At 60.2% G+C, this 47,654-nt stretch carries 39 protein-coding genes; 28 read left to right on the forward strand and 11 right to left on the reverse strand.

The features are described 5' to 3' along the window. Window positions 1-301: 301 nt before the first annotated feature. Complete coding sequence (gene larA / locus AB5202_RS06330) at window positions 302-1,579, forward strand: nickel-dependent lactate racemase (RefSeq protein WP_022093875.1); 1,278 nt, start codon at window positions 302-304, stop codon at window positions 1,577-1,579. A gap of 49 nt (window positions 1,580-1,628) precedes the next feature. After that, entirely contained in the window at window positions 1,629-2,360 is a 732-nt protein-coding gene (larD, locus tag AB5202_RS06335; RefSeq protein ID WP_368143932.1) for a D/L-lactic acid transporter LarD, read from the forward strand. Window positions 2,361-2,640: 280 nt separating this feature from the next. Here larD and AB5202_RS06340 read toward each other — a convergent pair whose 3' ends face one another. The 4 genes from AB5202_RS06340 to serB form a co-directional block, all read right to left on the reverse strand. After that, complete coding sequence (locus AB5202_RS06340; protein WP_368143933.1) at window positions 2,641-3,180, reverse strand: TetR/AcrR family transcriptional regulator; 540 nt, start codon at window positions 3,178-3,180, stop codon at window positions 2,641-2,643. 2 nt (window positions 3,181-3,182) lie between these two features. Next, window positions 3,183-4,100, reverse strand: a complete 918-nt coding sequence (gene larC / locus AB5202_RS06345; protein WP_368143935.1) for a nickel pincer cofactor biosynthesis protein LarC — start codon at window positions 4,098-4,100, stop codon at window positions 3,183-3,185. Between the two features lie 10 nt (window positions 4,101-4,110). Next, the gene (gene larB, locus AB5202_RS06350) at window positions 4,111-4,893 is read right to left on the reverse strand and encodes a nickel pincer cofactor biosynthesis protein LarB (protein WP_368143936.1); all 783 of its coding nucleotides are present in this window, start codon (window positions 4,891-4,893) and stop codon (window positions 4,111-4,113) included. 114 nt (window positions 4,894-5,007) lie between these two features. Continuing rightward, a complete protein-coding gene (gene serB, locus AB5202_RS06355; RefSeq protein ID WP_368143937.1) occupies window positions 5,008-5,643 on the reverse strand; it encodes a phosphoserine phosphatase SerB in 636 nt (211 codons plus the stop codon). A gap of 256 nt (window positions 5,644-5,899) precedes the next feature. Between serB and aspS the strand changes: the two genes are divergently transcribed. The 7 genes from aspS (at window position 5,900) to AB5202_RS06390 (ending at window position 13,813) form a co-directional block, all read left to right on the forward strand. Then, window positions 5,900-7,687: an aspartate--tRNA ligase gene (aspS, locus tag AB5202_RS06360; protein WP_368143938.1), complete on the forward strand. Its 1,788-nt coding sequence runs from the start codon at window positions 5,900-5,902 to the stop codon at window positions 7,685-7,687. A 307-nt stretch (window positions 7,688-7,994) separates the two neighbouring features. After that, window positions 7,995-8,243: an HPr family phosphocarrier protein gene (locus AB5202_RS06365; protein WP_022094361.1), complete on the forward strand. Its 249-nt coding sequence runs from the start codon at window positions 7,995-7,997 to the stop codon at window positions 8,241-8,243. Window positions 8,244-8,431: 188 nt separating this feature from the next. Next, entirely contained in the window at window positions 8,432-8,674 is a 243-nt protein-coding gene (locus AB5202_RS06370) for a FeoA family protein (protein WP_230308372.1), read from the forward strand. A gap of 39 nt (window positions 8,675-8,713) precedes the next feature. Then, on the forward strand, window positions 8,714-8,935 hold the full coding sequence (locus tag AB5202_RS06375) for a FeoA family protein (protein ID WP_006234774.1): 222 nt from the start codon (window positions 8,714-8,716) through the stop codon (window positions 8,933-8,935). Window positions 8,936-9,057: 122 nt separating this feature from the next. Beyond that, a complete protein-coding gene (feoB, locus tag AB5202_RS06380; RefSeq protein WP_368143939.1) occupies window positions 9,058-11,385 on the forward strand; it encodes a ferrous iron transporter B in 2,328 nt (775 codons plus the stop codon). 175 nt (window positions 11,386-11,560) lie between these two features. Beyond that, window positions 11,561-11,761 carry a hypothetical protein gene (locus tag AB5202_RS06385; protein ID WP_117634210.1) on the forward strand — a complete coding sequence of 67 codons (201 nt, stop codon included), beginning with the start codon at window positions 11,561-11,563 and terminating at the stop codon, window positions 11,759-11,761. A 102-nt stretch (window positions 11,762-11,863) separates the two neighbouring features. Then, window positions 11,864-13,813, forward strand: a complete 1,950-nt coding sequence (locus AB5202_RS06390; protein WP_349099915.1) for an FAD-dependent oxidoreductase — start codon at window positions 11,864-11,866, stop codon at window positions 13,811-13,813. Between the two features lie 99 nt (window positions 13,814-13,912). Here AB5202_RS06390 and AB5202_RS06395 read toward each other — a convergent pair whose 3' ends face one another. Beyond that, the gene (locus AB5202_RS06395; RefSeq protein ID WP_349099914.1) at window positions 13,913-14,275 is read right to left on the reverse strand and encodes a FadR/GntR family transcriptional regulator; all 363 of its coding nucleotides are present in this window, start codon (window positions 14,273-14,275) and stop codon (window positions 13,913-13,915) included. Between AB5202_RS06395 and AB5202_RS06400 the strand changes: the two genes are divergently transcribed. Together AB5202_RS06400 and ilvD are read left to right on the forward strand one after the other, a co-directional pair. After that, window positions 14,274-14,453, forward strand: a complete 180-nt coding sequence (locus AB5202_RS06400) for a GntT/GntP/DsdX family permease (RefSeq protein ID WP_205217223.1) — start codon at window positions 14,274-14,276, stop codon at window positions 14,451-14,453. The two genes, AB5202_RS06395 and AB5202_RS06400, sit on opposite strands and share 2 nt — an antisense overlap. Window positions 14,454-14,561: 108 nt before the next feature. Continuing rightward, window positions 14,562-16,340 carry a dihydroxy-acid dehydratase gene (gene ilvD / locus AB5202_RS06405; protein WP_349099913.1) on the forward strand — a complete coding sequence of 593 codons (1,779 nt, stop codon included), beginning with the start codon at window positions 14,562-14,564 and terminating at the stop codon, window positions 16,338-16,340. A gap of 248 nt (window positions 16,341-16,588) precedes the next feature. Here ilvD and AB5202_RS06410 read toward each other — a convergent pair whose 3' ends face one another. Next, on the reverse strand, window positions 16,589-17,680 hold the full coding sequence (locus tag AB5202_RS06410) for an ATP-binding protein (RefSeq protein WP_215693124.1): 1,092 nt from the start codon (window positions 17,678-17,680) through the stop codon (window positions 16,589-16,591). A 501-nt stretch (window positions 17,681-18,181) separates the two neighbouring features. Between AB5202_RS06410 and AB5202_RS06415 the strand changes: the two genes are divergently transcribed. Continuing rightward, window positions 18,182-18,874: a GntR family transcriptional regulator gene (locus AB5202_RS06415; protein WP_368143940.1), complete on the forward strand. Its 693-nt coding sequence runs from the start codon at window positions 18,182-18,184 to the stop codon at window positions 18,872-18,874. 392 nt (window positions 18,875-19,266) lie between these two features. On the opposite strand, the gene eda is transcribed toward AB5202_RS06415, so the two are convergent. Together eda and AB5202_RS06425 are read right to left on the reverse strand one after the other, a co-directional pair. After that, window positions 19,267-19,908 carry a bifunctional 4-hydroxy-2-oxoglutarate aldolase/2-dehydro-3-deoxy-phosphogluconate aldolase gene (eda, locus tag AB5202_RS06420; protein WP_055286010.1) on the reverse strand — a complete coding sequence of 214 codons (642 nt, stop codon included), beginning with the start codon at window positions 19,906-19,908 and terminating at the stop codon, window positions 19,267-19,269. A gap of 254 nt (window positions 19,909-20,162) precedes the next feature. Continuing rightward, window positions 20,163-21,197, reverse strand: coding sequence for a PfkB family carbohydrate kinase (locus tag AB5202_RS06425; protein ID WP_368143941.1), 1,035 nt, complete (start codon window positions 21,195-21,197; stop codon window positions 20,163-20,165). 235 nt (window positions 21,198-21,432) lie between these two features. On the opposite strand from AB5202_RS06425, the gene AB5202_RS06430 reads away from it, so the two are divergent. From AB5202_RS06430 to ligA, 7 genes are all read left to right on the forward strand, one after another. Then, window positions 21,433-22,455 (forward strand): LacI family DNA-binding transcriptional regulator, encoded by a 1,023-nt coding sequence (locus tag AB5202_RS06430; protein WP_368143943.1) that lies wholly within the window; start codon window positions 21,433-21,435, stop codon window positions 22,453-22,455. A gap of 42 nt (window positions 22,456-22,497) precedes the next feature. After that, complete coding sequence (locus tag AB5202_RS06435; protein WP_215693114.1) at window positions 22,498-22,992, forward strand: type II toxin-antitoxin system RelB/DinJ family antitoxin; 495 nt, start codon at window positions 22,498-22,500, stop codon at window positions 22,990-22,992. Further along, the gene (locus AB5202_RS06440; protein ID WP_195621797.1) at window positions 22,979-23,350 is read left to right on the forward strand and encodes a HepT-like ribonuclease domain-containing protein; all 372 of its coding nucleotides are present in this window, start codon (window positions 22,979-22,981) and stop codon (window positions 23,348-23,350) included. The genes AB5202_RS06435 and AB5202_RS06440 overlap by 14 nt, the downstream gene beginning before the upstream one ends. Window positions 23,351-23,484: 134 nt before the next feature. Then, window positions 23,485-24,822 (forward strand): glutamine synthetase family protein, encoded by a 1,338-nt coding sequence (locus AB5202_RS06445; RefSeq protein ID WP_260699204.1) that lies wholly within the window; start codon window positions 23,485-23,487, stop codon window positions 24,820-24,822. Between the two features lie 50 nt (window positions 24,823-24,872). Continuing rightward, the gene (locus AB5202_RS06450) at window positions 24,873-25,535 is read left to right on the forward strand and encodes a response regulator transcription factor (protein WP_260699205.1); all 663 of its coding nucleotides are present in this window, start codon (window positions 24,873-24,875) and stop codon (window positions 25,533-25,535) included. 206 nt (window positions 25,536-25,741) lie between these two features. Further along, window positions 25,742-27,202, forward strand: coding sequence for a S1C family serine protease (locus AB5202_RS06455; protein ID WP_368143944.1), 1,461 nt, complete (start codon window positions 25,742-25,744; stop codon window positions 27,200-27,202). A 447-nt stretch (window positions 27,203-27,649) separates the two neighbouring features. Then, entirely contained in the window at window positions 27,650-29,878 is a 2,229-nt protein-coding gene (gene ligA / locus AB5202_RS06460) for an NAD-dependent DNA ligase LigA (protein ID WP_343001383.1), read from the forward strand. 57 nt (window positions 29,879-29,935) lie between these two features. Here ligA and AB5202_RS06465 read toward each other — a convergent pair whose 3' ends face one another. Next, complete coding sequence (locus AB5202_RS06465; RefSeq protein ID WP_368143945.1) at window positions 29,936-30,784, reverse strand: MerR family transcriptional regulator; 849 nt, start codon at window positions 30,782-30,784, stop codon at window positions 29,936-29,938. A 53-nt stretch (window positions 30,785-30,837) separates the two neighbouring features. Further along, window positions 30,838-32,184 (reverse strand): MATE family efflux transporter, encoded by a 1,347-nt coding sequence (locus AB5202_RS06470; RefSeq protein ID WP_368143946.1) that lies wholly within the window; start codon window positions 32,182-32,184, stop codon window positions 30,838-30,840. Between the two features lie 316 nt (window positions 32,185-32,500). Between AB5202_RS06470 and AB5202_RS06475 the strand changes: the two genes are divergently transcribed. From AB5202_RS06475 to AB5202_RS06515, 9 genes are all read left to right on the forward strand, one after another. After that, entirely contained in the window at window positions 32,501-33,538 is a 1,038-nt protein-coding gene (locus AB5202_RS06475) for a putative endonuclease domain-containing protein (RefSeq protein ID WP_368143947.1), read from the forward strand. Between the two features lie 233 nt (window positions 33,539-33,771). Beyond that, window positions 33,772-34,827, forward strand: a complete 1,056-nt coding sequence (gene moaA, locus AB5202_RS06480; RefSeq protein WP_368143948.1) for a GTP 3',8-cyclase MoaA — start codon at window positions 33,772-33,774, stop codon at window positions 34,825-34,827. Window positions 34,828-34,831: 4 nt separating this feature from the next. Further along, window positions 34,832-36,133 (forward strand): molybdopterin-guanine dinucleotide biosynthesis protein B, encoded by a 1,302-nt coding sequence (gene mobB / locus AB5202_RS06485; protein ID WP_368143949.1) that lies wholly within the window; start codon window positions 34,832-34,834, stop codon window positions 36,131-36,133. Between the two features lie 386 nt (window positions 36,134-36,519). Beyond that, window positions 36,520-37,806 carry an MFS transporter gene (locus AB5202_RS06490; protein ID WP_368143950.1) on the forward strand — a complete coding sequence of 429 codons (1,287 nt, stop codon included), beginning with the start codon at window positions 36,520-36,522 and terminating at the stop codon, window positions 37,804-37,806. A 224-nt stretch (window positions 37,807-38,030) separates the two neighbouring features. Continuing rightward, a complete protein-coding gene (locus tag AB5202_RS06495; protein ID WP_368143951.1) occupies window positions 38,031-38,852 on the forward strand; it encodes an HAD family hydrolase in 822 nt (273 codons plus the stop codon). 680 nt (window positions 38,853-39,532) lie between these two features. Further along, on the forward strand, window positions 39,533-42,577 hold the full coding sequence (locus tag AB5202_RS06500; protein ID WP_368143952.1) for a SpaA isopeptide-forming pilin-related protein: 3,045 nt from the start codon (window positions 39,533-39,535) through the stop codon (window positions 42,575-42,577). A 69-nt stretch (window positions 42,578-42,646) separates the two neighbouring features. After that, window positions 42,647-44,416 carry a SpaA isopeptide-forming pilin-related protein gene (locus AB5202_RS06505; protein WP_368143953.1) on the forward strand — a complete coding sequence of 590 codons (1,770 nt, stop codon included), beginning with the start codon at window positions 42,647-42,649 and terminating at the stop codon, window positions 44,414-44,416. Between the two features lie 165 nt (window positions 44,417-44,581). Continuing rightward, window positions 44,582-45,721: a class C sortase gene (locus AB5202_RS06510; protein ID WP_368143954.1), complete on the forward strand. Its 1,140-nt coding sequence runs from the start codon at window positions 44,582-44,584 to the stop codon at window positions 45,719-45,721. Beyond that, window positions 45,681-46,085 (forward strand): family 4 glycosyl hydrolase, encoded by a 405-nt coding sequence (locus tag AB5202_RS06515; protein ID WP_368143955.1) that lies wholly within the window; start codon window positions 45,681-45,683, stop codon window positions 46,083-46,085. Before AB5202_RS06510 ends, AB5202_RS06515 begins: the two co-directional genes overlap by 41 nt. Before the next feature lie 618 nt (window positions 46,086-46,703). Here the strand turns inward: AB5202_RS06515 and AB5202_RS06520 are convergent. Then, on the reverse strand, window positions 46,704-47,654 hold a 951-nt coding region (locus AB5202_RS06520; RefSeq protein ID WP_368143956.1), incomplete at its 5' end, for an IS30 family transposase.

The raw sequence follows: 47,654 nt of genomic DNA on the forward strand, positions 1-47,654 counted from the left end.
TATCCTGCTCCTTCGGAGCTGCGGATAAGGGGGCTTCGTGCTGCGGAATGCATTCAGAGGGAGACCCATCGGGTCCCTTCGTCCTCGGTCTTCTGGGATTAAAGCTGAGGAGAAGAATGGCGCGCTTCTCGCCTTACGACTGTAGCGGCCGCGGTCCCGTTTGGGATCGCGGCCGTTTTGTTGTGGGTCAAATATGAACGTTGTGTTAATGAGTCGGTGGACGGTGGTGTTTTTCGGTGAGCGGCGTATCCTTCCAACGGTTTATCTAATGTGTCAGTTGAAAGGAAGAGGGCGCTCGTCATTGTTTGAATGTGAACTGCCGTTTGACCACAAGACGTTGCATCTGGAGCTCGAGGATAAGAACTTCGCGGGTGTGATGGAAGGTCATCAAAACGAGTTTAAGACCACGAAATCACAGGAAGAGCTGGTAGAGGAGTCACTTGCCAACCCTTATGGCTCGCCTTCGCTCGAGGAGCTTTGTGCTGGCAAGAAGGATATTGTCATCATTAGCTCCGATCATACGCGCCCCGTTCCCTCGCGTGTGACGATGCCTATTCTGCTGCATCACATCCATTCCGCTGCGCCCGAGGCTCGCGTGCGTATTTTGGTTGCTACGGGTATGCATCGTCCTTCGACGCACGAGGAGCTCGTCAACAAGTACGGCGAGGAGATCGTTGCCAACGAGGAAATCGTTATGCACGTCGCGACCGATGACAGCATGATGAAAAAGATCGGCACCCTGCCTTCTGGCGGCGAGTGCATCATCAACAAGATTGCTGCCGATTGCGATCTGCTGCTTGCCGAGGGCTTTATTGAGCCGCACTTCTTTGCCGGTTTCTCTGGTAGCCGCAAGTCCGTCTTGCCTGGCATCGCCAGCTACAAGACCATCATGTACAACCACAACGGTCAGTTTGTGAACGATTCCCATTCGCGTGCCGGCAACCTGTGCCACAACCACGTGAGCGAGGACATGTTTGCCGCTGCCGAGATGGCTCACCTTGCCTTTGTGCTCAACGTGGTGCTCAACGGCAAGCACGAGGTCATCGGCTCCTTTGCCGGCGACATCCACAAGGCGCACGAGGCTGGCTGCGAGTTCGTGAAGAGCCTTGCCGGCGTTGAGCCCGTCGAGTGCGAGATTGCCATCACCACCAACGGCGGCTACCCGCTCGACCAGAACATCTATCAGGCCGTGAAGGGCATGTGCTCTGCAGAGGCCACACTTCCCGAGGGCGGCGTGATCATCGATGTCGCCGGTTGTGCCGACGGTCACGGTGGCGAGGGCTTCTATCACAACATCGCCGACAATGATCCGGCAGAGTTTGAGCGCGCCTGCATCGACCGTCCTAAGGACGAGACCCTGCCCGACCAGTGGACGAGCCAGATCTTTGCCCGCATCCTGGCGCATCACCCTGTGATCATGGTCACCGACCTGTGCGATCACCAGATGATCAAGGATATGCACATGACGCCGGTCAACACCCTCGATGAGGCGCTCAAGCTCGCCTTTGAGATGAAGGGTGCCGATGCCAAGGTTGCCGTCATTCCCGATGGCCTGGGCGTTGTCGTCGCGCAGCACTAGTGCACGGCCCAAACGAATCGTTTATAACCGACAAGAAAGATAAGGTTTTATGCTTACCAAACTCCTCTGCGAATTCGGCGCAACGGCCCTCATGATCATCTTTGGCGTGGGCGTACACTGCGATACCGTGCTTAAGGGCACCAAGTATCAGGGCTCCGGCCACATGTTTGCCATCACCACCTGGTCTTTTGGCATCTCGGTCGCTCTGTTTATCTTTGGCGGCGCCGTGTGCATGAACCCCGCCATGGTGCTTGCCCAGTGCATCGTAGGCCTGGTGCCGTGGAGCAGCTGCATTCCCTTCATGATTGCCGATATGCTCGGCGGCTTTGCGGGTGCCGTAATCGCTTGGCTTATGTATGCCGATGAGTTCAAGGCTTCCGATGGTGTCGTCGATCCCATTGACCAGCGCAACATCTTCTCGACCAACCCCACCACCGAGGGCACGAACTATGCCCGCAACTTCTTCTGCGAGGCCATCTGCACCTTTGTGTTCATCAGCGCCATCCTGGCTACCGCTAGCCGTGCCGGCGAGAACGTTTTGATGCTCGCTATCTGCGTCGGTCTGATCGTTTGGGCCGTTGGCATGGGCATGGGCGGCATCACCGGCTTCGCCATGAACCAGGCCCGTGACCTTGGTCCTCGCATGGCCTATCAGGTGCTGCCGATCAAGAACAAGGCTGACAACAACTGGAAGTACGGCCTGCTCGTTCCTGGCATTGCTCCGTTTGTCGGTGCCGCTTTGGCCGCACTGTTTGTGCATGGTTTCTTGGGCATGTTCTAGTCCAAGGCTACATAGTTGTCCGCCGGCCGCATGGGGTAACTTCCCAGCGCGTCCTCGGACATGAAAGAACCCCCGCTGCGCACTTCGTGCGGCGGGGGTTCTTTCGTCCTGCGGAATGCGCTGGGAAGTTACCCCATGCGGCCGGCTGCGGGATCTTAGTCGCGTTGGAACAAGCAACTCAACATATATCTGAATTTGGATGGGAGGGGCTTGTTGCTGTTGGGGGGCGTTGAGATGAGGGCGATACTTTGGGAAGGGATGACGCCTTGGGAGGAGGCGTCTATCTGAAGAGAGGCTTTATGGCTGAGAGGTAGTCTTTGGCTACGTCGGCTTTGGCTGCTTGGAAGTTGTGCCAGGCCCACCATTGGACCATTCCTACGAAGCTTGAGGCTATGTGGTGTAGTAAAAAGCTGCGGTCCATGGTGCTGGCGGGGCCTGCGGGGTCGACGGGGACGGTTTCGGCTGCTCGTGACATGATGGTCTTGCGGAGGCAGTCGGCGAAGACGCGTGAGCCGGCGCCGGCTACCAGTGCCCGTACGCCCTGACGGCGTTCCCAGAGGTTGTTGAGGATATGCTCGACCTGTACGAGTGGGTCGTCGAGCGGTATGCCATCGTCGTCGAGGGCGTGGGTGCAGATGTCGCTCACGAGCTGGGACAGTAGGTCGTCTTTGCTCTTAAAGAGACCGTAGAATGTCGCGCGGCCTACGTGAGCGCGAGCGATGATGTCGCCGACGGTGATCTTGCCGTAGTCCTCTTCGCGCAGCAGCTCGGAGAACGCCGCAACGATGGCAGCACGGCTTTTTGCCTTGCGGGCATCCATGGCTATGCGTCCGCGTGAACGAGCAGGCAGCGGAGCGTACCGGTGCAACCCTCGTAGGGGCGCTTACCGGCGCCGTAGCCGACGGCCTCAATGCGGTAGCGGGCAGGCAGGTGATCGGACGTGCGCAGTGCGGTGACGATGGCGGCGCCCGTGGGCGTCACGAGCTCGCCGGCGACCGGTGTAGGCGTGAGGGCGATATTGCCCGCCTGGCACAGGTTGACGACAGCGGGGACGGGAATGGGCATGAGACCATGGGCGCAGCGGATGGTTCCGTGGCCCTCGGAGAGCGACTCGACCACGATGTCCTCAATACCCAGGTCGTCGAGGCAGATGGCGACAGAGCAGACGTCGACGATGGAGTCGACGGCGCCCACCTCGTGAAACATGACGGTGTCGGGCGTTTTGCCGTGAGCCTTGGCCTCGGCAGCAGCGAGTACGGAAAAAATGGCGAGGGCGCGACGCTTGGCGCCATCGCTTAGCTGCGAGCCATCGATGATGGCGGTGACGTCCGCCAAAGAACGGTGGTGATGGTGGTGGGCGTGATGATGGCCCTCGTGGTCATGGCCGTTGCTGTGGGCCTCATGGTCATGCTCATGGCAGTGCTCGTGCTCGCCATGATCATGATGGTGGTGCTCATGCTCGTGCGTGTGCTCGGCAGCTGCTTCGTTGCCGTAGAGCCAGGCCATATCGTGGTCGTGGTTCTCGAGTCCCTCTGCAAGCTGGACGTCGAAATCGCAGGCGTCGATGCCATGCTTGTTTGCACGCGTGACGGCGATCGTAAAGCCGTCGACCGGCAGTGTGGCGAGCTGTTCGCGCAGGTGCTCCTCGCTGGCACCCAGATCGAGCAGGGCCGCGACGGTCATATCGCCGCTGATGCCTGAGGTGCCGTCGATGATAAGCGTGTGCTGATGATTGGACATGGAATGCTCCTTAGCGGGCGCGGGGTGTGCCGGCGCTCAGATGATTGATAAGACTTGCCTGGTAGGCGGCGCCAAAGCCGTTGTCGATATTGACGACCGAAACGCCGCTGGCACAGGAGTTGAGCATGGCGAGCAGTGCAGCTACGCCACCAAAACTTGCGCCGTAGCCAACGCTGGTGGGAACGGCGATGACCGGACAGCTCACCAGACCGCCGATAACGCTCGCCAGCGCGCCCTCCATGCCGGCGATGGCGATGACCACCTGCGCCTGAGCAAGCTCCTCGGCATGCGCGAGCAGACGGTGCAGGCCGGCGACACCCACGTCGTAGAGGCGGTCGACCTCGTTGCCATAGAACTCGGCCGTCAATGCGGCTTCCTCGGCGACGGGCAGGTCGCTCGTACCGGCGCAGGCGACGACAATGCGTCCGTTGCCGGTAGGGGAGGGCTTGCCGCCCACGAGGGCGAGCTGTGCGTCCAGGACATATCCCAGGTCGATGTCGTTGTCGAGAAGCTCAGCGGTGCGCGCGGCTTTTTCGGCATCCAAGCGTGTGACCAGGATGCGCTTCTGGTCTGCATCGAGTAATGCTTTGATAATGGCAGCAATCTGCTCGGCGGTTTTACCGGCACCGTAGACAACCTCGCCGGCTCCCTGGCGCACTCCGCGCGAAAGATCGAGCTGCGCAAAGCCCAAATCGGCGGTCGGAGCCGTCTGGATGCGCGTAAGGGCGACGGCCGGGGTGACTGTTCCGTCGGCAACATCGCTCAGCAACTGCTCAAGATTTCGCTTATCCATATATGTTCCCTTCGACGGCGCAAAGTCTAGCACTCAAAGGGTATGTTTCCGAACACTAAGACAAAATTGTTCGGAAACTATAGGACAGACTGATTCAATTGTTAGACGGATCGGCTAGTCGCGCAGGATGATGTCCATAGCGAGCATCAGGTTGCGCTCGTCGATGGTAAACGGGGCGGCTTCGCGCGTCTTGGGCTTGGCGCAAAACGCGATGCCCGTGCCCGCGGCCTGAATCATGGGGATGTCGTTGGCGCCGTCACCGATCGCGACGGTGTGGGCCATGTCGACACCGCACTCGACTGCCCAGTCCAGCAGCTGGACGAGCTTGGACTCCTTGGTCACAATGTCGGCAGCCAACTTACCGGTGAGCTTGCCGTCCACGACCTCCAGACGATTGGCCAGGCAAAAGTCGATACCCGCGGCAGCCACGATTTTATCGGCGACCTCGTGAAAGCCACCGCTTACCACGCCGACCTTCCAGCCCTTGCTGTGCGCCGAGCGCACAAGCTCCAGCGCGCCGGGGGTAAACGTCACGCGCTCAAACGTGCGCTCGAACACGCTCTCATCCAAGCCGGCAAGCAGCCCCACGCGCTCCTCGAGCGCCTGCTTAAAGTCCAGTTCGCCGCGCATGGCGCGCTCAGTGATCTTCGCCACTTGCTCGCCTACGCCGGCTTCCTCGCCCAACAGGTCGATGACCTCCTGGTTGATGAGCGTGGAGTCGATATCCATAACGATGAGGCGTGCAGTCATGGCGGGCCTTTCCGAGTGCAGTTGTATTGGGGCACATTGTCGCACGTGGCGCGCGTTGGCGACGGCCGCGGTGCGTCAATTGTTTCGTCTCCGTCAAGTCTTTGGGCAGGAGCCACTTTTCCGCGGCACATCGACACAGGTGCGATAAGATAGAACGCCATGTCTGGCTGCGCGGTTTACGCAGGCTGGGCAAATCTGTACGACGCCGCCCGGAACGACACGGGGCGGCACAGATCCATAAAGGAGGATCACTGGTATGAGCCAGACCCGTCCCATCGACGAGCATTCCATGCACACCCGTACCTGCGGCGAGCTTCGCCGCGAGAACGTGGGCGAAGAGGTCACCCTCACCGGTTGGGTGAGCCGTCGCCGTGACCACGGCGGCCTTATCTTCTGCGACCTTCGCGACCGCGAGGGCATCACGCAGCTCACCTTCGACCCCGAGCACTCCGACGGCGACGCCTTTAAGATCGCCGAGACTATGCGTCCCGAGTGGCCCATCAAGATCCACGGCGTCGTGCGCTCCCGTGGCGAGGAGACCACCAACGCCAAGCTCGCGACCGGCGAGATCGAGGTCCTGACCGACCACGCCGAGGTGCTCAACACGTCTGTCACCCCGCCTTTCCAGATCGAGGACGGCATCGAGACCAGCGAGGACACCCGTCTGCGCTATCGCTATCTGGACCTCCGCCGTCCCGAGATGATGGTCAACCTCAAGCTGCGCTCCGACTTCACCTTTGCCATTCGCGAGGCGCTGCACAACCGTGAGTTCATGGAGGTCGAGACGCCCTCCCTGTTCAAGTCCACGCCCGAGGGCGCCCGCGACTTCATCGTCCCCAGCCGCATCCAGCCGGGTAACTTCTACGCCCTGCCGCAGTCCCCGCAGCTTCTGAAGCAGCTGCTCATGGTCGGTGGCGTCGAGCGCTACTACCAGGTTGCCAAGTGCTTCCGCGACGAGGACCTGCGTGCCGACCGTCAGCCCGAGTTCACCCAGGTCGATATCGAGATGTCCTTCGTGGACCAGAACGATGTCATGAGCGCGCTCGAAGAGGTTCTTGCCGATGCCTTCGGTCGCATGGGTGTCGAGATGCCCACGCCGCTGCGTCGTATGGACTACTGGGATGCCATGGACACCTATGGCTCCGACAAGCCCGATACCCGCTATGGCATGCACCTGGTCGACCTGACCGACATCTTTGCCAACTCCAAGTTCAAGGTCTTTGCGACCGCCGCAAATGAGGAGGGCTCTGTCGTCAAGGCCATCAACGCCAAGGGCGCCGGTGCCTGGGCACGTGCCAAGATCGATAAGCTCGCCGGCGTGGCCTCCACGTTTGGCGCCAAGGGCCTGGCCTGGATCGCCTTCCGCGAGGATGGCTCCATCAACAGCCCCATCGTCAAGTTCTTCTCGGACGAGGAGATGGCCGCTCTGCGCGAGCGCATGGACGTCGAGCCCGGCGACCTTGTGATGTTCGCCGCCGGCCCGCGCCTGCTCTCTGACGAGATCCTGGGCGGCATGCGCTCGCACATGGCCAATGCGCTCGAGATCAAGCGCGAGGGCCACGACTTCCTGTGGGTCGTCAACTTCCCGCTGTTCCACTGGGATGAGGACCGCAAGGCCTATGCAGCCGAGCACCAGCCCTTTACCCTGCCGACCGAGACCGACATCGCCAAGATCGAGGCCGACCCGTTGGCAGCTGGTTCTTGCACCTATGACTTTGTCATGGACGGTTTTGAGGCCGGCGGCGGCGGTATGCGTATCCACAACGCCGAGATGCAGATGTCCATGCTCAAGCTCCTGGGCTTTACCGAGGAGCGCGCCGAGTCTCAGTTTGGCTTCCTCATGGAGGCCCTCAAGTTTGGTGCGCCCCCGATGGGCGGTTTCGCTCTGGGCCTGGACCGCGTGTGCATGCTGCTCACCGGCTCCGACTCCATCCGCGACGTCATGGCGTTCCCCAAGACGGCCAGCGGCTCCGACCTCATGTCGGGCGCCCCGAGTGCCGTTAGTGGCGCCCAGCTCAAGGACGTCAGCCTGCGCCTGATGTAGGCAAGCGGCTACATATTGCCCGTAACGAGGGAAGGACGCGTGCCTTCCCTCGTTTTTTATGCGCCGAGGTTGTGAGGGCATGGGGTGACCGGACGTCGAGGAAACTGCGTCCCGGAATTTGCGTCCAGAATGGGATGTACTTTCCGCCAGGGTCGCTCAGCGGAAACTGCGACCCAGAATCCAGCCAAATAATGGGACGCACTTTCCGGTTGAGCCTTCTGGCGGGCTTTAACAAGCATCTAACGCTACAATAACTACCACGTGGCTGGGTTTTGCCGGCCGAATGTGCGATGTCGTGGGAGGGGACATGGTCGAGTTTACAAAGACGATTAAAGATCCGTTGGGATTACATGCCCGCCCGGTTGCGCTGCTCTATGACATCATTGCCAAGCATCGTAGCGACGTGTCGGTCAGCATCGGCGACCGCCACACGGATGGCCGCGATGTCATGGGACTCATGGCTCTCTACGGCGAGTGCGGCGAGGACATCATCTTCCGCGTTTCGGGCGTAGATGAGGCCTCCTGTGTCACATCGATCAGAAATCTCTCGCTTTAAGCATGACAGGGCGTGGTAAAGGATGGTCCTTTGCCGCGCCCTTTTGTTTCGTATAGGAAACTTTTTCGAAATCTGAATAGGGACCCTTTCCAAAAAGTTAACCACGTGCTAGTTTACTAAAGCGAACATAGACGTGGTTAACTTTTATCGCGTCGATGTTGAGGACGAACTGACGTTAGGAGCAACTCATGTCTTGCGGACCGCAGATGCCGGCCATACCGCTTTCGATGGTAAAAGCGGGCGAAACCGTGCGCGTGTCTCGTGTAAAGGGCAATGAGGACATGAAACACCACCTCAAGGACCTCGGCTTTGTCGAGGGCAACGAAATCCACGTGGTGAGCTCGAGTGGTGCCAATATCATCGTCACGGTGCTGGGCGCACGCTTTGGCATCGATTCCAAGGTTGCCATGCACATCATGACCGTCGGTTAGTCTGCAGCATTTCATAAAAACCGAAAGGGGGACAAGAGGATGAAGACGTTGGGTGACGTTAAGGTGGGCGAGAGCTCTACCATCGTCAAGCTTCACGGTGAGGGTGCGCTTCGCCGCCACCTTATGGACCTGGGGCTCATCAAGGGCACTTCGTTCAAGGTCGTGAAGGTTGCGCCGCTCGGTGATCCGGTCGAGATCAACGTGCGCGGCTACGAGCTTTCCATCCGCAAGGAGGAGGCGGCCGTCGTCGAGGTCCAGTAGGGGCTTGCGGCGTATATTTCTGCAGATAAAGTTAGGTTTTTCTAACTTAATGCAGCACTTTGAAGCACATTATCCAGCCCGTGCGGAGAAAGCAGCGCGGGCACATAAGGAAGAAGGATTGAATGGCGGATTCTCAGATCCATGTCGCACTGGCGGGTAACCCCAACTGCGGCAAGACCACGCTTTTCAACCTGATCACCGGCGCCAACGGCTACGTTGGCAACTGGCCCGGCGTCACGGTTGAGAAAAAGGAGGCCAAGCTCCTAAGCGACAAGAACGTTACCATCACGGACCTCCCTGGTATCTACTCGCTTTCCCCCTACAGCCCCGAGGAGCAATGCTCGCGCGATTATCTCATGAGCGGCGAGCCCGATGTGGTCGTCCAGGTTGTCGATGCCACCAACCTCGAGCGCAACCTGTACCTGGCGCTTCAGGTTATCGAGACCGGCCTGCCCGTAGTCGTCGCCCTCAACATGGCCGACTTGGTCGAGAAGAACGGCGATAAGATCGACACGGACAAGCTCTCCAAGAAGCTCGGTTGCCCGGTCATGATGATCTCGGCCCTTAAGAACAAGGGTATCAAGGAGCTTTTCGAGCAGGTTAAGAAGTCCGCTGCTTCCAAGGGCCAGGTGCCGGAGCACAAGTTCGATTCCTCCATCGAGGACGTTCTAACGCACATCGAGAATAACCTTCCGGCGAGCGTTCCCGCTAACAAGCGTCGCTATTACGCCGTCAAGCTGTTCGAGCGTGATGCAGACGCCTGCAAGCTCATCAACCTCACCAAGGAGAAGGCCGCTCGCGTGGAGGAGCTGGTCGCCCAGTGCGAGCAGGACTGCGACGACGATGCCGAGTCCATCATCACCGGTGAGCGCTATGGCGTCATCGCGCACATCATCGATGAGTGCCTCACCAAGGCCCCGGCCAAGATGAGCACCTCCGAGAAGATCGACCGTGTGGTTACCAACCGTATCCTGGGCCTGCCGATCTTTGTGGTCATCATGTTCTGCGTGTACTACATCGCCGTTTCCACCCTGGGCGGAACGGTGACCGACTTCACCAACGATCAGCTCTTTGGCACCGACGGTTGGTATGTGCTCGGTCAGGGCCGCGATGCTTACGATGAGGCTGTCGAGGCCGCGGGTGACGACGCCGACTCGGTCGACCCGGCACAGTACGGCCCCTATGTCCCGGGTATCACCACCATGGTGCACGACGCCCTCGTGGCGGGTGGCACCGAGGACGGTGGCCTGGTCGATTCGCTGGTCTGCGACGGTATCGTTGGCGGCCTGGGCGCCATCTTCGGCTTTGTGCCGCAGATGTTCCTGCTGTTCGTGATGCTGTCCTTCCTGGAGGACTGCGGCTACATGGCCCGCGTCGCCTTTATCATGGACCGCGTGTTCCGCCGCTTTGGCCTGTCCGGTAAGTCGTTCATCCCCATGCTCGTGTCCTCAGGCTGCGGCGTCCCCGGCGTCATGGCCACCAAGACCATCGAGAACGAGAAGGACCGCCGCATGACGGTCATGACCACCACGTTCATCCCCTGCGGCGCCAAGCTGCCGATCATCGCCCTGCTCATGGGCTCCATCATTGGCGATTCTTCCACCACGGCCGCATGGATCAGCCCGCTTTTCTACTTCCTGGGCGTCTTTGCCGTCATCGCCTCGGGCCTCATGCTCAAGAAGACCAAGCTCTTCGCCGGCCGTCCGACCCCGTTTGTCATGGAGCTTCCTGCCTACCACTTCCCGGCGATCCGTTCCTGGGCGCTGCACGTGTGGGAGCGCTGCTGGGCCTTTATCAAGAAGGCCGGCACGGTCATCTTTGCGTCCACCGTCGTCGTTTGGTTCCTCTCCAACTTTGGTAGCTATAACGGTTCCTTTGGCTTCCTGCCTGCGATGGACGGCATCCCCGAGGAGTTTATGGACTACTCCGTGCTTGCCATGCTGGGCAACCTGGTCGCTTGGATCTTCGCCCCGCTCGGCTTTAGCACCTGGCAGGCCACCGCGTTGACTGTCTCTGGCCTCGTCGCCAAGGAGAACGTCGTCGCCACCGCCGGCTCGCTGCTGTCCGTCGCCGACGCGGGCGAGACCGACCCGAGCCTGTGGACCGCGTTTGCCGGCATGTTCCCCACCATGGGCGCTTGCGTTGCCTTCGGCGCCTTCAACCTGCTGTGCGCTCCGTGCTTTGCCGCCATTGGCACCATCCGCAACCAGATGGATTCCGGCAAGTGGACTGCGATCGCCATCGGTTACGAGTGCGCCTTCGCTTGGGTGATCGGCCTGTTCATCAACCAGTTCTACAACTTGCTTGTTCTTGGACAGTTTGGTATCTGGACGATTGTGGCCATCGTGCTGCTGGTTGCGGTGCTCTTCCAGATCTTCCGTCCCATGCCCAAGCATGCATGGACCGACGAGGACGAGACCAACACTGCTTCCGCCGCAGTTTCCGCTTAAGTCCGACTAAGGATTGACCCCTTTCCACGAGCCCGGGTGTCCCAGCGACACTCGGGCTTTTTGGTGGGGGAGATGTGACGTTTCCGCAGATAAAACCGACCAATATAAATCTGTCCCTTATTGGTAGGTGGAGGATGGGGTAAAGTAAGTGGTGGTTAACTAGAGGAGGCTTGCTATGGCACCTATCGATATTGTTGTACTGGCTGTAATCGGTATTGCGTTTGTCGCCGTGTGCGTGCGCATCTACCGCAAGGGCACCTGCGCCGACTGCGCCCAGGGTGGCGTTTGCACGGGGCATTGCTCCAACAAAAAGACTTGTGCCGCGCTTAAGGGCGTAGACAAAATTGCCGAAGACTTGGGCCGCGGTATTCATTAGCCGACCGGCGTTTGGGTATGTTTGACTGCGGATGCGGCAGTTGCTGATACGATAAGTACGTCTGCAAGTGCCGCCGAGCGGCTTAAACGAAAGGAAGCCTGTATGGAGTCATCCGCCTATCCGATGCTCTTTAGCCCGATTAAGGTCGGTACGACCGAGGTCAAGAACCGCGTCTTTATGCCGCCGGTGTCCACGAACCTGGCCGATCATGGCTACGTGACCGACGACTTGGTCGATCATTACCGTGCCCGTGCCAAGGGCGGCGTTGGCCTGATCATCACCGAGGTCGTGACGGTCGAGCCTACCTATACCTATCTGCCGGGTGACATGTGCTGCTACGACGACACGTTTATCCCTGGCTGGGAAAAGCTCGCCGCGGCCGTCCACGAGTATGGCTGCAAGATCATGCCGCAGCTCTTCCACCCCGCCTACATGGCCTTTAACATTCCGGGCACGCCTCGCCTGATCGCTCCGTCCTTTGTGGGCCCGTCTTACGCCCGCGAGGCACCGCGCCCCATCACGGTTGATGAGATCCACGAGCTCACGCACCAGTTTGGCGACGCCGCCGTGCGTATGCAGAAGGCTGGCGTCGATGGCGTCGAGGTCCATGCAGCGCACGCCCACGGCATGCTCGGCGGCTTTTTGACTCCGCTCTACAACAAGCGCACCGACGAGTACGGCGGCTCTCTCGACGCCCGCATGCGCTTCCTGCTCGAGGTCATCGCCGAGATTCGCGAGCGCTGTGGCAAGGACTTCATCATCGACGTCCGCATCTCGGGCGATGAGTACACCGATGGCGGCCTGACCCTCAACGACATGATCTACGTCTCGCGTCGCCTGGAGAAGGCCGGCGTCGACATGATTCATGTGTCAGGCGGCACCACCATCAAGCGTGGCTCCGCGATTCCCGCCGCCGGTACCCAGCAGGCCTCGCACGCTGCCTGCTCGCGTGAGATTAAAAAACACGTCAACATTCCCGTCGCCACCGTCGGACGCATTAACGAGGCCTGGATCGCCGAGGAACTGATCGAGGACGGTGCCGCCGACATCTGCATGATGGGCCGCGCCAATCTGTGCGATGCCGAGTTCTGCAACAAGGCCGCTGCCGGTAACGCCGACGACATCCGCCCCTGCATTGGCTGCCTGCGCTGCCTGAACGGCATCATGTTCGGCAAGCGCATCTCCTGCACCGTCAACCCGGACGTGGAGCGCGACGAGGCTGGCTACGAGCCTGCCGCCGAGGCTAAGAACGTGCTCGTTGTGGGCGCTGGTCCTGCGGGTATGGAGGCTGCCTACATTGCCGCCAAGCGCGGACACAACGTGGTGCTCGTTGACAAGCAGGATGAGCCGGGCGGCGAGATGCGTATCGCGGCCGTTCCGCCGGCAAAGCAGGAACTCACCCGCGTGATCAAGTATCAGTACCGTCGCCTGGCCGAGGCCGGCGTGAAGTGCGTATTTGGCACCGAGCTTACTGCCGAGGACATTCAGCGTGACTACGCGGGTTACGAGGTTGTCCTGGCTTATGGCGCCGAGCCCATCGCCCCGGCCTTCATGCAGGGCTTTAAGCAGGTTATGACGGCCGACGATCTGCTGGGCGGCAAGGCTTTCCCGGGCAAGAAGATCGTTATTGTGGGCGGCGGCACCGTCGGCTGCGAGACGGCCGATTACCTGGCCCCGCTGGTCAACGACCTCTCGCCGGCCAATCGCGATGTCACCGTCATCGAGATGACCAAGACGCTCGCCGCCAACGAGGGCGGCGCCGGTCGCGCGGTGCTCATCACGCGCATGCTCTCAAAGGGCGTCCACGTGCTGACCGAGGCCAAGGTGACCGAGATTACCGAGGATGCCATCAGCTACGAGAAGGACGGAGAGGTCCACACCATCGCCGATGCCGATACGCTGGTGCTTGCCATGGGCTATCGTCCCAATACCAAGCTGGCCGACGACCTGGTTGCAGCTGGCATTGCTGTCCACGTGCTGGGCGATGCCCAGAAGTGTGGCAACATCCGCGATGCCATCGGCGATGGCTATAAGGTTGCCTGCGAGCTCTAGTCAACCCCTTTGCACCAATCGATTGCAAAAAGCGGCGGCTGCCCTGTGTGTTGGGCAGCCGCCGCCTGCGTTTTGCCAAAGAAAGATTATTGTCGGGCCCTAAATGCCTTTTGCTTCTGCTCCCTCCGCAATCATGTTGCGGTTATACACCAGGTGCAGATACATCGCGTCGTGCGCGGCGGTGGGATTGCGCGAGGCGATGGCGTCGGCCACATCGCGGTGCATGCGGATAGTTTCCTCGACGAGCTTTTTGCCGGTCACGTCGATAAAGAGGGGGACGGATGCCTTGAACACGCCCATCAGGCGGGGAACGACGAGGTTTCCGGAGCTCTCGGCAATGGCATTGTGGAACGCGGTGTCGGCGGCGGAGTAATCCTCACCGGCCTCGGCCAGGCGCTCGGATTCGTCGCAGAGCTCTTTGATACAGACGACCTGGTCGTTGGTTGCGTGCTCGGCCGCCATGCGTGCTATCTGCGGCGGTGCCACGGCCCTCTCGCACGTCAACGATGCCGGTTTTTGGATGTGCTCCTCGTTCCTGGAGATTGACGAGAAGACAACCCTCAAGTCCTGGACCGTTATGGAGACGCTCATCGGCCTTTCGGGTCTTGCCTGCGCCCTGGTGATTTCGTTCTTCGCCTAGTTCGCGTAGCTAAGCATCTTCCGCCGAGTGCATCGCTCGGTACCCATTTACACCTGATTCATTAACCAACGATTGGTACAACCGTTCAAACCAAAAGAGGAGAACATCATGGACGAGAAGACCAAAGCACAGATTCAGCAGGAGGCCGCCGACCTGGTTGCCAAACTGCAGCCGCGTTCCGGCAAGTTTCGCACCATCAGCCCCGAGATGGACCCGCTGCGTCTGGGCTCCGGCTGGACGATCGAGGATCTGGACAAGCCACAGGTCATTATCGAGTCGACGTTTGGCGACTCGCACCCGGGTTCTGCTGGCCTGTTTGAGCTGGTCGAGGAGGTTCGTGCTGGCGTTGCCGAGGCTGGCGGTCACGGTGCCCGTTACTTCTGCACCGATATCTGCGATGGCGAGGCACAGGGCCACGACGGCATCAACTACTCGCTGCCCAGCCGCGACATGATCGCCAACATGATCGAGATCCATGCCAAGGCCACCCCGTTCGACGCCGGTGTCTTTGTCGCCAGCTGCGATAAGGGCCTGCCTGCGAACCTCATGGCCATGGGCCGCATCAACATCCCCTCCATCGTCGTTACCGGCGGTGTCATGGATGCCGGTCCCGATTTGTTGACCCTGGAACAGCTCGGCGCGATTTCTGCCCGCTACGAGCGCGGCGAGATCTCCCGCGAGGAGCTTGAGTTTGCCAAGCACAACGCATGCCCCAGCTGCGGTGCCTGCTCGTTTATGGGCACCGCGTCGACCATGCAGGTTACCGCCGAGGCCCTGGGCCTTATGCTCCCCGGCACGGCCCTGCTGCCCGCAACCAGCTCCGATCTGCGTGAGTTTGCGCGCGAGGCCGGCCGTCAGTCCGTGTGGCTCTCCGAACACAACCTGTGCCCGCGCGACATCGTGACCAAGGAGTCCTTCGAGAACCTCATTATGGTCCACGGTGCCATTTCGGGCTCCACCAACTCGCTGCTGCATATCCCCGCGATTGCCCGCGAGTTTGGCATCGAGATGTCCGCCGACGACTTCGATCGCCTGCACCGTGGCGCCCACTACCTGCTCAACGTTCGCCCCGCAGGTGAGTGGCCGGCGCAGTTCTTCTACTATGCGGGTGGCGTGCCGCGCATCATGGAGGAGATCAAGTCGATGCTTCACCTCGACGTTATGACCGTCACCGGCAAGACCCTCGGCGAAAACCTCGAGGACCTTAAGAACAACGGCTACTACGAGAAGTGCGGCCGCTACTTGGAGAAGTGGAACCTCAAGCGCGAAGACATTATTCGCCCGTTTGACCAGGCTTTTGGTACCGACGGCTCTATCGCCATCCTCCACGGCAACCTTGCCCCCGAGGGTGCCGTCGTCAAACACACGGTTGTTCCGCGCGAGATGTTCCGGGCCACGCTTAAGGCTCGCCCGTTCGATTGTGAGGAGGACGCTATCCACGCCGTCCTGACGCACGAGATCAAGCCCGGCGATGCCGTCATCATTCGTTATGAGGGCCCCAAGGGCTCCGGCATGCCCGAGATGTTCTACACCACCGAGGCTATCGCCAGCGACCCCGAGCTGGGCGCAAGCATTGCCCTGATCACCGATGGCCGCTTCTCCGGCGCCTCCAAGGGCCCGGCTATCGGTCATGTTTCGCCCGAGGCTGCCGTGGGCGGCCCGATTGCCCTGATCGAGGAAGGCGACCTGATCCGAATCAACATCCCCGAGCGCTCGCTGTCCATCGTGGGCATCGCCGGCAAGGAGATGGAGCCGGCCGAGGTCGACGCCGTCCTGGCCGAGCGCCGAGCCGCTTGGAAGCCCAAGGCTAATCGTTACACCTCCGGCACGCTCAAGTTCTTTACCGAGCATGCAGTTTCCGCCATTCAGGGTGGCTACATGGAGTAGCGCACGTACGCATCGAATTTCTCCTCTCATAGATGTGCGGCACAAAGAGCCCCGAGCTCACACGAGCTCGGGGCCTTTTTCGTCTGGATTGGGGACGCATGGCCGGACGAAAGCGTGTTGCGTTTGGCGTAAAACCATACGAAAGTGCAATTTGCGTCTTATTTCCGAACGTAAAACAGACGAAAATCGTTTACGTCTGCTTTAATCCGTACGAAAACGGTTTTCGTCTTGCAGGGCAGTTGCCGTTTCTACAGTTCAACTTCCAGTTCGGCTTTGTGTTCGTAGAGGTAATTGCGCATGTAGGGGATGGCAAATGAGACCTTGCCGTACGAGGGGGCCTCGATAATCGATTCTCTTAACAGGCGGCTGCGGACGGAGCTCACCTGTTGAGGCGTTTTGTTTAGGCCATCGGCAACCATGCTAGTCGAGCTCGTCTGCCCCAAAGACGCCATGCTCAGCAGATAAGCGATGCACGTGGGCGGAATGCGCCGCAGCGCGGGCTCAATCACCATGGCGCAGAAGCGTTCGCGTGCCGTTGCAATGCCACGCTCGGCTTCTTCTTCTCCAATAATCGCTGTATGTGCACGTCTTGCCAACTGCCATGCGTAGTATCCAACGAGTTGGATCATGAAAGGATAGCCTTGCGTTGCCTCGGCAAGTTGGCCGGCAATACCTGGCTGCAACTCCATGCCAGACGCTTCAATGGTTTCCTCGAGGGAGTACGACACTTCGGTTACTGCCACAGCCTTCAGATCAAAGGGGAGGGCACGGCGCAAAAACGTAAGTGTCTTTCCGTTGATGATGCTTTCAATCATCGAAGGCAGCCCAGCAAAAACAAAGGCGATATCAAGGTCTTCTCCGATAACCTGCTGAATCGCAATGGAGAGCGTTCGGACCTCATCGAGCTCTGCGTCTTGAACCTCGTCGAGAGTGATGAGCAGGCCATTTCCATTCTTGGATATTGTCTGTCTCATGGCGTCGCGTAGCGATGGGCCGATTCGCTCAATATCTATGCTGCCGATGGATATGCCAGCTACGGTGGGCTCAAATCTGGCGTGTTTGGCCTGGAATTTGGGCTGCAGCTGTTCGAGAATGCGCTGGCAAAGTCCCTCGGTTGCGACCTCTTTTATGACCGTCCAGCCACGGCTTTGCGCCAAACGTGAGCACTCGTCAAGGAGGACCGTCTTGCCCGTTCCACGGACGCCGGCTATGCGCATTAGGCGCCCAGGGGCACCAGGCCCGTTGGTGAGGCCTTCACTGAATTCTTCAAGTACATCTTCGCGGCCGATAATCGTGGGAGGTGTTTTACCTGCTGTGGGCTTAAAAGGGTTTGTTTGCATGTGAGCCACCTTTGCTCAAGATATAGCAAGATATAGCAAAGTATAGCAAGATATAGCAAAATATAGTGAGATATAGCAAAGTAAGCGCTACTCGCGGGTTTTGCGGTGGTGCTATTTTCCAAATGCCGCGCGGATAAAGCGCTGGTCGAACAGCTTGTTGGCAACTCACGAGGGCTCGGGGTGCCAATTTGGGATGGAGTGGTGCTGTGCCACGAATAGGGCCTATCTACTACGTTTAAGCCGCAGAGGTCAACCATAGCCGGCTTTTTCGAAAATCGACAAGCTGCCTACCTGCGGTTTTGTTTTCACGGTTTTCGGTATGGCCGAGGCTGTCCGTGTTAACGTAGTAGATGGGCCACTTTTGTGGCAAGGGGGCCGATCTGCGGGCCAGGGTAGCTAAAAGAGCCCCGTCCCAAAAAGACTGATTGGGAGCTGGGGCGTGTCGATGCGATAGTATTGCATGGTGGTATTCGACTAACCGAGGGTTTATCCGAGGGCTTTATGGAACAGCACCAGCATTATCAGAGCCTGCAAGATCAGGCATACAACGCATTACGCTCCAAGATTATCTATGCCGAGCTCAAGCCCGGCACGCGCCTTTCGGCGATTGGTCTGGAAAAGGAGACGGGAATCGGGCGCACGCCCATTCGCGAGTCCTTTGTGCGCCTGCGTGAGCAGGAGCTGGTGGAAACGCGTCCCAAAAGCGGCACCTATGTCTCAAAAATCAGCATGGAGCGCGCCGAGAACGCCTGTTTCTTGCGCGAGAAGCTCGAGAGAAGCGTGCTTATTAAATGCTGTTCGGCTGCTACGCCCGAGCAAAAGCATCGGCTCGAGCAGATTCTTGCCGAGTCCGAGTCGCTCGACCATGGCGAAACGCGCCGCTTCTTTGACCTGGATAACCTGTTCCATGAGACGTGTTTTGAGATTGCCGGTCGTCACATGTTGTGGGATTGGATGAAGAGCATCAACACACATTTTGAGCGATACAACTGGTTGCGTATGGTGTCGCAGGACCTGGATTGGGAGCCGATTCGTCGGCAGCATCGCCGGATTCTCGAGGCCATTAAGAGGGGCGATACCGACACGGCGAGCTATCTGGCAGAGACGCACTTGCACCTGATGCCCGAGGAGCAGGGCCCGGTTATCGCCTTGCATCCCGACTATTTTGAGCTGTCCAAAGACTCGGCCATCTAATTTGTCCCTTTATTTAGTTGCGGTGAAATAGGGATTGTTTTGCGGCTCTGATGGTGTAGGCAGTCCGTATTCCACCGCAAGTGACGGGGCACATCGGGGCACGAAAAAGCTGCGGCGCCGCTTGGAGGAAAAGACCGGAAACAAGGGTCCATTCCTCCAGGTGACGCCGCAGCTGTTTTGATGGCTCGGTTTTTGTCGATGTGGCTCAACTGGGCGTGGTTGCCAACCGAGTAAGTAAAGCGGCTCGGGGGCGTGTCGCTTCCGTCACGTTCTATCAGCATACAAGACGGTTTTGGTTCTTGTTCGTGACGGAAACGGCGCGCTTCCGAGCCGTTTTAAAAGAAAGGGGGCGAGGTCTAGGGCACGCCCCCTTTCACGATAGAGAGCTAAACCTAGCCGCGGACCTTCTTGACGACGTCCATGGCCTCGCGGGCGATCTGCTCGACCTTGGAGAAGTCGCCGTCGGCAAACAGGGCCGGCTTGACCATCCAGGTGCCACCGCAGGCGATGATGGCAGAGGAGCTCAGGTACTCCTCGACGTTGGCGGTGCTCACGCCGCCGGTAGGCATAAAGCGGTGACCGACAAACGGAGCGGCGAGGGCCTTGATGGTGTTCAGGCCGCCATACTGGGACGCGGGGAAGAACTTGGTTACCTTAAGACCCAGGTTCTCGGCGGCGGTGACCTCGGAGGGGGTCACGGTGCCGGGAAGGACGGGCAGGTCGATGTCGATGCAGTGCTTCACGACGTCCTCGTTGTAACCCGGGGAGACGATGAACTTGGCACCGGCTGCGCGGGCCTGCTCAACCTGCTCGACGGTCAGGACGGTGCCGGCACCAACGCACATCTCGGGCTCGGCCTCGGCCATAGCGGCGATGCACTCGGCGGCGCAGGCGGTGCGGAAGGTTACCTCGGCGGACTTCATGCCAGCTGCCATAAGGGCGTGGGCGAGCGGGGCGGCGTCCTCGACCTTGTCGAGCACGACGACCGGCACGATGCCCAGGGACTCAAGCGTGGTGTAGAACTGATCGAACATGATGTTCCTTTCGATGTATGGCGCGCATGGGCGCATGATTGCCAAATATGCTGGTCAGGAGCCGATTTTGGATTGGTTATCGGAGGCACTGCTTGGGGTTCAAGCAATTCCAAAACCGGCTGCTCGACCAGTCATGTAGGGAATGCCAGGCAAAACCGGAATGGGACTGGTGGTTTTGCCCGACCGGAGGAATTGGGGAGCGGGCCGCAGGGGTATGGGATTGGAAAGCTGCGGCCCGCGGAATGGGGAACGAATTAACGGGCGACGCGGGTGCCACCGTCGGCGGCGTTGGCCACAGCGGCGATCTCGTCGGCGGTCACCAGGTTGGAATCGCCCTTGATGGTGAGTTTGAGGATCGAGGCTGCAATTGCGTAGTTGACGGCGTCCTGCGGGTCAAAGTCGTTGATGAGGGCATGGACGAGGCCGGCGTTGAAAGCGTCGCCGGCGGCAACGCCCTCGAGCACGTGTACGTCGTGAGCAGGGGAGAACCAGTGCTCACCGCTTTCGGCGTCAAAGAGCATGCCCATCCAGATGGAGCGCTCGACGCAGGAGATGTTGCGAACGACCGAAGCGACCTTTTTGCAGCCGTACTTGGCGCAGATCTGACGGGCCATCTCGACATAGGTGTCGCGCTCCTCGATGCCGTGGGCAAGGGAACCGGAAACGCAGGTCATGCCGAGGCCGGCAGGCGCATCCTCGTCGTTGGCGATGCAGATATCGACGAGCGGCAGGAGTTCCTTCATGGTGACCTGCGACTTCTCGGGCGACCACATCTTGCCGCGATAGTTCACGTCGCACACGGTGGTGATGCCCTTGGCGCGGCAGGCGGCGAGCGCCTCCTTGCAGGCGGCGGCCATCTCATCGGAGACGGCGGGGGTCACGCCGGAGAAATAGAAGACATCGATGCCCTTGAGGATCTCGTCCCAGTCAAAGACGTCGCGCTTGGCCATGTTGATGGCAGAGAACTTGCGGTCGTAGACGCAGCCGTTGCCGCGCTGCGAGGCGCCGACCTCAAACACATAGCAGCCAAGACGGTCGCCCTGACGCACGACGCGCGTGGTGTTGACGCCGTAGGCCTTCAGCGAGCGCAGAGCGCACTCGCCCAGACGGTTGGCCGGGACAACGGAGACGTAAGCGGCCTTGTCGCCCTGGTAGGCCAGAGAAAGCGCGGTGTTGGCCTCGGCGCCGCCGTAGCGGACATCAAACTCGGTCGCCTGCTCAATGCGCAGATGGTCTTTGGGCGAGAGCCTCATCATGATCTCGCCGAAGGTAAGAACCGTTTTACCCATGGTTGCGCAGCTCCTTCTTGCTCGTGCGTACACCTTTGATATGGCGTTGGCACGGAGGTGCCAAGACGGTAGGGTACATCTTTGCACCTACGTGCCAACGCTCGCCGAAATCGGTTTACGAAATCGGTTTCGTTTCGAGTTGTAGTATACTCACCTACAGCGTTTTGCAAGCGAGATTTTTAAAAAAATGCCTAAAATGGCTCAGACTGCTGACAATTGGGAAACGGGGTGCGCCATGGCGCAGATGAGAATCAAGGACATTGCCGCCGAGGCGGGCGTGAGCCCGGCCACGGTCTCGCGCTATCTCAACAACCGCCCCGGGCAGATGACCGAGGAAACCCGCGCTCGCATCGCGGCGGTTATCGAGCGCACCGGCTATCGCCCACGTGCCGCCGCACGCAATCTGCGCAGCTCGCGCGCCAACCTCATCGGCGTGATCCTGGCCGACATCGCCAACCCGTTCTCGAGCGCCATGCTCGAAGGACTTTCCGCCAGCGCCGCTGCGCGCGGCTGCTCGCTCATGACGGCCATTAGTGGCAACGACTCCGCTAAGGAAGCGGAGTCGCTCACCAGACTTATCGATGCCGGCGTGGACGGCCTGGTCGTCAACACCTGCGGAGGCAATGATGAGGCGATCGCCGCTGCCGCGGGACGCTTGCCCGTTGTGCTGCTCGACCGCGATGTTGCCGACGGCGGCATCGACTTGGTGACATCTAATAACCGTGAGCTGGTCACCGGCTTGGTAGACGCCTTGGCCGCCGCTGGCAGCGAGCGCCTGTGCCTGCTCACCGAGGCAAGCGACGACAGCCCCGTCCGTCGCGAGCGCGCCAAGGCCTTTACTGACGAGCTTTCGCACCGCGGCCTTGCGGGCGAGGTCGTCACCCTGGCCGACGGGGGCGCCACGGGCGTCGGTCGCTTGGACGAGACCATCCGCGACTATGCCGGCAAAAAGCTCGGCCTCATTGCCGTCAACGGCCTGGTTTTCCTGCGTCTGACCGAGGCGCTGGCACAGTTGGGACCCTCGTTGCCGGCCGGTCTTAAGATCTCGACGTTTGACGATTACCCCTGGAACCACGTGCTCTTTGGCGGCGTGACCACGGCCGCGCAGGACACCCTCACCATTGCCGAGCGCGTAGTCGAGCGTCTGTCCGAGCGCATCGACGTCGTTACCACTACGGTAGGCGATGCCGCAAAGCTCGCCCCCAAGCGCATCGAGATCCCCGGCCACATCGAACACCGCGCTTCGACCTCGCGCTAGTCTGTATGATAATATATAGACAATGTCATACAGGAGGTATCCATGGCTGCGTCTGTGCTGAGTGTGCGAGTGGACTCGTCAATTAAAGACTCATTTGCCGAACTGTGCGAAGAGCTTGGCATGACTTCGTCTGTTGCGGTCAATATGTTTATGAGGCAGATGCTGCGCGAGCGCTCTCTGCCGTTTGTTCCTTCACTTGGTAAAAGCTCTGCGAGCGAAAGCGCCGCGGCGGGCATTTTGGATACTGCCCAGATTGAGTCCGCCGTCCGCGAGGCAGCCAGCACGATTCCCGCCATCAAAACCGTGATTCTATTTGGTTCGTATGCCCGTGGCGAGGCGCATGCCGATAGTGATATTGACTTGCGTCTCGAAGTCGATCGCGAGCAGGGCTTTGGTCTTTTTGCGCTGTCGGCGTTTGGCGAGGCGGTGCGCAAAGAAACCGGGAGGCAGGTTGATCTCGTCTCTAGTGATCATCTTGATGACGAACTTGCCGCGGTAATCGAGCGCGAAGGAGTGATCCTTTATGATCGCGCGTAAGTCAGACAGCCTTCGCGCCCAAGAGGTTTTGGAGGCCATCTCCGAAACGAACGAGCGCATCAAGGCTTTTGATATCACCGAGGACCAGTTTCTGCATGCGAATGACGTGCGGACGAGGGCGTTGGCGGACTCCCTTTTGATGTGTGCGCTTAGGGTGACGGAAGAAGCGGGCAAATTGTCGGAACGCTCGCAGCGGCTTCATCCCGAAATTGAATGGCGTGGAATTATCGGCATGAGAAATTATCTTGCGCATGATTACGGCAATGTCGACCGCTCGGTTGTTTGGGATGCAGTGACGATGGAGTTCCCTGCGCTGGAACGAGCCTGTAGACAAATTGTCTCCGAATCTGAACGCTAGCCGCTCGTTCGCAACTGCCTGTTCGCACACGTTTTTTGAGCGCTTGATACGCTTTAACCCTGCGGAAACATTTTTCTGCGATAGTATCTGCGATATAGACCAGTCGAAACCCGCCCGAAAGAAAGGGGAGCGACATGAACCAGCAGAACATCGATTACGTACTCCGCTCCGTAGAGCAGCGTGACATCCGCTTTGTGCGTCTGTGGTTTGTCGACATTCTCGGCCGCCTCAAGAACTTTGCCATTAGCCCCGAGGACCTCGAGGTCGCTTTTGAGGAGGGTATTGGCTTTGACGGCTCGGCCATCGAGGGCTTTGCCACGCCCGAGGAAGCCGACATGCTGGCGTTTCCCGATGCTTCGACCTTCCAGATTTTGCCGTGGCGCCCGAGCCACAACGGCGTCGCCCGCGTGTTCTGCGACGTGTGCACCCCCGACCGTAAGCCCTTCGCCGGCGATCCGCGCGATGCCCTGCGCCGCATGTTCCGCAAGGCCGAGAAGGCTGGCTACCTGCTCAACGTGGGCGCCGAGCTGGAGTATTACTACTTCCCCGACGAGCACACCCCCGAGCCGCTCGACAACGTGGGCTACTTCGATCTTTCGGTGAGCGATGCCGCCCGCGACCTGCGTCGCAACACGGTCCTCACGCTCGAGAAGATGTCCGTGCCCGTGGAGTATACCTTCCACGCCGCCGGCCGCTCGCAGCACGGCATGAGCCTGCGCCACGCCGAGGCCCTGAGCATGTCCGACGCCATCACCACGGCCAAACTCATCATTAAGCAGCAGGCCTACGAGAGCGGCTGCCACGCCTCCTTTATGCCCAAGCCGTTGGCAGGCGAGGACGGCAGCGCTATGTTCCTGTGCCAGTCGCTGTTCGATCACGACGGCAATAACGTCTTTTGGGGCGAGGGCGACGAGAAGTACCATCTCTCCGACGTCGCCAAGCACTACATGGCCGGCATCCTGGCGCACGCGCGCGAGATTAGCGCCATCACCAACCCCACGGTCAACTCGTACAAGCGCATCACCACGGGCGGCGACTCCGTGCCGCAGTACGCCACGTGGGGCCTGCGCAACCGCGCGAGTATGGTCCGCATCCCGGTCTACAAGCCCGGCAAGCAGCTGTCTACGCGCATCGAGCTGCGCAGTCCCGACCCCATGGCCAACCCGTACCTGGTCAACGCCGTCACGCTGGCGGCTGGTCTGGACGGCATCGAGCGCAAGCTGGAGCTTCCGCCCGAGGCAACGGCCGAGACGCTCAAGCTCACCGACCGTCAGATGCTCGAGGCCGGTTACACGCCGCTGCCGCGCTCGCTCAAAGAGGCGCTCGACGTGTTTGAGGACTCGCAGTTTATGAAGGATGCCCTCGGCGAGCACATCCACAGTTTCTTCCTTAAAAAGAAGCGCGACGAGTGGCATAAGTTTGAGTCCACGATCACCGAGTGGGAGATTAAGCACTATCTGGCGAACTCCTAATCGCGCTGGCTTGTTCCAGTACGATTGAGCTCATTTCCTTGGAGGCCGATATGTCCGAAAAGAGTGCCCTGTTCATGGCGCGCACGACGCGCTTCCACGAGTTTGCCCGCAGCTTGACGACCACCCTGGGTGTCGAGGTGAGCCTGGCAACCCCCGATTCGCCGACTGCGGCGCACGACTTTGACCTGCTGATCCTCGACTCCGACGGCATCCGCGGCGACCGCATCGATCAGATTGCCAAGTGGCTTGACGATCGCGGCGGTGTCCCCATGTTGGTGATCGTCGACGACGAGGCGCTCGGTACCTTGCGCCTGCCCAATCACGCGCATGCCGACTTTGTATGCCCCACGGCGACATCCAACGAGCTTAAGGCTCGTGCGCAGCGCCTGATGGGCGAGGAGGAGACCGTCACCGCCGACGATGTGCTCAACATCGACAACCTTGAGATTAACCTGGCTACCTACCAGGTGACGCTCGATGATGAGCCCATCGACCTGACGCTGATGGAGTACTCGCTGCTGAGCTTTTTGGCGACGCACCCCAACCGTGCCTACAGCCGCGAGGTGCTGCTGCACCGCGTGTGGGGCTTTGAGTACTGCGGCGGCACGCGCACCGTCGACGTGCACATTCGACGCATCCGCTCCAAGGTGGGCCCGCAGATCGCGGCACACATCACCACCGTCCGCGGCGTGGGCTATCTGTTTAAGGACTAGATTTCCACCACAAAGGGGACAGGCACCTTTGTGGTGGTTTTGCCGTAGGCTGGGCCCTTTTGGGCCTGCAGCAGAACTTAAGCCTTCCTAAAAGATTGCGTTCTCATACACGTTCGCCCGCATATTGGGGTACAACTCAACGTGAACAATGATGGCCCGCCACGTGTTTGGCGGGCCTTTGGTTATTTGACGAAAGGATCGCAGCTATGAGCGAGTACGATTCCCAGCGTCCCCAGGATGCGGGCAACGCCGGCGAGACCCAGCAGCAGCCGCGCGTGCAGGTGGAGTCGACGCCTGCCGGCAGCAACATTCCCTACGTGCAGGCTTACGACACACAGACCGGCAAGCCGCTGGGCGGCCAACAGGTCGTAAACAAGCACACGGTGGTCAAGACCAAGACCAAAAAGCTGCCGATTTTCATTACAGCACTCGCCGGCTGTGCCTGCGGCGCCCTGCTGGTCATTGCGCTCATTATGAGCGGCACGCTCAACATTGGTGGCGGCAAGAATGCCGTGACGGCGGGTGCTTCGGGTTCATCGACGCAAAAGATTACGATCGATTCCGAGGACACCACGCTGGCCGAGGCCGTCTCTGCCAAGGCCTTGCCCTCCGTCGTTTCCATCACCGCCACTTCGAGCGGCAGCCAGAATGGCTCGCTTTCGCAGTCTGCTGATGAGTCGGATAGCTCGGGCAGCGTCGGTTCGGGCGTGGTGCTCGATACCGAGGGTCACATCCTTACCAACAACCACGTGGTCGATGGCTATGACCAGTACGTGGTGACCATGGACGACGGCACCACCTATGAGGCCGAGTTCGTGGGCAACGACGCCTCGAGCGACCTAGCCGTCATCAAGCTCAAGGACGCCGACGCCTCCAAGCTTACGCCGATCGAGATCGGTGATTCCTCCAAGCTCAACGTGGGCGAGTGGGTCATGGCGATCGGCTCGCCGTTCGGCAACGAGCAGTCCGTCTCCACGGGTATTGTGTCGGCGCTGTATCGCTCCACGGCTATGAGCTCTACCAGCGGCAACACTATCTATGCCAACATGATCCAGACCGATGCCGCCATCAACCCGGGCAACTCCGGCGGCGCGCTCGTTAACGACAATGGCGAGCTTGTGGGCATTAATTCGCTCATCGAGAGTTATTCGGGCTCCAGCTCGGGCGTGGGCTTTGCCATTCCGGTCAACTATGCCAAGAACATTGCCGACCAGATTATCGACGGCAAGACGCCGGTGCATCCGTACATGGGCGCTACGCTTTCGAGCGTCAATGCGCTCAACGCCCGCACCAACAAGCTGAGCACCGATAGCGGCGCGTATGTGGCGAGCGTCGTTGAGGATGGTCCTGCTGCCAAGGCCGGCATTCAGGAGGGCGATGTCATCACCAAGCTGGGCGACGACGAGATCACGAGCGCCGATGGCCTGATCATTGCTCTGCGCAGCCACGAGGTGGGCGAGAAGGTCGAGATCACACTCATGCGCGGCAAGGAAGAGAAAAAGGTCACCGTCGAGCTGGGCTCCGATGAAGAGCTGCAGAACCAGCAGCAGGACGACAGTTCGACCGACACCGGCAATGGCGGTATTACCGACGAGCAGCTGCGCCAGTACCTGGAGGAGCTGTTAGGCCAGCAGGGCCAGGGTCAGGGCTACGGCCAGGGCTACTAGCGAGCCGTTTCGCTCATACCGATGCCAGAGGGGCTGTCCCACCAACGCGGGACAGCCCCCCTTTTCTTATTGATCCGTTGGGGGCGGAGGAAAACGGATCACTTGTGGCTGGCAAGAGGCCTGGTTCGTAATGGTCTGGACAGTTAGTTCAGATACGTATAAATCTGGGGCAGCTTGGGATGCGTTTTGAGCAATTTTTGATTGGGATGGGGCTCGAATGGGTGTTTGGAAGGGAGAGTGGGACGTTTACATGGTTTCGAGGGGCTCAAATTAGTTGAAACAGGGGTGTTCGTGCCTGATCCAGCTCTAGGATTTATACGTATCTGAACTAATTGTCCACCCCGGTCTGGTGGCTGCCGATTCGGTGCGGTTCGAAAGGGCTATTCGGCCCCGTTGCGACCGGTGGTACTCTTGTATCCGTTTGAAATCGAGCGAAGGAGTGCCGCTATGGAGCAATCGAGCCTGTTTGGTGACGGTGTGGACATCGATACCGAAACGTCCGCGAGCGCGGATGCCGCCGCACCGACCGACGCCCGTGCCCAGGCGGCAGCGCGCGCGGCCGAGCTGCGCCACGAGCTCGATTACCACGCCTATCGCTACTACATGCTCGATGCGCCCGAGATCACGGACGCCGCCTTTGACAAAATGCTCGTTGAGCTGCAGGAAATCGAGGCGACCTACCCCGATCTGGTAACGCCCGACAGCTATACCCAGCGCGTGGGCGGCTACGTGAGCGAGCAGTTTACGCCGGTAACGCACATGGCACGCATGTATTCCATGGACGATGCCATGGATCTGGACGAGCTCGACGCGTGGCTCCAACGCACCGAGGATGCGCTCGGCGCCGGTAGCGTCACCTATACCTGCGAGCTTAAGATCGACGGTCTGGGCGTCGCGCTTACCTATCAAAACGGCACTTTTGTGCGCGCCGCCACGCGCGGCGACGGCACCACGGGCGAGGACGTGTCGCTCAACGTGCGTACCATCAAGGATGTGCCCATGCACCTGTCCGAGCCGGCGCTCGCCCACATGGGCGCCGATCGCGAGCGCACCATCGAGGTGCGCGGCGAGGTCTACATGCCCAAGGGCAGCTTTGTGCGCCTGAACGACGAGGCCGATGCCGAGGGGCGCGACCCCTTTGCCAACCCGCGCAACGCCGCCGCCGGCAGCCTGCGCCAAAAGGATCCCAAGGTCACGGCGCGCCGCGACCTGGCTACCTTTATCTACGCCATCGCCGATACCGACCCGCTGCATGTTCACAGTCAGCGCGAGTTTCTGGACTGGCTGCGCAGCGCCGGCTTTAGCGTCAACCCCAACGTGGCCCGTTGTGCCACGCCCGCCGAGGTTCACGAGTTCTGCGCCCAGGCGCTCGAGCATCGCGGCGACCTGAACTACGACATCGACGGCGTGGTCGTAAAGGTGGACAGCTTTCAGCAGCAGCTCGACCTGGGCTTTACTGCCCGTGCGCCGCGCTGGGCCATTGCCTTTAAGTTCCCGCCCGAGGAAAAGCAGACCGTCCTGCGCGAGATTCGCATCCAGGTGGGCCGCACCGGCGTACTCACGCCGGTCGCCGAGTTCGATTCGGTGACAGTCGCCGGCTCCACCATCGCGCGCGCCACGCTGCACAACATCGACGAGATCCGCCGCAAAAACGTGCGCGAGGGCGACACCATCATCGTGCACAAGGCGGGTGACGTGATCCCCGAGGTCGTGGGCCCGGTGCTCGATAAACGCCCGGCCGATTCGGTCGACTGGCACATGCCCGAGGTCTGCCCCGTGTGCGGTAGCCCCGTGGTCCACGAGGATGGCGAGGTTGCCTACCGCTGCGTCTCCATCGACTGCCCCGCGCAGCTCAAGGAGCGCTTGCTCCACTGGGTGAGCCGCGGCTGCATGGACGTCGACGGCCTGGGCGACGAGATCGTCGACAAGATGATCGCCGCCGGCTTGATTCACGATGTCGCAGACTTCTACCAGCTCACGGTCGATGACATCGCAGGCCTGGACACGGGGCGCACCTATGCCAGTTCCAACAGCAAAAAGGGCGTCAAGAAGGGCGACCCCATTCCGGTAGGCCTCAAGACGGCTGAGAAAATCATCGCCGAGCTCAACAAGTCCAAGAGCCAGCCGCTCGGTCGCGTGCTGTTTGCCCTGGGCATCCGCCACGTGGGCAAGAGCGTGGGCGAGGTTATCGCCGAGCGATTCCTGTCGATTGATAAGCTCATCTTGGCGAGCGAAGAGGACATCGCCGAGTGCGAGGGCATCGGTCCCAAGATTGCGGCGAGCGTCAAGCAGTTCCTGGCCGTTCCCGAAAACCTTGCCGTCCTGGAGCGCCTGCGCCAGGCGGGTCTGTCGCTCGAGGTCGACCTGGGTGCCGCACACGCGCAGGCCGCAGCCGATGCCGGCGTGGCAGGCGAGCTCGCCGACGCACAGCCGCTCGCGGGTTTGACCTTCGTGCTCACCGGCACGCTTGTCAACCGCACCCGCGACGAGGCGGGCGCGGCGCTCAAGGTGCTTGGTGCCAAGGTCTCGGGCAGTGTTTCAAAGAAGACGAGCTATCTGGTCGCCGGTCCCAAAGCGGGCTCCAAGCTCACCAAGGCCGAGCAGCTGGGCGTACCCGTGCTGGACGAGGACGCACTCGAGCAAATCTTGGCTACTGGTCAGGTGCCCCAGGCTTAGTGCATCAATAGTCAAATTGAAGAACCTCCCGGAAGCACGATGCCTTCCGGGCGGTTCTTATTTGGACGGGGCAACCGGCACCGTGATCTGTGTCATTTGGGTCGCCGGGTCGTCGCTGACGATATCGTCGATGAGGGCGATCTCGCGTGAGGGGCCAGCGGGGGACAGCCTGTGTTCGCGCATATAGCCGAGCAGCTGCTTATAGCGCGGGCCTGCTTGCCCGTGCGTGCCGCGGAAGCTTATGGTCAGGCAGCGCGCGGCGGGTCGCGTCTCGACGTCGCCCATGTACTCATCGGTGTCATCGAGCAGCAAAAAGACCTCGTCGTAGCCATCAAAGTCGCCGGCGGCCAGGCGCTCGGCGCCAATCCCGACGCCCAAGTTGCCCAGGAAGACAAAGGTCTCGTGCTGGCCCTTCTGCAGTTGACGAATTTGCCACTCCAATGCATAGGCGTCGGTGGGGTTGACGCGTTCACGCAACACGGCGCAGCGGAGCTCGGGCGCATCGATTGTGCAAATGGTGTCGAGCTCGGTGTTCAGGGCATCGTGCAGCAGGGCAAGCCGGTTATCGATCTTGCGCGACACGCGCTCCAGCTCTCGGCGCTTGCGCTCGATGAGCTCCTGCTGCTGAGCCAGCTGCCGCTGCATAAGGTCCACATCGCGCGTGGTCACAAACTCACGGATCTGCGCCAACGGCAAGTCGAGAACACGCAGGTGGCTGATGGTGTTGAGGGTGGAGAGCTGCCGCGATCCGTAGTAGCGGTACCCGCTTGCCGGATCGATGTACGCCGGGTCCAGCAAGCCCATCTGCTCGTAATGACGTAGCGTCCCCACGCTCAGGTTAAACAGGCGCGCCACCTCGCCAATGCGGAGCAGGCCCTCAGTATGTTCACTTGACGTGTCGGTCACAGGACAGCTCCTTTCAATAGGGTCGGGGAGGGCGCCAGGCTCGCGTCGCCCCGCTACGCTACCAGCTTGTCAAAAGCTCCGCGGCGGTTGAGCACGGTAAACGCGACAACACAGATGACCGCCGACACAATCGATCCGCACGGCGAAGCGATGCCCATGGGAAACAGCGTGTCGGAATAGGCGTTTGACAGCAGCCACGCGCCCGGCACGCGAATGAGCGCCACGGCCAGCACGTTGTGCGCAAAGCCGATGTAGCTCTTGCCGTATGCAGCGAAAAAGCCGCTAAAGCAAATGTGGATGCCGGCAAAGATAGCGTCGAAAATATAACTGTGCATATAGCCGGTACCGGCCGCGACCACCGCGGGGTCCTTGGCAAAAAAGCCAATAAACGCCGGCGCCACCAGCCACATCAGCACCGTGATCAGGCAGCCGTACACCACCGAGATCGTCATGGCGTCCTTGAGCACCTGACGTGCGCGGTCGCCCTTGCCCGCGCCGGCGTTTTGCGCCGTGAGCGCACTGACGGTGGCACCCATGGAACTCGGCACAATGAACAAAAAGCTGATCATCTTTTCGACCAGGCCCACGGCGGCGGCGTCGACGAGCCCTCGGTGGTTGGCGATGACGGTGATAAACATAAACGCCACCTGGATGCAGCCGTCCTGTACTGCCACGGGCACGCCGATTTTAAGAATGCTACTGAGCACCTCGGGCTGGGGGCGCAGGTCGCTGCGCTTAACATGGATGTTCGTGCGGCGGCTCCTGAGCCACACAAGCGCGAGGGCAACGCTTGCCGTCTGGGCGGTTACCGTGCCGAGCGCCGCGCCCACGGGGCCGAGCCCCATGTGGCCGATAAACAGAAAATCGAGTGCGATGTTGATGATGCATGCCACGCCGATCACGTACATGGGCGAGCGCGAATCGCCCAGGCCGCGAAAGATGGCCGAGAGAATGTTGTATGCGGCGATAAACGGAATGCCGACAAAGCAGATACGCAGGTAGGCGGCGGTGCCTTCGACCGCCTCGGGCGGCGTGCCAATGAGCGCCACAACCTGCGGGCATAGTGCAAACAAGATGACGGCCAGTACCACCGAGACGCCCATAAACAGCGTAATGGTATTGCCGATGGCGGTCTCGGCGCGATCGAAGCGACGCGAGCCCACGGCGTGGCCGACGATGACCGTCGTTCCCATGGCCAGACCCACGAGCGTCACGGTAATGATGTAGAGCGTCTGCGCGCCATTGCCCACGGCGGTGATGCCGGCGGCGCCGCTAAACTGTCCCATCATGTACAGGTCGGCCATGCCGTAGAGCATCTGCAAAAAGTACGAGAGCATATAAGGCAGGGCAAAGACCGCGATGGTCTTGAGGACATTGCCGCGTGTGAGGTCGTGTTCCATGGGCGGGGCTTTCTGGCTTGGTTCGTTTAGCTACCAGTGTAGTGAAAACCCTATAACGATTGTAGAGTCAAGGTTTATGTTGACGACGGGGCGAAAAAAGTCACGCTCCTAGCACGATGCTTTGGCCCTCTGTGCCCCTCACCTCGCCTCAAACCATCACAACATTCAACGTTTTTTGCCAAAAACGGGAAAAGCATCGAATGTTGTGATGGTTTTTCTGCCACTCGACCGGGTGGAATCGCTTTCTTGCGCACGAAGGTGTGTGGACCCGTGAGCAGGGGAATAAGGTTGGTTATCCGACTCCATTGGAGGGCTCATGGACCTGCCGATCGTCCTGTCCCATAAGACTGCCTGGCTGTACCATAACGTGGCGCGCCTGTCCGAGCCGCTCTCGCGAGCAAGCAGTCTATACGATGAGGACTCGCTTGCTAACGAGGCGGAGTCGACCGCGAGCCTGCCCAAATTGGGACTCGACGCCAAGGGGCTGAGGGCTTCAACGGCAGTTGGGATCGTTGCCGACTATCTGGTTTCTCTTGGTATTCCACGAGAAGAGCTCGATCATATTGATACGCTCGTTAACTTCGATTTTGAGCGCTCGACGCCGGCTGGATTTAGGTGCCACGTGTTTGGGGCGCCGGTACCTCCAGGCCATCTTATCGAGGTGGCAGAGGGCCTTCTAGTGGTTGATGAGGCCATGTGCTTTGTCCAAGCGGGTTCGTGGATGAGCGAGCCCGAGCAGTTGGAATATGGCTACGAAATCTGCGCCCGATACCATTTGAATCATCTGTCGACAGGCGATTATATCGAGATGGGGCAGAGGTATACCGTCGCCGATTTGATTGCTTATTGCAATGAGAACCGATCTCGTCAGGGGGCCATACGCGCAGCCGCCGTGCTCAAGCGCGTGCACGATGGCGCGCGGTCGCCCATGGAGACGGCCACCGCAATCATGGTCGTAGCAAAACGTTCCCAGGGAGGGCTGGGATACGCCAAGATCGAGCTCAACCATCGGGTCGATGTTCCCAACGAGTTCAAGTATCTCGCAAAGGCCGGGTATTTCGAGATCGACGTATATGCGCCTGCGAGCGGTACGGGGATTGAGTACAACGGCTCGGACCATCTTGATAAACAGCGCAGCGCGTCGGATGCGGAGCGTATGACCGTGCTGAGCGCGCTGGGCTTTAGGACGATCGTCCTCACCGGGACCCAGTTTGCCCATCAGCTGCAATTGCACCGGGCGATGAACGCCATCGCACTCGCTATGGGTCTCAAGTGCGACCGAAGCGAAGCGTTCCAGAAACGTCAAAACGACCTGCGAGAATTCGTGATTCGGCACTGGGACGGCGGCCTTTAGGGGCGTTCTGGCCTTTCTACGGGGTGCCGTGGGCAGGCAAGCCATCACAACATTCGACGTTTTTCGTCAAAAACGGGAAAAGCATCGAATGTTGTGATGGTCTGTGTTGAGGATGGGCTTGGGAAGTCCGTTTTGCTCGAAGCGACCTGTCCTGTCGTACGGGTGTCGGCATGATTCTCTTGTGGGGTATTATGTTTTCCGAAGAATAAAACGCCGCGCGAGGGGAGGGCTGCGTGGACGGGTACGTGCAACATGACGGTTTTGGCCGCGATATCAACTACCTGCGCATTGCCGTTACCGACAAGTGCAATTTCCGCTGCATTTACTGCATGCCGGCCGATGGCGTGGCGCCCCGTGCGCACGACGAGCTGCTCAGTGCCGAGGAAATCGCCCGCTTTGTGCGCCTGGTGGCGGGAGGGGGCATTCGCCACGTGCGCCTGACGGGTGGCGAGCCGCTGGTCAGCCGGCGCATCATCCCGCTCATTCGCGATATCCGCGCGATCCCGCAGATCGAGGACATCTCGCTTACCACCAACGGCGCCCTGCTGCCCAAGCTGGCGCCGCAGCTCAAAGATGCCGGGCTTGACCGCGTCAACATCTCGCTCGACACGCTCGACCCCGATCTGTTTGGAAAGATCACGCGCCTGGGCCGGCTCGAGCAGACCATGGCTGGCATCGACGCGGCGCTGGCTTGGGGCTTTGAGCCCGTTAAGGTCAACTGCGTTGTGGTGCGCCGGCTCAACCAGGATGTGGCGGCCCTCGCGCGGCTCACGCTCGACCGCCCCATCCACCTGCGCTTTATCGAATACATGCCCATCGGCGACGAACACACAAGTTCGCATTGCGCCGTGGACCCTCACGCACCCACGCTCAATCCCGATCTGTGGGATGCGAGCGACACCGTGCCGAGCGACGAGCTGCGAGCGCGCATCAATGCCGGGGCCGCCGCGGCGGGTCTGGGCGAGCTCGAGCCGCTCGACATCAACGACGCTCCTGCCGGCGCGGGCCCTGCGCGCTACTGGCACTTTCCGGGCGCGGCGGGAACGGTTGGTTTCATCAGCGCCATGTCCAACCATTTTTGCGCGAACTGCAACCGTCTGCGCCTGACGGCCGATGGCAACGTGCGTCCGTGCCTGTTCAGCGATGCCGAGTATTCGGTGCGCGACGCCCTGCGCCGTGGTGATGATATGCAGGTGCTTTCGATTTGGCGCGATGCCGTGGCCCACAAACCGCAGGAACACGCGATAATTGAGGGCACGCAACGATTTATGTCCCAAATCGGAGGATGATCATATGGCCAAGAGCAGGTACGCCGATGCCACCAAGGCCGCTCGCAGGGCCGCGATGTCTGCCCACAAAGACGCGGCCGCGGCAAGCGATGCCGACACGTCCGTGCAGCCGTCTGTCAGCGCTGTCGTCGAGCCCGCCCGTGACGCCCGTCGCGATGAGCTGACGCATGTGGACGCCAAGGGTGAGGTGCGCATGGTCGACGTGTCCGACAAGGCCGAGACGCATCGCATCGCCATTGCTGAGGGCACCATCCTCATGCACCCCGAGACGCAGGCCATGGTGCTGCAGGACCGCGCCAAAAAGGGCGACGTGCTTGCCTGCGCGCGCGTGGCGGGCATTATGGCCATCAAACGCACGAGCGACATCATCCCCATGTGCCATCCGTTGCTCATTACCAAGAGTAAGTGCGACATTGCGCCCATTGCTTCGGCGGGGACGCCGGCCGAGGACGTGCCCGAGGGCTGGGCGCCGGCGCGCGCGGACGGGCAGGTTGGCTTTTACGTTCTGGTTACGGCGGGCGTGACGGGCAAGACGGGTATCGAGATGGAGGCTCTGACCGGCGCGAGTGCCGCGTGTCTGACCATCTATGACATGTGCAAGGCAGTTGATCGCGGCATGGAGATCGTCGACGTGCGCCTGCTGCACAAGGAGGGCGGCCGCTCGGGCGTGTGGGATCGCGCAGAGCGTCAGGCCGCTGCTGCTGAGGCCGTGGGAGCCGCAGGCGACGCACCCGCGAGCGCACCCGTCGCCGTCGCGCCCGCAGCTCCCACTCCGGCCGTCCCCGCGATCGCGTTTATCGGCTACCAAAACTCGGGCAAGACCACGCTCGTCGAGAAGGTTATCGCCGAGCTTACTCGCCGCGGCCTGCGCGTGGGTTCGCTCAAGCATCACGGGCACCACGGCTTTGATATCGATGTGCCCGCTAAGGACACCTGGCGCCATCACCAGGCTGGATCCAAGCACGTGGGCCTCATCTGCGCCACGCGCTGGGCGGAGTACGCCGACACGCGCGAGGAGGACGAGATGCCCGCGCGCGAGTTGCTGTCACGCTACAACGATGTCGACGTGGTGATCATCGAGGGTTACAAGACCGAGGGCTTCGACAACATCGTGGTCGCGCGCTCCGGTGTCGACCGTCTGCGCGGCAAGAGCTCGCTCGACCTGGTCGACGGTCACACGCTGGCCCTTGCCTGCAACGAGGCCCTGGCGCGTCAGGCCTTCGACGCCGGCTTTGCGACCCGAGCCATCAACATCAACGATGCCCGAGCCATCTGCGATCTCATCCAAGACCACCTTCAGGCTTGACGCTGCGCCGGCCCCAAGCACCCCATCTCGCCCCTCAAGCCGTCGCTCGCGTACCAAAGTACGCGTCGCTCCTCTTTCGGGGCGACCTGGGGCACTTGGAACCGGCTCGCTGCGCTGCCATAACATGCCAAAAAGGGACAGGTTTGTTTTGGCAGGTTTTATCTGGGCAAACGTCATTTCCACCACAAAGGGGCCAGGCACCTTTGTGGTGGTTTTTGCTTTGGTAGATGTGTGGGGCATGCCTTACAATCTACCAAGTAGTTCATGACGGGCGAAAAACGGAGAGAAGGGGCTTGATGCGTCCTTAGTGTTTCTTGCTAATAGATTGATTTGACAGACGGTGGTGAATGCCCACCGCCCGTATTCGTATGAAACAAGGAGTCTCCATGCTCGCCTCTCTTTTCTCAAAGCCTCAATCATCGCTGTCCGCGCAGGCTAAGCACCTGGTGGCAATGCGCTTCCTCATATATACCGGCTTTCAGACCAGCTACTTCATCGGTGTCATCGGAACGCTCACCTATGCAGACGATGCCTCGGTTGTGGCGACATCGCTGGCCGTCCTTTTTATGAACGTATTCGTGATCTTGGGATCCTTTGCGGGTGGCGCGACGCTCGACGCCTGGGGCCCGCGCCGTCATTTCTTGCTGAGCATCGTGGGCACGCTGGCAACCGGCGCGGCAATCCTCGTTTTTGGTAGCGCGACCGGCATCGTCCTGCTCGGCGCGGCGCTCTTGGGCTTTGTGATGGGGTTTGCCCAGCCCATCGCCACATCCTATCCGGCTTACCTCACTGACGATCCTGTCGAGCTCAAAGACATCAACTCCGCCATCGCCATGCTCTCAAACGTTAGCATCATCGTTGGCCCCACACTGGGCGGCTTTGTCGCGGCGGCCGCGTCGTCGCGCGCGGTGTTCGTGCTCATGATGATCTTTACCGTACTGGCGCTCGTCGCCGGTTGGGGCTTTAGGCCGCAAGCGGGTCACGTCGCCACGCGCGAAAGCAGTCCCGCGGACAGCAGCGCAACGGCAAGTACCGCCAGTCAAAGCTCCGACTCCAGTAAATCCACCCGCGTCACCTTCGCGACCAGCATCAAGACAGTCTTCACCAACAGCGTCCTCGCCCTGCTGTTCTGCATTATTTTCCTTTCAAACTTTGGCTACGGTGCCTTTGACCCGCTGGAGTCGTTCTTCTACCGCGATGTCCTGCACGTCGGTGTTGAGTGGATGGGCTGGCTCTCGTCGGCCAGCGGTGTGGGCGCGGTGCTGGGCGCCGTCCTCGCGCTCCGCTTGCCGCCGCGCTTTGTCAGTCTCAAAACGCTGCTCGTGGCACTCATATCCGTGGGCCTGGGAAGCCTGCTCTACGTGGGAACAACGTACGTGGGCGTGGCGCTCATTGGCCAGATTGCCCTGGGCGTGGCCTGGGGCGTCGTCAACCCGCTCCACAACACGATCGTGCAAACGACGGCCCCGCTCGAGCAGCTCGGTCGCGTGAACTCGGTCATGGGTTTTGGCAACATGTTCGCCGGCGTGGCCCCGCTGGCGATTGCCCCGTGGCTGGCGGCGACGTTTGGCGTGCAGCAGACGCTCGTTGGTGCGGGCATGGTCGTGACGGCGGTTCCCGCGGCGTTGCTGCTGTTTGGACGCCGACATTTTGATCGTGCCGCAAGGCAGTAAAAACCATCACAACATTAGATGAAAATCGCGATTTTGCCGAAAAACGTCGAATGTTGTGATGGTTTGCGCTCCGGCCAGGCCACCCTTCGGGTTCGGCCACCACAAAAGGGGCCAGGCACCTTTGTGGTGGTTTTGCTCCAAAGCGCTCCGTGCGCGCCTTGGTATACCATGTACACCATTTCCAGCCACATTCAGCACCGTCGCACAACCCAGAAAGGCCCCCCATGGACACCACCTTCAGCCACATCAAAGCCGTGTTCTGCGATATCGACGGCACGCTGCTCACGAGCCAGCACGCGGTGTCCCCGCGCACCGTGGCGGCGATTCGCGCTCTGCGCGAGCGCGGCGTGCTCTTTGGCCTGTGCACCGGGCGCGACGCCCAGGCGACCGAGGCCATGTTTGGGCTCTGGGGTATCGAAGGCCTGGTAGACGTGATGGTGGGCTGCGGTGGCGCCGAGGTCATCGACCGCGCGCATGACATCAACGAGCTGAGTTATCCGCTGCCGGGCGAGACCATCGCGCGCATTTGCAAGCACATGGCGGACCTTCCAGCAACGCCCGTCTGCCCCCGAGACGGCGTGTTCTACGTGCCCGAGAGCAACGCGTGCGTCGAGCACCTGTCGCGCGTCGACGGCGTGCCCTACCAGGTGGTCGATTTTGCCGAGTTTTTGCGCGAGCCGCAGCCCAAGGTGATGTTTACCATGGCGCCCGAGGTAATGCCGCGGGTGATTGAGCGGGCGTCGACGTTTGCCGATAACACTGTTAAGGCGGCGGCTCTGCAAACCACGCAGCGGCTCTACGAGTTCATGGATCCGCGCGTGTCCAAGACGCGCGGCCTTGTGCGCGTGGCGGAGCTCAACGACATGGAGCTCGAGAACATTTGCGTGTTTGGCGATGCCGATAACGACACCTGCATGGTGGCCGACGCCGGCGTGGGCGTGGCCATGGCAAACGGCAGCGACGCCACCCGCGCCGCCGCCGATTTTGTAACCGCCAGCAACGACAAAGACGGCATCGCGATCTTTATCGAGGAACATTTGCTGTAGCGTTGGGGCAGAACCACCGCAAAGGGGACAGGTGCCTTTGTGGTGGCCTCAGGCGATTTGGGCGAATTGATACCGAAAATCTGTGTGAAAATTCAAATATTGTTGTCTGAACACCATTCTTCAAACCACCGATGGGTTTAAGATATTCTCATCAGTTTGGTAGGATATTCCTCTCGGTAAATGTCCTACCGCTCATGGTCGCTTTCGACTGTTCACAGGATGCTTGCTCTTGAGCAAAATGTTGTGCAAATAAATCTAATGCCATTAAAAAATGATGGGCAACTAAATTACCAGTAGAAACAAAAAATAGATAGCGAATAAACGAAGGTAAATCTGAGCAATTGTCAAGAGAATTGACAATTCGCTACAAAACTATCGGTTTATTTGCCCAGATGTTCAAACAATCGTTAGAATAGTCATTACTAAGCGTGCGCAATTTCAGGTTGCGCAGATACGTTTGATAGTGAAAGAGCACGATCGCGGTCTCTTGGGGAGGAGACATCGATGAAAGCGAATTCAGACAAATCTAAGCAGAACAATAAAGCGGCACATCGTGTGCTAGCAGGTGTTTTGTGCGGAGCTTCCGTTTTGAGCCTGGTACTGTCGCTCGTTATGCCCCCGATCTCGCAGGCCATCGCCAGCGACACCCAGACAGTTTCTACCGAGGAAACTGTAATGGGGTGCTCAAAGTGAAGAAGTTCGCCGCATGTAGCTTTATGGCAACTGTTCTCGTTGCAAGCACGCTGCTGTCCCCGTTCAGCGCGGCCACCTCTGCGAGCGCGGCTACCACTGTGAACAAGGGCATCTACAAGCCCACGCCTATCGGCATCGGTACGAATATCGATGTCTCTACCCCCGATCCCGGCGTGGCCACCTACGTCGGCCGCGACATGTACATCGGTGGTAAACCGAGCAACACTAAAACTCTTGATGCGGGCAACGCCCCCGCCGGCTCATATGCCGCTGAGGCGGAGGGCCTTACCGTGGTCCGTGGCAAGCTTGCCATGAATCCACTCAAAGAGAGCTGGCCCTATGAAGGTATTGGCGCTGGTTTCCGCTTTGGCACCGTTGGTTTTGGTTCCCAGTTCCGTCCTGTCGACGGCAGCACCGTGCTTGCGGTGGCTGGAATCGACAGTGCGATCACCAACATGAGCGTTGGTTACAGTGGCGACTTGCCGGGGAAGACTACCGTTGGCGCTTGGAACAAAGGCGCTTGGGTCGGCAAAGCGAGAACGGCTGACTCCGCTGGCTATGACTACACCGCGAAGATCGCCGGTCCCATTACCTATTGGAATACTAATAACGGGCGCCAGTCTGTGGTGAAAACCCAGGGTTATTGGTACGCGGGCGAGAACGCTCAGGACAGTACTCTGTTCAACCAAGTTAACTTCCTCAAGGACATTAATGGCAAGGATTATTCGAATTACAGCGGAGAGACAGGCTATCTCAACACGCTTTCTAATCAGCTGAATTCGTTTGCGAAGACGGGCAAAGTGAGCTACGGCGTTGCTTCGGCGTGCGATAAGGACAACCGCTACATCATCAACAAGTACAACAACAAGACGGATTGTAGCTATGGCCTGGTGTTTGATGGGTCGTATAAGACCATCAATGAGGACTGCGCCGATACGTCGCTCAATGGTAAGCAATTCAAGAATAGCGAGCGTCTTATCACGTTTAAGGGCGACAACACCTCTATGCAGCAGGTGTTCACCATCGATGCTTCTCAGCTGAGCAATACATACAACAACGAGTATTATCGTGGCGTTGATTTCGCATTCGAGGACATTCCCGAGGGCGCCTCGGTTGTTGTGAACGTTACCGGATCTTCGAATATTGAGTTCCACAATGGCTGGCGCTTTTGGTGGAACGGCATCGAGATTTCGCGTGGTTACGAAACTCAATATTCCGGCAAGGCACTGGGTGAAGCATACGCGACGGCTTCCCAGTCCATCATGTGGAACTTTGTCGATACGCAAAGCCTTACCATTCGGGGCGGCATCGCGGGAGAGGACCGCGCGGACTGGGAATACGATGGCGCAACTACCGGTGCCAAGTGGACTGACGACGATCCTGCGGCGGCTATGATCGGATCGATTCTCGTTCCCAACGGAAGCTTCGACGACCATGTGACCACCAATGGTCGTGTGTACGCCGGCGCCGATTTCTCAATGAACAGCCCGAAGGTTGCCGCAGCATTTGGTGAGGGTAACTCGGCTTCCGTTATCGATATGGACCAGGAGCGTCACAACTTCCCGTGGTCTGGCTCGTATACACCGGACGGTTCCTCCATTGCATGGAGCAAGGTCGACGCTGCGGATGGTACTAAGCTGCTTCCCGGTTCCTCGTGGACGATATACGGCACTGTCAAAGATGCCAAGAACGGGACGGGTCCCATCGTTACGGTAACGGATGGCGCTGCCAACGATTACGCTTCTACTGATGGCAAGCTTCAGTTCAACTATTTGAACCAGAAGGCCGATCCGAGTAAGGAGATCTCGGATTCTAATCCGGCATTCACCTATTACATCAAAGAGGAGACGGCGCCGGAGGGTTACCAGGTTTCGGACAAGATCTACTACGCAACCATGAACAATGCTGGTGAGTCGGTGAACTATGTCCAGGGCTACGTGGATGAGAACGGGAACGAGGTTCCGTTCACACCTTCTAACACCACGGGTGCCATCGCCAACACCAAGATCACCGGTACGGTGTCTTGGGCCAAGGTGGAGAAGGACGATGCAGAACACACTCCTTTGGCTGGTTCCGAGTGGAAGCTTGCGAAACTGGGTGCCGATGGCTTGACTGAGGCGCAGTCCTGGACCGTGAGTGACCAATCGACTCCGAGCGAAACCACTTGGGCCGATACCGACGCCAAGGATGGCAAGTTCACATTGGCCGATTTGCTGCCGGGCACGTACACGCTCACGGAGACCCAGGCTCCGTTTGGCTACGAACTGAACAAGAACACCTACAAGTTCACGGTGGACAGCACAAGCGGCTCCATTACGTGGATCGAGAACGAGCAGCCGAACATCGTTGATGGCATTACGTACATCTCCGACTCGTGCTCCGTTACGTCCGTGAAAATCCCGGTGATTAAATCCGTCCGTAATACGGACTGGCCGAAGGATTCCAGCGGTAAATACGTTGCGTTCGACTTCAGCATCGAGGCTACGGGGCCAAATAAGGATAGCGCTCCTATGCCTGACTCGAAGACTATTTCCGTCGCTCCCGCAGACTCCACCAAGGTCAACGACATCGAGGCATCTTTTGGCGAAATCTCGTTCTCCAAAGAGTACCTCGCCACGAACGACGCTTCGAACCCGACGGGCGCCAAGACTTACACCTACACGGTGAAGGAGGTCGCGCCCGACGCCGATGCCATCGACAAGCTCCGCTACTCCAAGGCCGAGTACCAAGTGGCCGTCACCGTGAAAGCCGTCTTGGACGAGAAGACCGGCAAGTACACCGGCCTCACCACCTCCACCACGGTCACGCAGGTGAAGGACGACATGGGCAATACTGTGAGTAACACCATCGGCAAGGACGCCGAGCCAAACGCCATCCCCGCCTCCACCTTCACCAACGTGAAAGTCCTCACGGACCTCCCGCTCACCGGCGCGGGTTGGACCGAGAACTCCATGCTCCTCGTGGGCGCCGGTCTCATGCTTCTGGGCGGTATCGCCGCGGGAGCGTATTGGATCGCTACAAAGCGCCGCTAGGACGATTCGTCTGATGGCGCATGTAGATAGATGTTTATGAATGTCGGGCTTATTTCTGAAAGGGGAATCATGAACCGATTAGTACAAAAGCTGATCGCCGGCGCCGCCGCCGTAGCGATCGCCGTAACCGGCCTGGTGGGTGGAGCGCCCACGGCCAAGGCTGCGCCAGTCTACAGCATTACGATCAACAAGCAGTCGACGGATGCTGCCGATCACACGTTCAACGGCTGGCAGCTTGCCGAGCTGAAGGACGTTGTTGTTGGCAATGACAAGTCGATTGCCTATACGATTGATACCACCGATGCGCTCGTGAGCACCATCGAGGGCGCGATGAACTTCAATGCTGTCATTGATGGGACGGGCGATGCCCGGAACGTGCTTACTGCCTACAAGCAGGACAAGAACTTCTTTGTGTCCGAGGGCAACGCGTCGAACAACCCTATGGGCTTCCTGATCATGCGGGTGTTTAGCAATAGCGGAGCCCCTAACCTCTCCTCGCCTTGGAACAATGATGCCGCGCTGCGCACCTTTGCCCAGAACCTCGAGGACCAGACCTTCCCTGGTACTCCTGCTGCAACCGAGTTCACCACGTCTACGGCCGGCAACGCCAATGTGAAAACCTTTAACGTCCCGGGTATCTGGTTCCTGAAGGACGTTACCAATCCCGCTGCGGACAAGGAGTCCTTCTCGCTGCCCATCATTACGCCGACGAGCATTGCGGGCACCGATGTCGATGGCACCGTTACCGTGAAGAACGTGATTCCGACCATCTCTAAGCATCTTGCCAATGCTGACGGCACCTACAACTATGAGCCGTCCTTCTCCGTGGGCGACACCGTGTACTACACGCTTGAGACTACCGTTCCGTACTACACCGGCTATTCGACCAAACGTGTGTTCAAGATCAACGACACTGCTAGTTCTGCCATTTCTTCGATTGTCGGTAACGTCGCCACGGGCGTAAAGGTTGAATCGGTCAAGGTTGGAGACGTTACTCTTAAGGTGGGTAACGACTACAGAGTTTCCTATGCTGCCACTTCTGATACCGATAGTAAGTACGCCGGAGGTGTAGATACCGTCATCGACCTTGGCAACTACGTGAACCAGGTTGCGGGCGCTACTGCGCTGAACGAGGGCGCAAAGGTGATCGTACTGGTGAGTGCTACCCTTGATGCAGATGCCAAGCTTTCTGACTCCACCGCCATCCAGGGCAACCCCAACAAGGACTCACTTACCTGGTCGCACAACCCCAACAACATCTCCGATGAGCAGACCATTCCTGGTAACGAGGTGAATGTCTACTCCTATAAGTTCAACATCGTGAAGACCGCCAAGGACATGACCACTAAGCTCTCGGGTGCTAAGTTCACGATCAAGGCGGGAAGCAGCTATCTCGGTTACGAGAACGGCGCATGGAAGACCCTGACCACGACTCCGACTAAGGATACTCAGGGTGGTGCCGAAGTTGGCGTGTTCGCCACCGACGATGGCGTCATCAACTTTAATGGTCTCGACGCTGGCACGTATGAGATCGAGGAGATCGTTCCTCCCAATGGTTACACCGCCGTCTCCCTGCCGAAGTTCACCTTTACGGTATCCGCTACGGTGAAGTCCGACGATCCCGAGGGCCAGAAGACCATCACTGCTGTCTCTTATGCCAAGGACGCTACCGATCCTCGCGTCTCCGTTGAGAACTCGACCATCAAGATTTGGAACGCCAAGAACCTCACCGAGCTGCCCTTGACCGGTGACCTGGGCATCAAGGTTTTCATCACCGTGGGCGTGCTGCTCATGGCTGCTGGCGCCGCCTTTGCCCTGAGTGCACGTATGCGCTCTTAATTCCCTAGCTTGATGACGCGGCGAGCGGGCGATCGTCGTCTCCTATCAGCGCCCGTGCGCCGCGTTCTCACATTCCCTTTCGCCGCACCCCGTCGCGCTTGGACCCGCGGCGGGGTGTGGTGCATTAACCGTGTCCTCGCACCCACACCCCCGGAGGTGAACCACATGAAGGCAATCAAGCCCGTATCGACGATGCGCACGCCGAGCGTCGGTTCGAACCCGGCTTCCCCCAGCCGACGTAAACCGCCCCTCGCCCTGCGCCTGCTTTCCCTTCTGTGCTTTGTCGCCGGCTTTGTTATCGTGGCCACGCCCCTCGCCCTGCGCGCCATGTCCCAGGCCGAGCAGACGGCCGCAGTTACCGCGGCCGCCAACACGGTTGATGGCTGGCCCTATCCGAAGGCGGAGGAGGCCCTCGCGGCCGCGCGCGCCTACAACGAGCAGTTGGCCGCCGGCGATCAGGACGTTATCGGCGAGGTCGTGGATCCGTTCGGTAGTACCTCCGGCGCCTCCACCGCCTCTGGCTCTGAGGATTCCATCGCCTCGCAAGATACAACCTACCAGGGGCTTCTTAACGCGGGATCGGGCCTTATGTGCTCGGTGCGCATTCCCAAGATCGACGTGAACCTGCCCGTGTACCACGGCACCTCTACCGAGGTGCTCGCTGCGGGCGCCGGCCACCTATATGGAACATCGCTGCCCGTGGGCGGCGCGAGCACGCACGCCGTGCTTACCGGCCACCGCGGCGTGCCAGGCTCGCTCCTGTTCACGCGCTTGGATGAGCTGCAGGTTGGCGACTCGTTTTACATCGAGGTGATGGGCGAGGAACTGGGTTACAAGATCGACCGCATAGACGTGATTACGCCCGACGACGATTCCAAGTTGCGCGTGACCGCCGGCGAGGACCGCGTGACGCTCATGACCTGCACGCCCTACGGCGTGAACTCGCACCGCCTGCTCGTATCGGGCGTGCGTGCGGAGATTCCGAATGGGGTGCCCGTGCCCGAGGACGCGCAGGGCATCAACACCACCGCGGTGGCGCTGGGCGTTTTGGGCGCGCTGCTGGCGATTGTTGTGGGTCTCGTTGCGGCCGGGCACGTGCGCAAGAAGCGGCGCGCGGCGCAGCGTGCTGCCGTTGCCGCCGCGGTGACGCTGGACGCCGGCGCGGCTGCTGGCGAAGGCGGAAACGGGTGGACCGCGGGAGCCTCCAGGCCTGCGGTCCCCTTCTCCTCCTCTGCTTCAGCCTCCTCGGCTTCCCCCGATTCCGATGCTGATTCTCCCGAGTATCGCGGGCGACACCTGCGCTAGCGCCCGCGTTGGTGCTCGATATCGCTCGAAGTGCAGCGCCTTCGCTCGCTTCCTGGTCATTTGCCAGAACCGCGGCGCTATCCCGAACATGCCGTACGACGCGATGGTCGAGCTTCCCGCCTACATCGGCAAGAACGGCCCCGAGGTCATCTCGCGCGACAACATCCCGCTGTTCCAGCAGGGCCTCATGATGCAGCAGCTCAACTCCGAGAAGCTCGTGGTCGAGGCGTGCATCGAGGGTTCGTATGAGAAGGCACTCAAGGCGTTCACGCTCAACAAGACCGTGCCGTCCATGACGGTCGCCAAGGAGATTTTCGACGACATGATCGAGGCCAACAAGGATTTCTGGCCTGAGCTTAAGTAACGAGGCCTTCGACGGCCCGACTGCGAACGGTTCGCAGCGGCCTTTGAGGTCCATAGGCTCCCCCTGGGGTCCATCCTAGGGGGGAGCCTCTCAGAAGCGCCCCGAGGGGCGCTTCTTGTGTATATGGAGGCAAAAGGGATATACAGTCTTCATATACGGCCTCCTTTTAGTAGGGTCGATTTCTCCGGTTGATTTCTGATCTCAGCTGAACATACTGAGCGGATAGGCCGTTCCCGCAGTTAGCCGAAAGCCCCCGGGGTCCCTCCCGGGCTCCGGGGCGGCATTTTCCCAGTTGAAGGAACGGTGGAGATGTGTTTCGGTGGGTCCGGTGGCCATGCTCCGCTCTCCGCTCGGCACCTCTTCCAAGGGAACCGACGAGGGCGCCGGCGCCCGGTTGATTTCCGATCTCAGCCGAACACATTAGGCGGACAGGCCGTTCCCGCAGCTAGCCGAACGCCCCCGAGGCCCCATCCGGGCCCCGGGGGCGCCGTTTTCCCAGTTGATGGAACGGTGGAGATGTGTTTCGATAGGTCCGGCGGCCATGCTCCGCCCGCCGCCCGGCACCTCTTCCCAGACTCAGCCGGACGGTCGGTCCGTCTATTCCGTTTTTCTTCTAGGCTAGGCCAGCGGGGCATCGCCCCTCTCTGCGCGCGCCCTCTCGATGAGCCCCGGCGTCAGGTCGAGATCGCCGAGTGCCACGTCCCCCACGCCGTAGGCGTCCAGCAGCGCCGCCGCGTCCTCCCCGAGCATCGCCCTGAAGGCGCGCGCGGGCGTCGCGAAGCCGAGCGCGCCGCGGGGCTCGGAGTTCACGTGCGACATGGCCAGCGCCAGGTCGGCCGGGGCGAGCCGGTCGAACCTGATTCCGGCGCCCTTGGGCAGCAGCTTCCTGATCTCGACGTGGTTGCGCTCGCAGGCGCCCTTCTGGTCGCTGCGCCTCGGGTCGCAGTAGAACAGCCTCGTCTCGCCCGGCCCCTCGCCGAGCAGCGCCGCGACCGCCGCCTCGTCGGAGAACTCGGCGCCGTTGTCGGTGAGCACGGCGCGGAAGACCCTGCCCATGCCGTCGGCGCCGAGGACCGCCCGGACGCCCTCCAGGGCGCCCGCGACGCACCCGGCGGTCTTCTCCGCCAGCGGCAGCGCGAGCTGCAGCCTGCTGGGGCGGTGCAGCAGCGTGAGCAGGCAGGCGGAGTCCTCCCGGGCCCCCTCGACTGTGTCCATCTCCCAGGCCGCGGCGCACGCGTCCTCCCCGAGGGCGAGGAACGCGGCATATGACCTGCGGGCGGAGTGGCGCGTGGCCGCCCGGACGGCGGCGCGCCTCCTCGGCCTGTAGCCGACCTTGCGCCTGAGCTCCATGTTGGTCATGCCGTCGTAGCCCGCCGAGACCCAGCGGTAGATGGTCGACGGCGACAGGTCCACCGGGCCGCCGTTGCGCGCCGCCATCTGCTCGGGCGACAGCCCCCGGCGCAGACAGTCCCTTATCGCCTCCAGCCTGGCCGCCGCGGCGGGCTCGTCGGCGTCTATCCCGCGCCTGGACGAGACGAGGACCGAGTCGGCGCACAGCTGCGCGGCCCG

The sequence above is a fragment of the Collinsella aerofaciens genome, assembly GCF_040915545.1.
GTDB lineage: Bacteria > Actinomycetota > Coriobacteriia > Coriobacteriales > Coriobacteriaceae > Collinsella > Collinsella aerofaciens_BE.

Excerpts from the sequence above, each read along its gene's own strand:
- larD (WP_368143932.1), top strand. The coding sequence starts at position 1,629 with ATGCTTACCAAACTCCTCTGCGAATTCGGCGCAACGGCCCTCATGATC.
- AB5202_RS06340 (WP_368143933.1), bottom strand. The coding sequence starts at position 3,180 with ATGGATGCCCGCAAGGCAAAAAGCCGTGCTGCCATCGTTGCGGCGTTC.
- larC (WP_368143935.1), bottom strand. The coding sequence starts at position 4,100 with ATGTCCAATCATCAGCACACGCTTATCATCGACGGCACCTCAGGCATC.
- larB (WP_368143936.1), bottom strand. The coding sequence starts at position 4,893 with ATGGATAAGCGAAATCTTGAGCAGTTGCTGAGCGATGTTGCCGACGGA.
- serB (WP_368143937.1), bottom strand. The coding sequence starts at position 5,643 with ATGACTGCACGCCTCATCGTTATGGATATCGACTCCACGCTCATCAAC.
- aspS (WP_368143938.1), top strand. The coding sequence starts at position 5,900 with ATGAGCCAGACCCGTCCCATCGACGAGCATTCCATGCACACCCGTACC.
- AB5202_RS06365 (WP_022094361.1), top strand. The coding sequence starts at position 7,995 with ATGGTCGAGTTTACAAAGACGATTAAAGATCCGTTGGGATTACATGCC.
- AB5202_RS06370 (WP_230308372.1), top strand. The coding sequence starts at position 8,432 with ATGTCTTGCGGACCGCAGATGCCGGCCATACCGCTTTCGATGGTAAAA.
- AB5202_RS06375 (WP_006234774.1), top strand. The coding sequence starts at position 8,714 with ATGAAGACGTTGGGTGACGTTAAGGTGGGCGAGAGCTCTACCATCGTC.
- feoB (WP_368143939.1), top strand. The coding sequence starts at position 9,058 with ATGGCGGATTCTCAGATCCATGTCGCACTGGCGGGTAACCCCAACTGC.
- AB5202_RS06385 (WP_117634210.1), top strand. The coding sequence starts at position 11,561 with ATGGCACCTATCGATATTGTTGTACTGGCTGTAATCGGTATTGCGTTT.
- AB5202_RS06390 (WP_349099915.1), top strand. The coding sequence starts at position 11,864 with ATGGAGTCATCCGCCTATCCGATGCTCTTTAGCCCGATTAAGGTCGGT.
- AB5202_RS06400 (WP_205217223.1), top strand. The coding sequence starts at position 14,274 with ATGCGTGCTATCTGCGGCGGTGCCACGGCCCTCTCGCACGTCAACGAT.
- AB5202_RS06395 (WP_349099914.1), bottom strand. The coding sequence starts at position 14,275 with ATGGCGGCCGAGCACGCAACCAACGACCAGGTCGTCTGTATCAAAGAG.
- ilvD (WP_349099913.1), top strand. The coding sequence starts at position 14,562 with ATGGACGAGAAGACCAAAGCACAGATTCAGCAGGAGGCCGCCGACCTG.
- AB5202_RS06410 (WP_215693124.1), bottom strand. The coding sequence starts at position 17,680 with ATGCAAACAAACCCTTTTAAGCCCACAGCAGGTAAAACACCTCCCACG.
- AB5202_RS06415 (WP_368143940.1), top strand. The coding sequence starts at position 18,182 with ATGGAACAGCACCAGCATTATCAGAGCCTGCAAGATCAGGCATACAAC.
- eda (WP_055286010.1), bottom strand. The coding sequence starts at position 19,908 with ATGTTCGATCAGTTCTACACCACGCTTGAGTCCCTGGGCATCGTGCCG.
- AB5202_RS06425 (WP_368143941.1), bottom strand. The coding sequence starts at position 21,197 with ATGGGTAAAACGGTTCTTACCTTCGGCGAGATCATGATGAGGCTCTCG.
- AB5202_RS06430 (WP_368143943.1), top strand. The coding sequence starts at position 21,433 with ATGGCGCAGATGAGAATCAAGGACATTGCCGCCGAGGCGGGCGTGAGC.
- AB5202_RS06435 (WP_215693114.1), top strand. The coding sequence starts at position 22,498 with ATGGCTGCGTCTGTGCTGAGTGTGCGAGTGGACTCGTCAATTAAAGAC.
- AB5202_RS06440 (WP_195621797.1), top strand. The coding sequence starts at position 22,979 with ATGATCGCGCGTAAGTCAGACAGCCTTCGCGCCCAAGAGGTTTTGGAG.
- AB5202_RS06445 (WP_260699204.1), top strand. The coding sequence starts at position 23,485 with ATGAACCAGCAGAACATCGATTACGTACTCCGCTCCGTAGAGCAGCGT.
- AB5202_RS06450 (WP_260699205.1), top strand. The coding sequence starts at position 24,873 with ATGTCCGAAAAGAGTGCCCTGTTCATGGCGCGCACGACGCGCTTCCAC.
- AB5202_RS06455 (WP_368143944.1), top strand. The coding sequence starts at position 25,742 with ATGAGCGAGTACGATTCCCAGCGTCCCCAGGATGCGGGCAACGCCGGC.
- ligA (WP_343001383.1), top strand. The coding sequence starts at position 27,650 with ATGGAGCAATCGAGCCTGTTTGGTGACGGTGTGGACATCGATACCGAA.
- AB5202_RS06470 (WP_368143946.1), bottom strand. The coding sequence starts at position 32,184 with ATGGAACACGACCTCACACGCGGCAATGTCCTCAAGACCATCGCGGTC.
- AB5202_RS06475 (WP_368143947.1), top strand. The coding sequence starts at position 32,501 with ATGGACCTGCCGATCGTCCTGTCCCATAAGACTGCCTGGCTGTACCAT.
- mobB (WP_368143949.1), top strand. The coding sequence starts at position 34,832 with ATGGCCAAGAGCAGGTACGCCGATGCCACCAAGGCCGCTCGCAGGGCC.
- AB5202_RS06490 (WP_368143950.1), top strand. The coding sequence starts at position 36,520 with ATGCTCGCCTCTCTTTTCTCAAAGCCTCAATCATCGCTGTCCGCGCAG.
- AB5202_RS06495 (WP_368143951.1), top strand. The coding sequence starts at position 38,031 with ATGGACACCACCTTCAGCCACATCAAAGCCGTGTTCTGCGATATCGAC.
- AB5202_RS06505 (WP_368143953.1), top strand. The coding sequence starts at position 42,647 with ATGAACCGATTAGTACAAAAGCTGATCGCCGGCGCCGCCGCCGTAGCG.
- AB5202_RS06510 (WP_368143954.1), top strand. The coding sequence starts at position 44,582 with ATGAAGGCAATCAAGCCCGTATCGACGATGCGCACGCCGAGCGTCGGT.
- AB5202_RS06515 (WP_368143955.1), top strand. The coding sequence starts at position 45,681 with ATGCTGATTCTCCCGAGTATCGCGGGCGACACCTGCGCTAGCGCCCGC.